The sequence below is a fragment of the Xanthomonas sp. NCPPB 3218 genome (assembly GCF_056725185.1).
This window is the reverse complement of sequence record NZ_CM161516.1, coordinates 4,350,299-4,404,833: the sequence shown is the minus strand read 5'-3', so window position 1 is coordinate 4,404,833 and position 54,535 is coordinate 4,350,299. Positions and strand designations below refer to the sequence as shown.

Below are 54,535 nucleotides of genomic sequence, written 5' to 3'. Positions count from 1 at the left end.
CGGGTAAGGATGTGATCGTGAAAGTCAATAGCTTTCCATATAACCGCTACGGCTACCTGACCGGCAAGGTAGTTAGCGTCTCCCATGACGCCGCGCAGGACGAAAAGCTGGGCCTGGTATTCCCTGCCCGGGTGAAGCTGGAATGGGCCATGCTGAAGATCGATGGTATAAGTGCGCGGTTGAATGCCGGGATGAGCCTTAGTGCAGAGATCAAGACGGGCAAGCGCCGGGTCATCGACTACCTGCTTAGTCCTTTTCAACAGCACACCACTGAAGCCCTGCGCGAGCGCTGACACATGCTGACCCTTTCGCTGATCTATGTGGGCACCGTGCTCGTGTCCGGAATGCTCGGCTGCGGATGCCGGCTGCGGGTGGCCGCACATCGCCTGGCAACCGAGTCGATCGACAGCCCAGCGAAGGGCACGCGCTGGACGAATCGATACCTATTCTTCAGCTTCTGGCACCTGTTTGTCTCGCTCTTCTCGCTCGCTTTCATGCTGCCTGTGATGGATCTCCTCATCAACCACGGCGTACCCGGCAGGGCCCTGCCAGGCCTGTATCTGTTGTTGTGCCTGCCGTTGGCCAGCGTCTGCTACTGCGTTGACCTGCGGCTTACACGACGCTGCGATCCCCGGAAGCGGGCAGGGCGGCTGGCGCTTCGCAAGCGCCTGAGAGGGTCTTGATCCTTTCTGGACGTCCAAGTGCTTCACGGGTTTCCACCTGAACTCCAACCGCAAGGAACGCGCCGCCATGACCACGTCCAACAAGACCATCTACTTCATTCAGGGCGACCTGGACGCGCCGCCTCCACGATGAGCGATCCGTCCGCAGCACGAGCATCTGTCCAGATCACTCCCGCAGCGATCAGCCCATAGATGCCACCCTCATGTCGAGCAGTGGCTCCGTGTGCCCACAAGCGTGCCTCAAGGGTGTCGGTTAGAAGATCTGACATGCGGCATTGCATCTAAATGACTGACGGACATTGCCTTAGCATAGCGCTGGCGCCAGAGCTGCACATCCCGGGGTCTTGACTGTGCTCCAAAGGCGTGGCGCTGTACGACAACATGAAAGTCCTGACAGTAACTGTGTTGGTAACTGTCACTACTTAGATGGTCTAATCCTCGCAAATATGGGGATTCGGGCCGAAGTGCGGTTGAGGGTGGGCCAATAGAAAGCAGGCACTTGGACGCGCGGCCAAGTGCCTTTTTTGTGGCTCGGAAACTACCGGGACACGTCGTGTTCTTCTTCGCTGATCGCGTAGTCGGCGTCTTCTGGATAAGCGTTTGCGTGTGTGGTAATCATCGTGTCGCTCCGTTGCGGTGCGCTTGCTTGCGCAGCCAAGTAAGGACGTCAACTGCCGGGTCTTCATGCATGCAGACATGCAGCCGGCCCAGCACGATGCTCTGCGTATCGCCGCCCGGCAACACGTCATCAAGGCCCGTGGCTTCGCAGGCGATCAGGAGCGGCGGCAGACCAGGCTGCGCGTGGGAATGCAGCATGGCGAGCACATAGCCCTGCATCATTTCGAAGCTGAGGGTGACGCCGGTGCAGACGCGGAACTGTTTGCTAGTGCTCATCGCCGCACCTGCGCATCTAAGGCATCGACGGCAGCGATCGCTGCAGCAGCGTCGGCAAACGTGACGGTGTAGATGGCTTTGCGTGTACTTGCGAGGTGTGCCATCAGGCTTAGCCACGTGGCATGGCTGCAAGCGAGAGTGTTGACGATCAGGTCGACTTGGCGGGCAATCTGGCGCGCCGCCGACAATGGTGCTCCTTGGGTGTTGTAGGACATACGGGTCTCCTCAGGTTTTGGAAATCCGTCACCCCGACGCCAATCCGGGTGGCGGACGGTACGCGGTTGGCGTGCCGGCCTGAGGACCGGTGGGCCTTGCGGCCCCCGCGCACCGCCCGCCATAAAGCTGGCCGGCATGCGCCCGCGACGATGCGGGCGATAAAAAAGCGCCATGCATCGATCGATGGGCGCTGGTGCGCCTCAGGTTACGGGACGCCAATCCCGGTCGCCGAATATGCGGCGACGCCCGAATACTCGCTCCAGCTCACGGCGCGTGTCAACGGGAAAATCCGCAACGCTGTAGCAATAGTCTCGAGGCAACACACTTCATAGCGGTGGCGGTGCCGAAACGATTGGTCAGCGCCGCGATCCTTAAGGCAGTGTTGGCCGACATAGGCGTATGCCGGCGCGAATTGCGCCATCACTCCATGCAGCAACTTTTCAGCTCCAGTAGTTCCAGCCTGACCGAATTACGCCACGAGCAGCGGCGTAATCTTGTCCCACCGCAAGACCACGCAATGCTCAAGAACCTCCGTTGTGGCGAATGCGCCCGCCTGCTGTGCAAGGCCGGGGTGGATGCACCTGTGGCTGTCCGAGTGCGCGCGCGTGCTCAAGGAAGGCGCGCCGGTGCTGCTGGTCACCGACGCGCTTTAGATCGCCGGCTTTGCCTGGCGCGACATCACTGTGTGGACAAGACCGAAGGCGTGCGGCCGCAGTTGCGGCGCTGCTGGAACCAAGCCGAACACATCGTGTGGGGCAGCAAGGGCAACATGCCACTGGATCGCCGCGCGCCTGTGCTGCCGGGGGTCATCCGTGAATCGGTGCGCAAGGCTGACAAGCATCACCTGACCGGCAAACCCACCGACTTGATGCGGCAGCCGGTCAAGATCTGCGAGACAGGTGGACGAATCCTGGATTCCTTCGCCGGCAGCGGCACGACACTGGTAGCGGCCGAGCTTGAGGGATACGGCCGGACCGGTGTGGAGATGACTAGCCACCATGTGGGCTATGCGTCCGAGCGGTTAGGCTCCTTGTAAAACTTACGGGAGCTGAGAATTCTCGGCTCCGATTTCGTTACGCCCTCATCAACCTGTTGCGCATCAGTCCAAGCAACCGCCCAGACCATCATCGCGATAGCGGCAGCCAGATCCAAAGTGCGACGAGGGTGGCCAAAAGAACGGGCGGCGTCAGTATCAGTCCCACCTTAATGTATTGGCCCCACGTGATTCGTTGGCCCTTTCCGGCTAGGACATGCAGCCATAGAAGCGTCGCGAGCGAGCCGATCGGGGTGAGCTTAGGACCCAAATCATTGCCCACGACGTTGGCATAGATCATCAATTCGCGGGTAGCATCGGGAAGGTTGGCCCCATCGATGGCGAGCGCGCCCACCAGCGTTGCCGGCATGTTGTTCATGATCGAGGCGAGTCCCGCCACTGCGAAGCCGGTGCCGATCGTGGCCACAAAGCTTCCTTGCGCCGCCAGCCACTCAAGGACCGCACTTGCCGCTTTAGTTAGCCAAGCATTGCCGAGTCCGTAGACCACCAGATACATGCCAACCGAAAACAGCACGATCTGCCAGGGCGCTTCGCGCAGGATCTTCGTCAGCTGCATCGTGGCGCCTCTGCCGCCCGTCGCCCAGCGGCCAGCAATTGCCATCAGCATCAGCGCGGCCGCGCCCGTCACCAGAGCGATGGGTACACCGAGCGGTCCGGTCACGAAATACGCCACAAGTAGCAACGCGAGAAGTGGCAAGGCAGCACGGAAGACCGCCGTGTCACGTATCGCCTCACGCGGCGCTTCGAGATCGCTGACCGGATATGTGCGAGGAATGTCGCGCCGGAACCAGAGCCACAGCACGATCAGTGTCGCTACGACCGACACTAGATTCACCGGCACCATGACCGTTGCATAGCGTCCGAATGACACGTCAAAGAAGTTCGCCGTGACGATGTTGACCAGATTCGAGACAACGAGCGGAAGGCTTGCCGTGTCAGCGATGAAACCACATGCCACCGTGAACGCGAGCGCGCCGGCAGGTGGGAAATTCAGGCGCAGCAAAATGGCGAGAACAATGGGCGTCAGCAAAAGTGCCGCGCCATCGTTAGCGAAAACCGCAGCGATCGTGGCGCCTAGCAGAACGATCAGTGGAAACAGTTTCCGACCATTGCCGCCGCCCCATCGAGCCACGTGCAGTGCTGCCCAGGCAAAGAAGCCGGCCGCGTCCAAGATGAGCGAGATGATGATGAGGGCGACGAAGGTAAAGGTCGCATCCCAGACGATCCCCCACACGGTGCCGACGTCGTTCCACCCGACGACGCCGGTAGCCAAAGCGACTGCGGCACCGGCGAGGGCCGACCAGCCGATGCCAATCCCGCGCGGTTGCCAGATGACGAAAACAAGGGTGACGATGAAAATCGCGAGGGCAAGCATGCAGCGCTCCGCAGTGGTCAGATGGAGCGCTGATTTACGCGCTTGGACAATTCTTCAGCGTTTTCAACTCGCTCAGAATAGCGATCGGTCAGATACGCCGAGCGGCCACGCACAAGCCAGGTGAATTTCACCAGTTCCTCGCAAACGTCGACGACGCGTTGATAGTAGGCAGACGGCTTCATCCGCCCGGACTCATCGAACTCCTGAAACGCCTTGGCAACGGATGACTGGTTCGGGATCGTGAGCATGCGCATCCACCGGCCGAGCACGCGCAGCTGGTTCACAGCGTTGAAGCTTTGCGAACCGCCGCAAACCTGCATGACGGCCAGCGTCTTGCCCTGCGTCGGGCGCTTGGCGCCCTCGGTGAGAGGAATCCAGTCGATCTGCGCTTTCATGATCCCTGTCATCGCGCCATGGCGTTCCGGACTGACCCAAACCATACCCTCCGACCAGTAGGCGAGCTCGCGTAATTCACTCACCTTCGGGTGGTCTGGAGCCGCCCCGTCGGGCAGCGGCAGGTCGTGCGGATCGAAGATGCGTACGTCGCAGCCGTACCAGCGCAACAAGCGGCCAGTTTCCTCTGCCAGCAGCCGCGAATAGGAGCGCTCGCGCAACGAGCCGTACAGGATGAGGATGCGGGGCGGATGTCCGGGGTCGCCGGGCGTGGCCAGTGCGTTGACGTCGATTGGGGTGAGGTGTGTCGGATCGATGCCGGGTAGATCCATGGCAACGCCACCCATCACTTCGACGCTCCGCCTGTTGTCACCGCTTCGCCGTCTTCTTTCGTAAAGGACGCGACCGGGTGGGCCAGCAACGTGAGCACTTTCTCGGATGGCCGGCAGAGCGCCACGCCCCGATCGGAAACGACGATGGGACGATTGATAAGGATTGGGTGCGCGATCATCGCGTCCACCAGCTGTTCGTCAGTGAGGGCAGGATTGTCCAAGCCCAACTCCGCGTACGGGGTTCCCTTCTGGCGTAACAGATCGTGCGGCGCGATGCCCATGGCGGCAATTAGCTCGACCAGCTTCTCGCGCGTCGGCGGGGTGTGCAGATATTCGATGATCTCAGGGTCCTCGCCAGACTGGCGCATCATCTCCAAGACGTTCCGGGACGTGCCGCAGGTAGGGTTGTGATAGATCGTCAGCATCGCAATGATCTCCTTGAGCTGGGCCGTGTCAGGCCGACGGGCATTAAGGCTGAGGAAGGCTCAAACGCAGGTTTCCGATGCGCAACGAGTCAGGGCCACACCACAGATCTCTGGGTTGCCCGAGCAGCAGTCCTCGGTGAGAAACGAGAGCAGCTGGCGCATGTCCTCGTAGCTCGCCGCATAAAGGACACGTCGCCCATCGCGCCAGGAGCGCAGCAGGCGAGCACGCTCCAGCGTTGCGAGGTGAAAGCTCATTCGTGTTGGGGGGATCGTAAGCCGCTCGGCAATCTCCCCTGACGGCATGCCGTCAGGGCCTGCGCGAACTAGCATTCGGAATGCGGCCAGTCGATCGGTGTGTGCGAGGGCAGAGAGGGCTGCGACAGCGGAATCGTCTTTCATTGCGCTACTCTACAAATATAGTTGCAAAGTGCAATAGTTGGCTCAGTTTGCGCCTGCACGGCGGAGGCCGGTGCCGCGCACCAACCGCCGTAGGACCAGTGCATCAGGGATTGGCCGGGGCCACCGGCTGTGGCTGGGGCTCCAGCACAGCACGTGCGGATACGCTTGAGCACATGCGCATCGACTTCCAGCCTTGCTCGGCGGCAAGGTTGAAGCGCTGCCTACCTAGCGCGCCTGGGCGTCCCAAAACCCCATGAGCTGCGTGATCGCGGCATCCATCGCCTTGAAGCTCATGCCATCCCGGGCCAGCGTGGATAGCCCGAGCAGGAAACTGTCGAACACGCAGGTCAGTGCGGCGGCGTCCACGGCGGGCCCGAGTTCGCCGCCGGCGATGGCGCGGTCCACGCAGGCGCGGATGCCGGCGCGCGTGCGTGCGCGCGAGCGCGTCAGCGGTGTGCACAGTGCCGAGAGCTCCGGCGACGGCGCGCTCATCACTCCCAGCGTGACCATGCAGCCTTTCGGGTGGCCACGCTCGCACTGCATCTTGGCGGAGCGGCGCAGCGCAAGCTCCACCGCCTGCCTGGGGCCGAGCGCGGCGTCCCACAAGCAGTGGGTCACCTTGGCGTAGGTCGCCAGGTAGCGGTCCATGCATTCCTTGAAGAGCGCTTCCTTCGAGCCGAAGGCAGCATAGAAGCTGGGCGCGGTGATGCCGCCACCAATCGCGGCCTTGAGCTGGCTCAACGAGGTGGACTCGTAGCCCTGTTCCCAGAACAGGTGAAGCGCCTCTTCCACCGCGGCGTCACGGTCGAAGCTGCGTGGCCTTCCCATTTGCGCCATGGCGCCCTCCGATCTCTACATCAAGACTAATCGATACAGATATCGTTGACAACGCAGCCAACCTGTAGATATATATATCGAGCGATACATATGTGGGCACTCAGTGGTGCCGGCCGGCAGGTCTCAGGACGAAGACCTGCTTTTTTCGGTCTTTATGTGTATCGATCGATATATATGTAGCGGCCTGACCGGCATCCCCCTCCCCAACAAAGGACAGCGTGTGACCTCTTCAACTGCATCCACCGCCGGTGCGATCCCGCCGCCATTGCCCGTCGCCGCGCTGCTGGCGCTGGCCATGACCGGCTTCATCTGCATCGTAACCGAAACCCTTCCGGCAGGACTGCTGCCGCAGATGTCCGCAGGCCTCGGTATCAGCCCGGCACTGGCCGGGCAGACGGTAACCGCCTACGCGCTGGGGTCGGTGATTGCCGCAATTCCGCTGACCATTGCGACCCAGCAGTGGAGGCGGCGTAACGTCCTGTTGCTCACCATCGTCGGCTTCCTGCTGTTCAACTCGGTCACCGCACTGTCGACCAGTTACGCGCTGACCCTGGTGGCGCGCTTGTTTGCCGGCGCAGCGGCAGGCCTGGCGTGGAGCCTGCTTGCCGGTTACGCGCGGCGCATGGTGCAGCCGGACCAGCAGGGCAGGGCCATGGCGATTGCGATGGTGGGCACGCCGGTTGCGCTTTCCCTCGGCGTGCCGCTGGGCACCTGGATGGGCGGCATACTGGGCTGGCGCAGCGCGTTCGCCGCGATGTCCGGATTGACGCTCATCCTGATCGTGTGGGTGCTGCTGAAGGTGCCCGACTACCCCGGCCAGTCCGCAGCGCAGCGGGTACCGCTGCGCAAGGTGCTCGGCACGCCGGGCGTGCGCCCGGTGCTCGCCACCGTGATGGCGTGGATGCTGGCCCACAACATCCTGTACACCTATGTGGCGCCGTTCGCCGCACACGCGGGGCTGGCACATCGCGTGGACGTGTTGCTGTTGATCTTCGGCGCTGCGGCACTGGTCGGCATCGGCGTGGCGGCAAAGTTGGTGGAGCAGCACCTGCGTGGCACGGTGTTGGTGTCGTTGGCGACGTTCCTTGCGATCTCAGTGGTGCTGGCGTTGCTGCAAGACGTGCAGCCTGTGGTCTACGTCTGTGTGGCGGTGTGGGGCCTGACCTTTGGCGGCGCGGCGACCCTGCTGCAGACCGCGCTTGCCGACAGCGCAGGCGAAGGCGCCGATGTTGCGCTGTCGCTCAACGTGGTTGCCTGGAACAGCGTCATCGCTGGCGGTGGCGTGGTGGGCGGCGTACTGCTGGACCAATGGGGCGCGCAGACCTTTCCGGTTGCCATGGCCTTGCTGCTGGCAATCGGGCTGCTGATTGCATGGCGTGCCCGACAGCACGGCTTTGCGGCGGGCGCGCGCTCGCCGGTTGCCGGTCACTAGCGCTGCCCTGCCTGATGTCTTCCCGGCTGCGTTCGCCTGGTACCCAGCGAGCGCAGCCGCAGGCAGCTGCCGGCATTGCAGGTGTTTATACGTTTCATATACGATTCGTATATTCACGACATTGGAGCTTGCATGGGCATCGTCAATATCGATGACGAACTGCACGATCAACTGCGCCGCGCGTGCACGGTGACCAGCCGGTCGATCAACGCGCAGGCCACTTTCTGGATCAAGGTCGGCATGCTGTGCGAGATGCATCCGGAATCCTCGTTCCAGGACATCGTGGCGCAGGAACTGCGCGCGGCAGGCGTGCGGCCGCAATCCCTGAAACCGGCGCGGACATGATCAAGCAGCCGGCGGAGATTGCGTTGATGGCCAACGCCGGTGCGCTGCTGGCGCAGGTGTTCCATGCGCTGGATCAGCTGCCGCTGGCAGGCCGCAGCACGCTGGAACTCAACGACTTCGTCGAGCGGATGATTGTCGACGCGCTGGGCGCGCGGCCGGCCAGCAAGGGCCAGTACGACTTCCCCTTCGTGCTCAACGCCTCCATCGATGATGTGGTGTGCCATGGCGTGCCCGCGGCCGCGGACGTGCTGCGCAACGGGCAGATCGTCAATCTGGATATCACGCTGGAAAAGGACGGCTATATCGCCGACTCCAGCACGACGTATCTGGTGGGCGAGGTGGCGTATCCGGCGCGGCGGCTGGTGCAGGCCACCTATCAGGCGATGTGGAAGGGGATTGCCGCGGTGCGTCCGGGCGCGCGGCTGGGCGACATCGGTCATGCGATCGCGCGGCATGCGCGCGAGCAGGGCTATAGCGTGGTGAAGGAATATTGCGGGCATGGCATCGGCCGGCAGATGCATGAAGAGCCGCAGATCCTGCACTACGGGCATGCCGGCACGGGGATGCAGCTGCAGGAAGGCATGGTGTTCACCATCGAGCCGATGATCAATCAGGGCAGGGCGGCGATCCGCGCCGAGCCGGATCAATGGCCGGTGCATACGCGCGACGGCAAGTTGTCGGCGCAGTTCGAGCACACCGTGGCGGTCACGCGTACCGGTGTGCGTGTGCTGACCTTGCGCCCCGGGGAAACGCCGCTGTGTGCACTGGGGTGAGCGCGCCGTCCCCCGGCGCGTGGCCTGCGCCCGCTGCCGCCGCTGTGTTCGTTGCGTGCACTGCCGCGGCCAGACTGCGGCAGGTCAGCCAGGTTGCTGCACACTAGGCCGCATCGCTGACGTCTCCCGTGCGCCGGCACCCTGATCCGGCGGAGCGCTGGTCTTCCATGCAGCCACTTCCTCACAACCCCACGCACGCCGTGCACCCGGCGGCAGCATCCTGGCGACGGCCGCTGGAGTGGTTGCGCCGGCAGTTGCGCGCCAACGATCTGTGGTTCATCGGGCTGGCAGCCGTGGTGGGGCTGATTGCGGCGGCACTGATGGTGGTGCAGGCCGGCATGGCGCATGCGCTGCAGGCCTGGCTGTACGCGCTTGCACCGGGCGAGCGGCTCAGTACCGCCGAATCGATCACCGCCACCCAGTTGCTGGTGTTGCCGTTGGGCGGCCTGCTGGTGGGCCTGGTGGCCTTGCTGGCGCGGCGGCGCAAGCGGCCGCTGGTGGATGCGGTGGAAGCCAACGCCCTGCACGGCGGGCGCATGTCGATGCGCGACAACCTGATCGTTGCGGTGCAGACGCTGCTGTCCAACGGCTTTGGCGCATCGGTGGGGCTGGAGGCGACCTACACGCAGATGGGCGCAGGCGCGGGTTCGCAGCTGGGCCGTGTCCTGCGGGTACGCCGGGCCGACATGCGCACGCTGGTCGGTGCCGGCGCGGCAGGCGCGATCGCCGGTGCGTTCGGGGCGCCGCTGGCCGGTGCGTTCTACGCGTTCGAGATCGTGATCGGCGCCTATACGCCGTCGGCGCTTGCGCCGGTGGCCGCAGCGGCGCTGGCCGGCGCGTTCATGGCCAACGCGCTCGGTGCCGCGCCGTATTCGTTGCCGGCGGCGGTCGCCTATCAATTGCAGCCGCGTGACTATGCGATCTACATCGCGCTGGGGCTGACCTGCGCGTTGATCGGCATCGCGGTGATGCGGCTGGTGGCCGGTATCGAACGCGCCGTGGGGCGGATCGAGCTGCCGCTCTGGGGGCGCCCGGTGGTGGGCGGGTTGGTGCTGATACCGTTGGCGATGTATTCGCCGCAAGTGCTGTCGTCGGGACATGGCGCCCTGCATCTGGACCTGACCAGCAGCAGCACGCTGCAGGTATTGGCCGGTTTGCTGGTGCTCAAATGCATCGCGTCGGGCATCTCGCTGGGTTTCGGCTTCCGTGGCGGCCTGTTCTTCGCCTCGCTGTTCATGGGCTCGCTGGTGGGCAGCCTGTTTGCGGTGTTCCTGAACCTGCTGGTCGGCGCCGCGGCGGTGGACATCACCAGCGCTTCGTTGGTGGGCATGGCCGCGTTGGCGGCAGCCATTGTCGGTGCGCCGATGACGATGGCCATGCTGATCCTGGAGGGCACGCACGACTTTGTGCTGGCGAGCGCGGTGATGGTGGCGGTGCTGGTGGCCAATACCGTGGTGCGCCAGGTGTTCGGCTATTCGTTCTCCACCTGGCGCCTGCATCTGCGTGGCGAGAACATCCGCAGCGCACGCGACGTGGGGTGGGTGCGCAATCTGTCGGCCGGCAAGATGATGCGCAAGGATGCCAACCATACCGCGCACGACACCACGGTGAGCGAGTTTCGCCGGCGGTTTCCATTGGGGTCCACGCAGCGCGTGGTGCTGGAAGACGCCGCCGGCCATTACGCCGGTGTGGTGCCGCTGGCGGTGCTGTATGCGGACAACGTGCAGGCCGATGCGCCGGTGAGCGACTACGCCAAGCACCGCGATGCGGCATTGCTGGCAGACACCGACATCGTGGCGGTCATGAAGGTCTTCGACGCTACGCAGGCCGACGAGCTGGCGGTGATCGATGCACAACGCAAGGTGCTGGGCGTGTTGTCGGAAGGCTTCGTGCGCAAGCGCTATGCCGAAGAACTGGAAAAGCGCGAACGCGAACTGATGGGCGAGCGTGTGCTCGGCGACGACTGAGCCACGCGCTGCCGGCAGCGGCTGAAGCAACGGGGCGCATGCTGGCCCGGTAGATCTACCGCGTGCAGAAGGTGTCTCACGCAACGCCCTGCGCCCGCGACGCATGCAGCTTGCCCTCGCCCTCGCCAGCGGCAGCATGCGATGCCAGCACGCAGCTTCCAGCGGCCTGTGCGTTGATGTTGCTCATGCATTGGCAGCGTTGCTCGGCTCGACGCGCGTGCGCAGCAGCGCGCCATCGGGTTGTGCAGACCGACCTCAGCGCGTTAGCATGCAGCCTCGTCCAGAGCGATTTCCTCCGACACATGACACCACCCTGACCTAAGGCATCACGCGCTCGCAGTTGCTGCGAAGGTCCAGGTGTTTGACGTTCATGTATTCGCGCCGTGTGTTTGCCGGTGCGCGGAGTCGTTTCAATGTCCAGAGTTTTCTCGTTGCGCCAGCAATGGCTCGGCAACGTGCGTGGCGATGTGCTCGCCGGCATCGTGGTCGCGCTTGCGCTGATTCCCGAAGCCATTGCCTTTTCGATCATTGCCGGCGTCGACCCCAAGGTCGGGCTGTACGCGGCGTTCTGCATTGCAGTGGTGACCTCGATCGCCGGTGGCCGGCCCGGCATGATTTCGGCCGCCACCGGCGCAATGGCGTTGTTGATGGTGGACCTGGTCAAGGACCACGGCCTGCAGTACCTGCTGGCGGCCACGGTGCTGGCCGGCGTGCTGCAGCTGATCGCCGCAGCATTGCGCCTGGGCGCATTGATGCGCTTTGTCTCGCGCTCGGTGATCACCGGCTTCGTCAATGCGTTGGCGATCCTGATCTTCCTGGCGCAGTTGCCGGAGCTGGTCGGCATGCCATGGCCGGTGCATGCGGTGTGTGCAGCGGGCCTGGCCATCATCTATCTGCTGCCGCGCTTCACCACGGCGATTCCCTCGCCGCTGGTCGCCATCGTGGTGCTGACGGCGGTGTGCGCGTACTGGCACATCGACATCCGCAACGTGGGCGACATGGGCCGTCTGCCCGACAGCCTGCCGGTGTTCCTGCTGCCGGACGTGCCGCTGACGTGGGACAGCGTGCGCATCCTGCTGCCGGTGTCGACGACGCTGGCCGTGGTGGGCCTGCTGGAGTCGTTGATGACCGCGCAGATTGTCGAAGACCTCACCGATACCCCGTCGCAGCGCAACCGCGAATGCGCAGGGCAGGGGCTGGCGAACCTGCTGGCCGGGTGCTTCGGTGGCATGGCCGGCTGCGCGATGATCGGGCAATCGGTGATCAATGTGCGCTCGGGCGGGCGCGGGCGTTTGTCGTGCCTGGTGGCCGGTGTCGTCCTGCTGCTGATGGTGGTGTATGGCGCGCCCTGGGTGCGCCAGATCCCGATGGCGGCGTTGGTGGCGGTGATGATCATGGTCAGCATCGGCACCTTCAGCTGGGGCTCGCTACGCGATCTACGCACGCACCCGGGGAGTTCGTCGGTGGTGATGCTGGGCACCGTCGTGGTCACGGTATGGACGCACGATCTGGCCCGCGGCGTGCTGGCCGGGGTGCTGCTGTCGGCGCTGTTCTTTGCGCGCAAGGTCGGGCGCATGTTGCAGGTGCAGGCCAGCGAGCGTGACGACGGAGTGCGCGTGTATGCGGTGCGCGGCCAGGTGTTCTTTGCATCGGCCGGGCAGTTCGTGGCCAGCTTCGATTTCCCGGGCACGCCGCCGAAGGTGCTGATCGATCTGAGCCACGCGCACTTCTGGGACATCAGCGCGGTGGCGGCGCTGGATCGGGTGGTGCTCAAGCTGCGCGCGCACGGCGCCGAGGTCGAGGTGATCGGCGTGAATCAGGCCAGCGACACGCTGATCGAAACCTTAGGAACCCATCGACGCGATGGCGCGCGCCTGCAGCTGGGGCACTGAGCCCGGCTGCTCGTGCGCAGCCAGCGCGGCCGTCGGCGCCGCCGCGTGGCGTACATGTTCGTCCAGCAACGCGGATAGGCGACGATGGCAGTCGCGGAAGGCCAGCGCGGAGGCGGGCATGTCGCAGGCATCGAAGGTTCCGGCTTCGGCCTTCCAGGCGGCGAGCAGGTCTTTCAGGTCGCTGATCAGGCTCGGCATGCGGGTGACTCCGTGGGCGTTCTCATCACTACGGCCACAGGTGCCGGCCGGATGCAGTCGCGCTCGTTCGTCCCACGCATGGCCGCACGGGTGCGCTGCCATCGTGCAGGACACACGTGCGCGTCACATCGGCGGGAGGAGGGTGGCCGTGCGGTCTTTTACCGCTGGAGCAGACCATGAGCAACGACGAAAACGGCAACCGCGGCGTAGACGATCCGACCCCGCCCAATGGCATCAAGGCACCGGGCAGGGACAACACACCGATCCAGGAAGGGCCTGCACAGGACAGCGAGATCGACGACGACGATGGCATCGAAGACCCGGTCGAGGACGATGACGACCTGGGCGCGGAAGACGACGAAGACGAAGACGACGGCCAGTAAGCGCGTGGCAGCGTTGCACGCGGCCGTGCAACGCTGAACCCGGCAGAGGGCACCGGTTGCGCGGCATGTGCTGGCTGTGGCCGGCCATGCTGCCTAGACTTGCGGATTGCCCATCCTGTGACATCCATGGACACCTCCCTGTCGCCATTGCCCAACATCGCGTTGGGCCAGTACCGCCACTTCAAGGGCGGCCGTTATGAAGTGCTCGGCGTCGTGCGTTGCAGCGAAACGCTGGCCCCGCTGGTGCTCTATCGCCCGTTGGACAGCGAGGTCGGTCTGTGGGTGCGGCCGTATGCGATGTTCGTCGAGCAGGTCGAGGTGGACGGCGTTGCGCGTCCCCGCTTTGCGCGGGTCGAGTAGGCGCGGCTTGGTCTGCACGACGTTACAGGGCCGTTTGCGAGTGCGTTGGCGATGACGGCCGCCGCCGCTGCGCCAGTCACCACGCCCGATGGCCGGTATCTGATCGTGCGTGGCCGGCTCTGGCGTACCGCCAACCCGCATCTGCGCGAAGACGTGCGTGCCGGGCTGGTCGCCGCCTTGATGGACGCGCGACGCGCGGTCAAGGCAGCCAAGCGCGACGAGGATGCCGGGCGGCTGGCCGCAGCGCGTGCGGCGGTCGACCGTGCCAAGACGGCCCTGGGAGAGCGTGGCCCGGTGTGGTGGAGCGATGGTGCCAAAGACTTCAATCGGCATCTGGTCAAGAACACGCCATACGCGGACTGGTTTGCGGCGCTTGCCGCGCCCGAGGCCTGAGTGCGCGTTGCGGCGGGCCAGGCCTGCCGCCGCCTGCAACGACAAGGCCCGGGAATGCCGGGCCTTGTCTGCTGGATCAACCGCCCAGCGGTGTAGAGCGGCTGAGCAGGCTGCTGCGCTCAACGCCAGGTGAGTACGGCTGGTGCCCGACATCGGCAAGGGCCATTCGGGCACTCCGATGCTGGACGCGCCATCCGCACCCACCTGACGACTGCTCGCAACATGGGTGTCAGCTGCTCTTGATCGACGTGGCTGGAGAAGCGGACAGCCGGCCTCAGCCCAGGTCGCAATTGCTCGGCTGCGGCCAGGTGGTGGCGGGCAGCATGGCCTTGACGGCGGCCGGTGCGGTGATACCGATGGTGCTGGCGCCGTAGAGGTCTTCCAGTTCGTCGATGCTGACGATGTAGCTGTCCAGCGAACCGAGGTTGGCGCTGTTGGGAATCAGCCAGCTGATCGCGCGGGTGCCGCCGCCCGGGTTGGCGGTGATGATCGTCTTCCAGAAGAAGTCCGGGGTGCGGATGCCGTGGCTGCTCAGGAAGTAATCGTTGGTCGTGTCGCTGTAGATCACACCGCCGTAGACCTGCACGCTGGCGATGTCGCGGTAACACTCGGCCACGTTTTCGGCGCGTACCCAGATGCCCTGGTTGAAGCTGGACACCTGCGGCACGATGTTGGACATCAGGTTGGCGCGACGGATGTAGGTCGCGTTGTAGTCCATGTGGTTGGAGGTCACCAGGTGCCCGCGATCGTAGCCGGTGCGCACGCTGGCGTAGGAGGCGGTGGAGGTCTGGCCGGCGCAGCCGCTGGGCAGTTCGGTGTCCAGATTGAAACTGGACGGGCGGGCGGCCGAGCCGGTATCGGCCTGCAGCACGTACTCGTAGCGCAACGCGGTGTGGTTGGTGCAGTCGTAGCGCAAGGTGTAGCCGCCCTTGTTGAGGGTGACGACCTGGGCGTTTGCGCTGGCACTGGCAGCGGTGAACAGCAGAACGGCGAAGAAAGTCCGGAAGCGCATGGGCAGTGAATCTCCTGGAAAATCAATCGGACGCACGACGCCACCGCCGGCTGCCGGGGGGCAGATCGACGCTCAGCGGAACGCGCGCTGGAAGGGGGATAGTTGGCTCGCTTTTTTAGCGAGCGCGACAGCTATCGCATGCAAATGTTGCTTGGTGGTGACGTAGGCGTGAGGAATGTGCGGTCACGTCAGTTTTTCCGGCAAAAATGTGACCGGTCTCGCGCATCGAGCGGCATACGGGCTGGCAGGCGATAAGCCCCGGGTTATGCCTGGAGCCTGCGGATGCCCTTCCGCGCCAGGGTTTTTGCGATGACGCATAGCTGCGCCATCAGCAGAGCGCGGTTGCTGCTGTCGGACAACCGCCTGCGTGGAGGTCGGGGTATGCCGGCACCCGCGGTCAGATAGACGGCTGCGGGGATGCAGTCGCGAACACCGCAGGGCCGGTCATCGGCGCAGGATGCGCGTCGCTCGCCTTGAAACGGTGCCGGGCCTGCGCTGCCTTCGCCGCTGGCGGGCACAAAAAACCCCCTCCTGCAGTCCATGCAGAAGGGGGCGTCAAATACGTCGCGAGACGATCCGCTCGGTCGACTATGCGACCTCTTTTTCCAGTTGCGGTGCGCTGGCAGGCTGCAGCTGGAACAGCGAGACCAGCTGGGTCAGGGTGCTGGACTGCTTTTCCATCGCCCGTGCCGCGGCCATGGCTTCCTCGACCAGCGCTGCATTCTGCTGGGTGGTTTCGTCCATCTGGATCACCGTCTGGTTGACCTGTTCGATGCCGGCCGATTGCTCGCTGGATGCGGCGGTGATCTGGCCCATGATGTCGGTGACCCGATTCACGCTGGCGACGATCTCGGTCATGGTGGTACCGGCCTTGTGCACCAGCACCGAGCCTTCGGCCACCTTGCCCACCGAGGCGTCGATCAGCTCCTTGATCTCCTTGGCTGCAGCCGACGAACGCTGCGCGAGCGTGCGCACTTCCGAGGCGACCACCGCAAAGCCGCGGCCCTGTTCGCCGGCACGTGCGGCTTCCACCGCTGCGTTCAGGGCCAGGATATTGGTCTGGAACGCGATGCCATCGATGACGCTGATGATCTCGGCGATCTTCTTCGAGGAGGTTTCGATGCCAGACATGGTACCGACGACCTGGCTGACCACTTCGCCGCCCTTGGAGGCCACACTGGCGGCACTGCGCGCCAGTTCGTTGGCCTGCAGTGCGTGCTCGGCGTTCTGCCTGACGGTGGAGGTGAGTTCCTCCATCGAGGCGGCGGTTTCTTCCAGGCTGGCCGCCTGCTGTTCGGTGCGCCGCGACAGGTCCTGATTGCCGGCGGCAATTTCGCCTGCCGCGCTATCGATCTCCGACGAGGAATGCTGGATGCGCCCGACGATATCGGTCAGGCGGTCCACCGTGGTGTTGGCATCGTCGCGCATGCGCGCGAACACGCCGGCAAAGTCGCCGTGCATGCGCGTGGTCAGGTCGCCGCTCGCAATCGCCTGCAACACCTGCGACACCGCGCCCAGGCTCTTGTCCGAGCTGCTCATCAGGTGATTGAGGTCCACCACGATCTGGCGGAAATCATGCTCGAACGCGGTCTCGTCGCCACGCGCGCTGAAGTCGCCTGCCGCCGCAGCCGATGCCAGCCGCTTGATCTCGCCATTGATCGACAACAGGCTGGCCCGCACATCGTTGATCGATTGACTGATCACCGCCTTCTCGCCCGGCAACGGCTCCAGCTGCTGCGACAGGTCGCCGGCGGCATAGCGCTCGGTCAATGCGACGATCTGCATCGTCACCGCGATATGGCTGGACACCAGCGCGTTGCTGGCCCGCACCATGCTGCCGAATTCGCCGGGGAATTCCTGCTCGGCGATACGGTGACTGACCATGCCGGCTTCATGCTTGTCGCCCATGTCGGTCTGTGCCTGGATCACCCGACGCAGCTGGCGCTGCATGCTGTCCATCGCCTGCAGCAGCTGGCCAACCTCGTCGTTGCGGTCGATCGAGATGCTGTTGTCCAGCTTGCCCGACGACACCGCATGCGCAATGCCCACCGCACGGTTCAGCGGCTGGGTGATGGCGCGTGCCACGATCCAGCCGAAGGCGATGCACAGCACCGCACCGACCAGGCCCAGCACCAGCCCGCCGATGCTTGCCGCCACCGAGCTGTCCACCGCTTCCTGCACGGTGCCGCGGAAGCGTGCATCGGCACGCTTCTGCATGGCGGTCAGGGTGGTGCGATAGGTTTCCAGTGCCGGTGCCATGGCGCTCATCTGCGCCGCATCCGGTTCGCGTTGCTCCACGAACGCGGCGGCCACGCCGTGCGCCAGGCTGTAGTACTGATCGAACTGCTTGCCCAGGCCTGCCAGTTCCTTTGCATTGGCGGGATCGGATTTCTGCAGTTTCACGTAGGAGGCGTGGATCTCGTCGGCCACCGGCTTGGTGGCCGCCAACATGTCGGCATCGCCGGCGGCAGCGGCGCCGTTGAGCCCGTTGATGAGCTTGTCCAGCGCAGCCACATTGCGTGTCATGGCGTCGAGCATCGGGAAATGCACGTCGCGTACCGCTTCCAGGCGGTCGTTGTTGCGGTGAAAGACCAGCGTACTGAAGGCCACATAGCTCGATAGGCAAAGGATCGCCACCGCGGCCGGCATCAGGATTTTCCAGAACAACGGTAGCGACAGGATGCGTCTCATGACTTGAGTCTCGAGCAGGTGGCGGGTCACGGCTTCAGGACGACCTTGACGCTGGCGTCGACTGCGCTGGCGCTGATGTAACCGATGGCGCCGGGCGTGGCGGCAACGGCCTTCTTGACCGCATCGTCGCCACTGACACGCTTGGGACGCTGCGCCTTGCCGGTGAACATCAGCTGCGACCAGTACGACTTCAGCTGTGCCGCGTCGCGTGATGCCACTTTCTTGTAGAACTCATCGCGGGTGGCGACGCCTTCTTCCTGATCGATCGGCACCGCCGCGCCGCCACCGGGCAGGCTGTTGGATTTGGCCAGGAAGATCTGCGACACCTGCGCGGCGCTGAGGCTGTCCGGGCCGCCCTTGGCCGACATCACCACCACGACATCGGCATTGGCGCAGAACGCGCTCAGCGACAACGCGGCAAGCAGGGAGACTGCAAAACACTTGGAAATGGTCATGGGGGCTCTCTTAGAACACGAAGTCGACGGAGGCCGACAGCAGGTTGTAGCTGCCGCCCGGACGGAAGCCCGGCTGGATGTTGTTCAACGATCCGAACGAGCCCGCGTTGTTGTTGATATGGCTGGCCTGCAGCTTGAACGCGACGCTTTCACGCGCGTCCCAACGCAGCGATGCGGTAAAGCTGTGACGGCCGCTTTCGGCCTGCGCCAGTGCGCGCGTCATCACGCCGACCGGATCCTGGCCGGCCGCGATGGTCGGGCCCTTGCGATCGACGTTGGCATAGGTGATCGACGGCGTCAGCGTGCCGAAGCGACCGCCGACACTGAGATAACCGGAGGTGGTCTTGCCGTTGAGCGAGGGCGAGTAATCGGCGCGGATCACTTCGCTGCGCAGGAACCAGTTGCCCGGATCGTAGGCGTAACCCAGGCTGGCAAAGCTGCCGTCCACGCCATAGGTGGTCAGGCGATCGGCCAGTGCGGGATTGATGCGCTGATAGACCGAGAACAGGCGCTCCAGCGACGGTGTATCGAAATCGGTGGTGCCCACGATGTAGGCGGCGCGGAACGTGGACGCACCCGATTCCAGGCCCAGCGCCAGGCCGCGCATGGCGTACACATCGGCCTTCTTCGAATTGATGCGGCCGTAGAAACCCTGCACGCTGACCACACTCTCGCCAGCGTTGATGGTGTACACGCCTTCGACGCCGTCCATCGGCAGCAGGTAGTTGTAGACCTCGTACGGCGGACGCACCCACGGGGTGGCGTAACCGACGCGCTGGTACTCGGACAGCATGTACAGCGGCGCAGTGATGCGGCCCAGGCGCGCGGCGAACTGCGGGCCGAACTGATACTTCACATGCGCCAGCGTGACCTTGGGATCGTAATCGCCGCGTTCGGCGTACTCACTGGTCACCTGCAACACGCCGGTGAACTTGTCGGTGAAGTTGGCATTGACCTGGCCGGCGATACGCGAGTCCGGACGTGCCGAGGTGGAGTGGCTGGCACCGGCACCTTCCACGGTCTGGATGTCGGGCGTGAAGTCGGCCTGGTCCTCGGTCGAATGCACCACGCCCAGCGTGCCGAAGCCGCTGAAGGAAAACATCGAGTCCTGCTGCGCGTAGGCGCAGGTCGACGACGCCAGGGCGATGGCGCCACTGAGAAGCTTGACGGTCAATTTCATTGAGAATCTCGGCTGAGTGGGTGATGGACGCAGCGCCATGGGAGACGCGCGGGCAGAACGGTAATGAGCGTCGCAACGCCCTGGATTGCGGTAGCGGCCGTCTGCATCATTGCTTTAGCGAGATTTTTACAACTTGGAAAAACCGGTTAAGAAACCAAAGCACCACAAGAAGTGGACGATAGTTCCGCCCTATCGAGACGCGTGTTTTAGGTGTTTGAAACAGCCGGAATGAATATCTGCGGACATAATCGTCCGCATCGCGGACCTGCCGAGGATGAGCGCAGCCGGTGAAGGGCGAGGTCAGCAAAAAAACCGCATTTTTCCCGGGGAACTCGACAAAGATGCGTTTGCTCCAAAGTGCGTGCGCAAAAAAAAAACCACGCACTGGCGAGCCAGGCGTGGCGGTCTTTGAATTATTTTCAGAAAGCGCGCCAGTTACTTATCGCCAGTGCGATGCGGCCGGCGGAGATTTTGCTTCGGCTGCATGCAGAGGCGACGCGATACAACCGGCAAGTTACTGGAAACGTTTACTGCTGCCGTGTGGGTAGTTTCACCACGACCTTGATCTCGAAGCGGAAGCCGGCCAGCCAGGTCACGCCCACTGCGGTGACGGTGGGGTAGGGCGCCGGGCCCCAGTAGCTCACCCACTTGTCCCACATGGCCTCGAACACCACGTCGGGGTCGAGCATGAACAGCGTGACGTCGACGACGTCCTGCGTGCTGCAGCCGGCTGCAGCGAGGATGGCATCGAGATTGGCGAAGGCACGGGCGATCTCTGCCTCCAGCTCCGGCTCCGGCGAGCCGTCTGCGCGGCTGCCGACCTGGCCGGCGACGAACAGCAAGCCATCGGCGCGGACTGCCGGCGAATAGCGGTGGCGCTCGTACAGTGCGTGCCGCCCCTGCGGAAAAACTGCCTCACGTGTTGCCATGGTGACCTCCATCGGGTGGCGAATCGGAACAGGCTGGCAGCGTAGGTGCTGGCCTGCGCGCGATAAATCGGCGATGCCGACCAGCACTGTTTGTAGAATCCAAACAATCTTGGAGTCGGGAGTGGCGATGGACCGGTTCGACGCGATGCAGGCGTTTGCGCGGGTGGTGGAGACCGGCAGCTTTACCAAGGCGGCCGAGACCTTGCACATGAGCCGGGCCAGCGTGACCCAGCTGGTGCAGCAGCTGGAGGCACGCCTGCGCGTGAGGCTGCTCAACCGCACCACGCGGCAGGTGCATGTCACCGCCGATGGCGCGGCGTACTACGAACGCGTGCTGCGGCTGCTGGCGGACATGGACGATGCCGAGACCAGCCTGTCCGATGCATCGGCGCTGCCGCGCGGGCGCCTGCGCGTGGATGTGCCCAGCCCGCTGGCGCGCCTGATCCTGATGCCAGCACTGCCGGCCTTTCATGCGCGTTATCCGGATATCCAGCTGGACATGGGCGTGAGCGATCGCCGCGTGGACCTGATCGGCGAGCACGTGGATTGCGTGGTGCGCGGCGGCACCATCACCGATCAGTCGCTGATCGCGCGCCGCGTGGGCGACCTGCAGGCGGGCGTGTACGCGGCGCCGGCGTATCTGCAGCGGCTGGGCATGCCGGCACATCCGCGCGAGCTGGAAAACACCCTGCATCGCTGTGTCGGCTTCATGCGCTGGCGCAGCAGCAAGACCGTGCCCTATGTCATGCAGCGCGGCAGCGAGGCGGTGCATCTACAAGGGCGTTACGTGGTGGCGTCCGACGACGGCAATGCCTATCTGGCCGCCGGGCTGGCCGGCATGGGCGTGCTGTGGTTGCCGGTGTACATGGCCAGGGCGCACGTGGCCAGTGGCGAACTGGTGCCGCTGTTCGAGGACTGGCGGATGGAGCCGATGCCGCTGTCGATCGCGTTCCCGCCCAACCGGCATGTCAGCGCCAAGCTGCGTGTGTTCATCGAGTGGGTGAGTGCGTTGATGGCCGAGCATGCGCCGGTGGAAGCGCCGGCGCTGCGCTGAGCGCGCTGCGTGGCTGATGTGGTCGTGCACGCCAGACACGGGGCACGCACGCATGATGGAGCGCGCGGTGCGTGGTGAAGCGTCCTGTCTGCCGGCATGCAAGCGACGTTGCTGCCGGTATCGATGCGGTTGCGGTTGCGGTTGCCGTCGCCACTGGCCTTGCGCAATGCGCGATACGAAAGAGGCTCAAGCCGCATTGCCGATCCCACAGCGTGCAATCGGCAATGCGCAGGGTCACTCCGCCAGCTGGCGCCGCACCGGATAACGCCAGCCGTTGATCGCCGCATACGGCGAGCGCGCATAGATCCATTGCAGCCGCGCATCGCCATCGGCGCGGAATGCGGCATCGTCTGCGAGCTTGCGTTCGAAGGCGGCGCGCAGGGCGGCGTCGCTGCGCAGCACGCGCTCGCTGAAGTCCACCAGCTCGGCGCCGTACAAGCCGCTGTCGGGGCTGCCGGCATTGCGGAAACGTCCGCTGGCCAGCAACGAGTCGCTGCTCTGCGGCTCCAGCAAGGCGGCCGCCAGCATGCGCATCGGTTGATCGGCAGGCACGCGGACGCTGCCGGCGGCGAAGGTTTCTTCCACGGGCCCGGCATGCGGCGTTTGCGTGCCGGCATCCTTCACTACGCGGATCTGCTGCACCTGGAGCTGGCGCGGCTGCTGCAGGCGTTCGTAGCGGATGCCGTGCGCCTTGAGCAGTTCCACCACATCGTCGTTGCCGGGCGGGATCCACCAGGCGAGCGGGTAGCGCACCGCCTGGGTCTGGCGATAGCCGATCACCGGCATGGTCCAGGTTTCATCGCGGCCCTCCCAGCGCAGTTCCTGCCGCCCGGACACCGGCGACAACGCGCGGGTGTAGCTCACGCCCTTGAACGGCACCTGGGCGATCGGCTGTTGCAGGCGTTCCCAGGCCACCATCAGTTCCTGCGGGCGGGCGGCGCGATCGGCGCGCTTGGCCGCATCGATGTTGCCTGCATCGCGGGCAACCACGCGCAGTGCTGCTTCCAGCAGCACATAGTCGCCCAGCACGCGCTGCCGGTACGACTTCAGGCGATGGTTCTCCACCAGCACGGTGGGGATGCCGGCAAAGTCGCCATACCCGGTGGAATAGCGCGGGCCTTCCGGCGCGTAACGCAGGCCCGAGCGCGGCTCGTTTTCGTCGATCAGGCTCGGGTAGATGGCCGGTTCGTGGCCCTGTTTGCGCAATGCGCTGTTCACCGCCGGCGTGAAGCGTTGCTGCAGCCAGTCGGCGGTGGCGCGCGAGCGTGCATAGGTGCCCCAGCCGGCGAAGGTAAAGGTGATGTCGTACTGGTGATCCAGCCCACCGCTGACATGCAGGTCGATATAGAGCGCCGGATCCAGGCGATGCAGCAACGCGACCATCGCGCGCGTTTCCGGCGCTTCCAGGGTGAGGTAGTCGCGGTTGAGATTGATGCCGCGCGTGGTGGTGTTCCAGCCCATCTGCTGTGGGCCGCGCAATGCGGCGCCGATCAGTGGGCCGCGCTGCTCATGACCGTCGGCATTGAAGATCGGCACGAACACCAGATCCACCTGGTCGAGCAGGTGGTCCTTGCCGCGTTGCGCGATATCGCGCAGCAGCATCAGGCCGGCATCCTTGCCATCGATCTCGCCGGCGTGGATGCCGGCCTGCGCCAGCACCACCGGCTTGCCGGGCGCGCCCTTGTGCGCGCGGACCAGCAGCAGGTCGCGGCCCTCGCTGCTCTTGCCGAACACCTCCAGCGACAGCAGCGGCGAGGCGGCGACCAGGCGTTCCAGCCACGCACGCGTTTCGTCATAGCTGGGCGTGCTGGCGAAATCGTTGCGCTCTGCCGGGGTGCTCCACGGATCGTCCGGTGTGACGATCAACGCCTCGCTGGCCCCATGCCAGGCACGTACCGGTGGCAGCGGCGCGCTAGTGTCGATGGACTGCGCGCTGGCCTGTGCGGCGCTGAACAGGGTTGCGGCGAGCAGACCGGCGGCGGCACGTGTGGTGCTGCGGCTGGCAGGTCCGGCGGCGTTGCCGGAAGCGGGTGCGGGAGGGGGCGAGGCGTGCGGGGCAGAGGGGCGCGTATCGGAAGTCATGTGGGACGTACGGGATCTCGATTGCAGGGAGAACGTGGCAAGGCTTGCTGCTCCTGGGTGGCCGCACCGGCGGCGGCGTTCGACGGCGCGATGCCGCGTCGACGCGTTGCACCAGGCTGCGTGCGTCGGAGGGCTGGTCCCTGGGCGCGGGTCGCGCGGTGCAGGGAGTTCCTACTCCGGCACTGCAGCAACCCGCAGGATATTTGCGTAATACAGTAACATTTGACGGACCGCGTTCGCGTCGACGGTCGCGCAGCCGCAGCGGCCAGCCTGCTTCCTGTGGTGCTGTCGTCCAAGCGGGATCGCACCACGCGTTCGCCTCTCCGGCGGGCGCTTGCGCGGCGTCGCCCGGTCCCCTGCAGGCGTCGAACGCAATGTGATAACGTATCATTTCGTTAATCCATTGCCTTGCCATGCTTTCCAGTTCTCAAGCCGTCCCTGCCATCTCAATCAGCAACCTGCACGTGGCCTACCGCGACCGCGCCGTGCTGCAGGGGCTGGATCTGCAGGTTGACGCCGGCAGTGTCTACGCCTTGCTAGGCGGCAATGGCGCCGGCAAGTCCTCCACGCTTTCCAGCTTGCTCGGCTTCGTCAAACCCACCTCCGGCAGCCTGCGGGTCGATGGCATCGACCCGGTCGCCGACCCTGGCGGCGCACGTGCGCGGCTGGCCTATCTGCCGGAAAACGTGGCGCTCTACGAGCACCTGAGTGCGCTGGAAAATGCCGACTACCTGCTCGCACTGGCCGGCCAGCGCCGCAGCCAGGCCGAGATCGGCCAGGCGCTGGCCGCTGCCGGTCTGCAGCGTGAGGCCTGGCGCCAGCGGCTGGCGGGGTTTTCCAAGGGCATGCGCCAGAAGGTGGCGATTGCGGTGGCCACGCTGCGCCAGGTGCCGGTGTTGCTGTTGGACGAGCCCACCTCCGGCCTGGACCCGCGCGCCATTGGTGACTTCAACCGCTTGGTGAGCAGCGTGCGTGAGCGCGGGGGCGCGGTGTTGATGGTGACCCACGACCTGCTCGGCGCAGTGGATGTCGCCGATCGGATCGGGTTCCTGGAACACGGGCGCATTGCCGAAGAGATCGGTGCCGGCGACAGCGGCTTCGACGTGCGCAGCTTGCATGCGCGTTTTGCGCGTGCGCAGGATCGGGCCGCATGAGTCCTGTGCTGTTGGTCGCGCGCGAGGAACTGCGTTTCATGGCGCGCAACCGTTCCGCTGCCATCGGTGTGGTGCTGCTGATGCTGCTCACGCTGGTGGCGGCATTGACCGCCGCGCATCATCAGCGCGAGGTGGCCGAGTTCCGCACACGCCAGCAATTGGCCGCGCAGCAGGCCTTCGAAGCGCAGCCGGACCGCCACCCGCATCGGGTGGTGCATTACGGCCACTTCATCTATCGCCCGTTGCCGGCGCTGGCCGCCTTCGATGCCGGCGTGGACGCGTTCACCGGCAACAGCATGTTCCTGGAAGGCCATCGCCAGAACACCGCCAACTTTGGCGATGTGCGTCAGAGCTCGCTGCTGGTGCGCTTCGGCCAGCTCACCCCGGCGTTCGTGTTGCAGGTGCTGGCGCCGCTGCTGCTGGTGTTTCTCGGCTATGGCGCGGTGGCGCGCGAGCAGGAGACCGGCACCTTGCGCGCGCTGTTGCTGCAGGGGGCCACGCGTGGGCAACTGTTCGGTGGCAAATATCTCGCGCTCGCGGTGGTGGCCGCAGCCTGCCTGTTGCCGGCCCTGGTCGGGTTACTGCCGATCGCGTCGTTGCCGGGTCAGGCGCTGCGGGTTGCGCTGCTGGTGCTGGCGTATGCGGTGTATCTGCTGGTGTGGTGCGCGTTGGTGCTGTCGGTGTCGATGCTGTGCCGGCGTGGCCGCGATGCGTTGCTGGTGTCGCTGGCGGTGTGGGTGTGGCTGGCCCTGCTGGTGCCGCGCGTGGCGCCGGATGTGGCCAGTGCGGCGTACCGCCTGCCGACGCGGCTGGAGACCGACGTGGCGATCCAGCGCGACCTGCGCACGCTCGGCGACAGCCACAACCCGGATGACCCGCACTTTGCGCAGTTCAAGCAGCAGACGCTGGCGCGTTATGGCGTGCAGCGGGTGGAAGAGCTGCCGGTCAACTACAAGGGCCTGCTGGCGCTGGAAGGCGAGCGGCTCACCGCGAGCCTGTTCGAGCGCTATGCCGCGCGTGATTCGGCCATCCAACAGCAACAGAATCTGCTGGTGCGCACGTTCGCCTTGTTGAGCCCTACGGTTGCGCTGCGCGAGCTGTCGATGACGCTGGCAGAAACCGACCTGCGTGCGCACGAGCGGTTTCTCGCCCAGGCCGAGCATTACCGCTACACGCTAGTGCAGCAGCTCAACCAGCTGCAGGCCGATGCGGTGAGCATGGCCGACGACACCGCGCAGGATGCCGGTGCCGACCAACGCAAGCGCATCTCCTCCGCGCATTGGCATGCGATCCCGGTGTTCGCATTCCAGCCGCCGGCCACCACCGAGGTATTGCGCGCCGCGGGCGCGGCGCTCGGCCTGGTCGGTGCCTGGCTGCTGGCGGCGCTGTGCATGCTGGTGGTGGCCGGCCGGCGTGTGGGAGTGGCGCGCTGATGCTGCTGTGGAAATACGAACTGCTGCTGTTGCTGCGCGCACGCGCCGCGCTGGCCGGCCTGCTGTTGCTGGCGGTGTTGACCGTGTGCAGCCTGCTCTCCGGCCAGCACCTCATCGCTGCGCAACGCGCCAACATCGCGCGCATTGCAGCGCTGCAGCAGGAGGACATCGCAGCGGTGCAAGACTATGTGGCGCGCTCCAACGACGCCGGCAGCGCGGCCTACTACAGCTTCCATCCGACCTGGGATGTGCCCACGCCACTGGCATTTGCTGCGGTGGGCATGCGCGATGTCTCGCCGTACATCCTGCGTGTCCGCGCGCTGGGCCTGGAAGCGCAGATCCACGATGGCGACAGCTACAACCCGGAGCTGGCATTGGCCGGGCGCTTCGACTACGCCTTCGTGCTGGTGTTCCTGCTGCCGTTGTTCGTGATCGCGCTGCTGTTCGATCTGCGTTCGGGCGAACGCGAGGCCGGGCGTGCGCGCATGCTCGCCGCATTGCCGGGCGCGGGCACGGCGTTGCTGGTGCGGCGCGTGGCGGTGCGTGCCGCTGCGGTGCTGGTGTGCTTGGGTGTGCCGTTTGTCATTGCCGCAACCCTCAATGCGGTGCCGCTGCTGCAACAGCTCGCGGTGCTGGCAATGACCTGCGCCTATCTGCTGTTCTGGGTGTTGCTGTCGGTGCTGGTCGGGCGCCTCCACTGGCGCCCGGCCGCGCATGCCACCGCCCTGGCGACCTGCTGGGTGGTGCTGGCGCTGGTCGCACCGGCGTTGGCGCATGTGGCGATCAATCAGGCCGTGCCGGTCAACCAAGGCAGCGAGATCGCGCGGCTGCAGCGCGAGGCGGTCAACCACGCCTGGGACATTCCGCGCCAGGACACCATGCGGGCCTTCTACGCGCAGAACCGGCAGTGGGCGGACTCGGCGCCGCTGACCGGCGCGTTCCACTACAAGTGGTATTTCGCCTTCCACGAAAACGGCGACCAACAGGTGGCCGCGCAGGTCGCAGCGTATCGCCAAGGTTTGCAGCGGCGCGAGGCACTGGCGCAGCGTGTGGCCAGCGCATTGCCACCGGTGGCGTTGCAGGCCGCGTTGACGCGCCTGGCAGGCACCGATCTGCGCGCGCAACTGGCGTACCAGGACCGCATCCGCGCCTACCACCAGGCACTGCGGACGTTCTATTACGGCTATCTGTTCCGCGACCGCCCGTTTACGCGCGAGGACTTCGGGCGCGCGCCACGTTTCGATGCAAGCGCCGATCCTGCGTCATAGCGGCAGCTGCGATTCACCCTCCGCCTTCGTTGTCCACGCTGCGTCGCTGGCTGACGACACCGACTGGCGACAGTCGACCCTGCGCGCTTGATGGACCGCGCCAGCGCCGGTCGGGCGGATGCGAACGACCCGCGCACTGGCTGCGATCATGCCGGACACCTGCGCCAGGCGGGTTTCAGCCAACGGCCATGTGCGTGCAACTAGCGCGACTGACCGGTCGCGCTAGCTGCGCCGCGTGGACGGACGCTTGCTGCGCTTCTTGCCCGGCGCCACCGGCGCGGCATCCTCGCTGGCCAACGCGCCACCGCTGTGCAGCTGTTCCAGCCACGACAGCGCGTCGACATAGCCGAGGAAGTGCTGCAGATAGCCCGGTGAGCACTCGCGCATCAGGCTGATGCAGCGATGCACCAGCACGCTGGAATTGAGCGGGCCGGCATCCTTGGGGGCGTCCTGCAGCGACTGCCGCACCTGGCTGGCGGTGCGCACCGTGGTCCAGGTGCGGCGAAAATCCTCCAGCGCCGGCAGCTCGGGAAACTGCGTGGCTTCGGCGCTGGCGGTCTTTCTGCTGTCCACTTCCATCAACGCCGCATGGCCTGCCATCTGGTCGGCCAGTGCGCCCAGCGCGCTGCGGTGCGACGGCTGTGCGGCGGCGCTGGCGACACGGCGGCGGGCGGCTTGCTTCACCGTTGCCGCATACGCATCGACCAGCTTGCCCAGCTTTTCTTCCAGCACCTCGCGCACCGGCTCGGCCTGTGTGCCGGCACGCGCGGCCAGCGTTTCCATCAGATGGAAACGTACCGGGTCCAGCTGGTCGGCGCCCTGGCTGCGCCAGCGCTGCAGGCGCGCGTGCGCGGATGTCGCCTGCGTGCTCATCGCGTGCCTGCGGCTGCTGTCGGCTTGGCGGCAGAGGAGGCGCGCGACGTGGACGGGCGCGCAATCGGCGCGATCTCCACACGGCGGTTCCTGGCGCGGCGCGCTTCATCGGCATTGGAATCCACCGGCTGTTGCGAGCCGAAGGCTGCGGCAAACACCGATGCTGCGGGCACGCCTTCGGCGATCAATGCACGCGTCACCGTGAGTGCGCGTTGGGCCGACAGTTCCCAGTTGTCGGCGTAGCGACGGTTGCCGCCCAGCACCGGGCGGTCGTCGGTGAAGCCGCTGACCATCAGGATCTCCTCGCGTGCCGCCAGGTATTCGGTCAGCGGCGCGGCCAGCGTCTTCAACACCTCGCGGCCTTCCGGCTGCAACTGATCGGAATTGAAGGCGAACAGCACATTGCCGCGGATGCCGATGCGGCCGTCGACCAGGGTCACGCGGCCGGCGGCCAGCGGCGCCGCCAGCGCCTGCTCCAGCGTCTTGCGGCGCTGCGCTTCGGCCTGACGCTGTTTGACCTCTTCGTCCAGGCGGCTGGACAGCTGCAGCTGCACGCCGATCACCCCGACCAGGATCAGCACGAACGCGCCCAGCAGCACCGACATCAGGTCGCCGAAGGCGGCCCAGATCGGTGTGCCCGATTCGCCGTCGTTGTCGATCTCGTCGCTCATGCCGCGCCGGCCTCGCCGGCAGCGGCCTCACCGGCATCGCCGCGGCCGCGATCGAGCTGGCGCAGCTCTTCGATGATCTGCTTCTGCGACAGCATGCTGAGGTCGACCACCTCGCGCGCCTGCGCCACGTAATACGCCAGTTGGTCGTCGCTGCGGGCCAGCGAGGCATCCAGTGCGCTGGCGACGTGCTGCAGGCGCTCGTTGAGCTCGCTGGTGGAGCCGCTGAACAGCTGCACCGCTACGCCGAAGGCTTCGCCCAGGCTGGCCACTTCCACCGCGCTGCCGCTGACATGTGCAGCCACCGCGCCGAGCTTGCCGGTCTCGCTGCCGATCTGCTCGGTGAGCTGGGTGCCCACGCGTTGCATCAGGTCGGCCGAGGTGGTGACCAGCGCATCGACCGCTGCGCGTTGTTCGGTGGAGGCGTGATTGACCGCGTTGAGCAAGGTGTCCAGGGTGGCGAGCAGCTTGCTGCGTTCTTCCAGCATCGCGGTGTCGCGCACCATGCTCTCGGACAGGTTCTGGCGCAGCTCGGCCACCACATCGGCGGCCGCCTTGGGCGCTTCGGAGGCGATCTGCATCAGGCGCGCCACTTCGGTGATGGTGGCACTGGCCTGTGCCTGCGCCTGCGTGGACAGCTCGCTGGCGGTGCTGGCCAGGGTGTCGCAGATCGCCTGCTGCTGCTGGGTGACGCGCTCGCCGGTGCGTTCCCACTGCGTGCTCAGGTCTGCGCTCATCGCGCTGAAGCGCTCGCTCCACAGCGCCAGGCGCTGGGTGTCGCGGGCTTCCAGTGCGGCCTGCAGCTCGGTGTGCGATTGCTGCAGGGTGCCGACCAGGGCGGCGGCATGCGCGTCGAAGCTGGCGGTGGCGGCAGCCAGTGCGCCCTGGTGCTGGGCGGCCAATGCGGCGCTGGCGTCCTGTTGCTGCGCCAGCGCGGCGCTCCAGGCGCTGGCGGTCTCGCTGCTGGACTGATCCATGCGCCTGGATACCGCATCGACCAGGGCGCTGGAGCGTGCGTCGAAGGTGCTGGCGAACTGGGTCAGGGTGCCCTGCAACTCCTGCGTCAGCGCGTGGTTTGCGCGTTGCTGTTCGGCCACTGCCGCGGTCCAGGTGGCGGCTGCAGCGGCGGTGCTGCTTTCGAAGCCGCTGCTCAGTCCATCGAGTTGCTGCTGTACGGCCTGCTGCACGCCGTCCTGCAGCGCGCTGGTCTGCTGGGCGAGCTGTGCGAGTGTGGCCTGCAATTGCGCGTTCAACGCCGCGCCTGCGCGCTGCTGCTCGGCGATCACTGCCGCCCAGTGCTCGGCCGTGGCGGCGTTGCTGCGTTCGAATCCGTCATTGAGCGCGGCCAACTGCTGCTGCACCGCGTGGGTCACGCCGTCCTGCACCGCGATGCTGCGCTGATCGATCTGCGCCAACGTGGTCTGCAACTGCTCGGTCAACGCGTGCTGCGCACGTTCCTGTGCAGCCAGCACGGCCTGCCAGTGTTCGGCGGCCGTCTGCGCACTGTGCTGGAAGCCGTCGTTGAGCGCGTGCAACTGCTGCTGCACGGCGGTGCCGACGCCGTCCTGCACGGCAGCGGTCTGCTGTGTGATCTGCTCCAGCGTGGCCTGCAACCGCGTGTCGAGCGCTTGCTGCGCGCGTTCCTGTGCGGCGAGCGCGCTGGTCCAGTGCGCGGCCGCGGCACTGGCGCTGTGCTGGAAGCCGCTGGTGATGCCGTCCAGTTGCTGCTGCACGGCATGGGTGAGGCGCTCGTGCAGGGCGGCGGTGTCGCGCGCGATGCTGGTCATGGTCGCTTCCATCGCCGGCTGCAAGGCCGCGCCCACCGCGCGTGCGCTTTCTGCCACGCCGCTCTGCAGCGATTGCTCCATCGCCGTGGCCAGGCGCGCATAGGCCGCTTCGCTTCGGGCGTGGAATTCGGCCTGCTGCGCGGCAAGGCGTTCGTCGGCGGCAATGCTCTGCTGCTCGATGCTGTGCATCAGCGTCTGCAGGCGATCGATCAGCGCCGGCATCAGCGCGCTTTGCTGCTGCTGCAACTTGAACACTTCGCCACGCTGGTGCGCGTCCGAGTGCGGATGCAGTTCGGAGGCGATCTTCAGGTCCAGCCGCTGCACTGCCTGCAGCCGCTCGCGCCGGCACAGTGCCGACAACAGCCCCAGCATTGCGGAGGTTGCAACGCCGGCGATCGAGGTGCCGAACGCAAACGCCAGGCCTTCCACCGGCGCGGCCAACGAGCCGCGGATGGCCTGCAGGTCGGTGGCGCTCTGCAATGCGAAGCCGGTGCCCTTGAGCGTGGCCATCATGCCGAGCAGGGTGCCGAGCATGCCCAGCAACACCAGCAGGCCGACCAGATACGGCGTCAGCACCGGTGCCGGCAACGCCACGCGCTCGCCCTTGATACGCAGGCGCACCGCATTGCGCAGGCTCGGATGCAGGCGCTCCAGCCATTCGCCCAACGCCGATGGCGCGGTGGTCAATGCGGTGACGGCATCGTCCAGCGTCGCGCTGGCCTGGCGATAGCGGTACAGCTCCAGCGCGCCGGCCACATAACAGGCGCCGATCACCGCCGCGACGCAGGCGCCGAGCGGGTTGGAGCCCAGATAACCGATGCCGACCCAGCAAACCGCCAACAGGCCGACGACAAACACACACAGGTGGACGAAAGTTCTGAACATGAGGTCCCAGTTAGCGGGTACGAAGCGCTGCGAGCAGGCCTTCGATCGGGTGAAAACGGACATCCAGTTCGGCGAGCAACACGCTCTGCATGTCTTTGCGAAACACATCCAGCCAGCCGTCGGAGAGCGCGCGTGGCGCGGCCTCGCCGTCGGGTGCCGGGTTCTGCGCCTGCGCGGCATCGCGCAGGCGCTCGAAATGCGCGCCGAGCAGGTTCGGCACATGATTCAGCAGGGTTTGCTCGCGTGGGCTCAAGGTCAGCTCCATCACCGCATCCACCTCGGCCAGCCGCGCCATCGGCGCCGATTCCAGCGCCAGCATGTCGCGCAGGCGGCCACGCAGGTCGCCGGTGGCGGTGCGCATCGCGCGCTGCATTGCCAGGTAGTGCTGGCGGAACGGGGCATAGTCGAGCGCGGGCGGCGCTGCCGCTGCGTCGATGTCGGCAGCGGCGCTGCGCGCATCGCGACGCGCGCGCGCGAGCACGGCATCCAGCTCGACCACGCTGCTGGTCGCCAGCCCGGTGCGCACGCGGGCGCAGGCCTCGGTGTCGAGTCTGCGCGTGTCGGGCAGCGCGTCGATCTCCGGCAGCTTGCCATCCAGCGCCTTGGACACGGCGACCGCGCGCGTCCAGTCGATCCATTGGCTGAGCCGGTCGGCGAGCGCATGGTTGGACTGGGCCACGTGGGCATCGGTGAGGCGAGCAAGCAGGCGAATGAACGCCGGGCCCGACAGGGGCGCCCGTGGAGAAGCTTTCGCCATTGTTCCGGTCAAAGACCGCGCATTTTACACGGGAAGCTGCGCGGTTCGGCGCTTTGCCCGGCAGCTGCGGGCTTGGCCGCGCAGGCCGGCCCTGGCGGCATTCAGCCGGCCTGGTGTGGGGGCATGCGTGCGATTGCAGCGTGCAGCGCTGCGATCCAGCGGGCGCAGCGCCCAAGGATCAAGTCCATCTCCAGCGGTATCTGGCCTACGCGCTCCGTGATCATGCACAGCGAGCGCGACCAACGCTGCGGGCCAGGGGCGCCTGGCCCGCAATGCGATCTCTCAGCCTCGGGCGCGATGTACCAACGGAATCAGCACCACCCCCAGCAGCGCCACCGCCGCGGCCACATAGCCGATGCTGCCCAGTCCCCAGGCCGGAATCACCAGCCCGCCGATGATGGCGCCGATGCCGATGCCGGCATTGGCCGCCGACACATTGGTGGTGCCGGCCAGTGCCTGCGAGTGGGTCACCGAGTTCATCACCCGCACCTGGCTGATCGGAAACAGCGCGGTGTAGGCAATGCCCCAGACCGCCAGGGTCAGATAGAGCAGCACGCCGGTCTTGGCCACCGGCACGCACAAGGCCATGCCCAGCGCGAGCAGCAGCAGGAACACCGCCGTGGCACGCAGCGGCGAGCGATCCACCACCCGCCCGCCCAGCCAGTTGCCGATCAGGCCGATCGCGCCGAAGCCCATCAGCCACCAGCCCACATTCGCCGCCGGCACGCCCACGCTGCGTTCCAGCAGGTCGGCCAGATAGGTGTAGGCGGTGAACATGGCGGTGAAGACCACCACCGACAGGATCACATTGGCCAGGAAAAAGCGCTCGCCGAAGATGCCGGCCTGCTGACGCAGATTCACCCGTTCGCTGCGGGCCACGGTCGGCATCCAGAGCGCCAGCGCCGCGGCCATCGCCAGCGACAGGGCAGCCAGGATCCAGAACGCGCCACGCCAGCCGATGCTGTTGGCGGCCACCGTGCCCAGCGGAATGCCGAACAGCAGCGCCGCCGAAATGCCCAGATACACCCGCGACACGGCGCGCCCTGCGTGCTGCGGCCCGGCCAGTTGCCCGGCGGTTTCGCTGGCGGTTCCCCAGAACACCGGCAGCGCCAGCGCCGGTACGAAGCGGGCAAAGGCCAGCACCCAGATATTGGGCGCCAGCGCGGCCACCGCGTTGGAGACCGCAAACACCAGCAGGATCATGACAAACAGGCGCTTGCGATCCAGATGCGACAGCCACGCGGTCAGCGGCGGGCCGAACAGCATCACCGTGAAGGCGAACAACGTCACCAGCTGGCCGGCCGCGGAGATGGAAATTTCCATGTCGCGTGCAAGGCCGGGCAGCAGCCCGACGATCAGGTACTCGGTGGTGACGATCACGAACGCGGCAAACGCCAGGATGAAGATCGCCAGGCCGCTGCGAGCAGCGGCCGGTGCCGCGGTGGCGGAAACGGAAGAGGAAGTAGAGCCGACAGCAGACATGGCATGCGCCGCAGTGTGGGTTGGCCATCATAGGAAAGAATTAAGATCGTATATCGGGAGTATTTTCCGTACATTGCGGACTTCAGTTCTTGAATGTGTCTCCATGCATCCCTCTGAACGCGTCAAAGGCATCGATATCTTCGTCAGCGCCGCCGATGCCGGCAGCTTCACGGCCGCCGCCGAGCGGCTCAGCCTGACCAGCTCGGCAGTGGGCAAGGCCATCGCACGCCTGGAGACGCGCCTGGGCGTGCGCCTGTTCGCACGCACCACCCGGCGGCTGGCGCTGACCGACGCAGGCGCGGCGTTCTACCGGGTCTGCGTCAAGGTGCTCGACGAGCTGGAGGAGGCCGAGCACGTGCTGCGCGCCGAAGGCCAGGCGCCCACCGGCCGGCTGCGGCTGGACTTGCCGGTGAGCTTCGGCCGGCACAAGGTGTTGCCGGTGTTGCTGCCGTTCTTCCAGCGTTATCCCGGCCTGCAGCCGGTCATTTCGTTCACCGATCGCTTCGTCGACATGGCCGAAGAAGGCATCGACATCGCGGTGCGCATCGGCGGGCCGGATCAGTGGCACAGCAGCCTGGGGCACCGCTATCTGGGCCATGAAAAACGCGTGTTCTGCGCCGCACCGCAGTATCTGGCCCAGCGCGGCACGCCCGACAGCATTGCCGCCTTGCTGGCGCACGATGCGGTGCTCTACGGCAAGGCCGATGGCAGCAGTAGCCCGTGGTTGCTGCGGCATGGCGCGGGGCCGGTGGAACAGCGTGCGATGGACGCGCGGGTGGTGTTCGGCAATGCCGAGGCGCAGGTGGACGCGGTGGTGGCCGGGCTGGGTATCGCACAGCTGCCGACCTGGCTGATCGATCAGCATCTGCAGCGCGGCAGCCTGGTCGCGGTACTGCCGCAATGCGATACCGAAGGCCTGCCGCTGCATCTGGTGTGGATGCGCGCGCGCCAGTTGCTGCCCAAGCTGAGCCGGTTGCTGGAATGCCTGCAGCAGGGCTTGCAGGATGCGGCGTGAGTGCGGTGCCTGGCGTGGGGTCGTGCATGATCGCGGCAGCGGTTGCGCATGGTGCACATCGACGTGCCGCAATGCAGCGCCAGGTCCGGGTCAGCGCACATGCCAGCACACGCGACAGCGGGCCCGATCAAGCGCAATCACGCCGGTCTGCGCCTGCTCTCTGACCAATTCAGCTCCAACTGCGCTGTCTCACGGCCGGCCCTGTTTTGTAAGGTGAACGCGTGTAGGCTGCCGGTCCGGGGACGACTCCCCAACGAGGTGACCACAATGGACCGCTGCGACATGCAGGTGTCCGATCTCATGGTCCTGGAGTTACAAGGGTTCCACGCTGCCTATGGCAGTGGACCGGACTTCTGGGACGCGTATCAACGCATCATGACCCTTGCCGCACAAGCCGGCGGCGATCTGATCACACTGGCCAACGAAATGGCTTCCCTGGCGCAGGGACTGGGCGCGACCAAGCACGCGCAACTGCTGTAACTCGCCACTGCCTGCCGGGCGCAGGCCATTGTCGAAGAAGACACTGCCCTGCCGCCGGCCGCGGTGTCTGCACGCGGCGCGGCATCAATCACCCAACTTCAGCAGCGACAGCCACACCGCAGGTGTGCTGCCACTGCGACGCATTCACTCGGCGTCGGTTGTTGCGGTTGTTGCGGTCTCTGCGTCGGACGCGTCGGTTGTCTTGGCAGCAGGTTTTTTGACTGCCTTGGCAGGGGCGGCCTCGGGCTCGCTGCGCTTCTTGTCGCGACGCAGCGGGGTATCGCCCAGACGCTCGATCGCGCCACCGGATTGCTGGAACGCCTCCAGATCGGCGGCCAGCCGTTGCTCGGACAAGCGCGGCTTGCCTGGCTGATTGCTCACGGTCATCGACTGACGGCGGGAGTTGTTCATGGCGAAATCCTCATGCGTTGTACAGCGTCAAGGGAATGCCCCGCCGGCGTTGGTCGTCGTAGGTGGCACGCACGTCGCGGCAATACGGCCCGGACATGACGAAACGCCGGCAGATTGCTGGCCGCGTCTCGTAGATCGAACAACACATGCGCGCCGCATCGATGGCCACGCACCAGCCTTCCTCGTCACGCGCCATCACGTGCCAACCTTGCGGTGTCACGCTGGTCAAGTGGTTGGGGATGCGGTCGGAGGGATCGACCATGACGGTGAGCCGGCAACAGACGGCGTCGCAACGTTCGCAGAGATTCTTGATGGAGAAGGCCAGATAGAGTGAGGGCGACACCGGAGTCCGGCCGCCCTTGCACCATACACCCTGGGCGCGCCGCGGTGTGAACCGGTCCCCGCCGTGGCGGCAGCAGGCTGTTTTCTCGCGGCGTAAAAACGCGATGATCGCGTTGCCGGCAGTGCCGTGCGTTGTGTCTGCCTGTGGACGCAAGCACGGCATCCTGCGCGCTCGATCGTGCTGTGGTCCGCGCGCGTACGATCGCCATGTTGCGACAACGTGCCGATGCATCCGACGTTTGCCTAAACGGTTGCCTTTGTCGCGCCGATGCGAAGACCTCTTTCACCTGCGCCGTCGGCAGGCCACCGTAGCGTTGGGTGGTCTGCATCAATGCGACAGGAGATCCCATGAATACTGCCCATCAACACGCAACCGCGCCCGATCTTGCCGGCGATCACGACGACCAACGCAGCGAGAAGGAAAAACAGGACGCCTTGCAGGACGATGCGCTGGAAGAAACCTTTCCGGCCAGCGATCCGGTGTCGCCGTTCGTGCCGGCCAAGCCGCTGGACTGACCAGGCCACACGAGCCAGCAACGCAAACGGCGCGGTCATCGACCGCGCCGTTTGCGTTTGCAGCGTTGCTGGCTGTTACGGCGTCAACACCACCTTGCGGCAATCGTCCTGCTTCTTGTCGAACAGCTCATAGCCGCGCGCTGCATCGGCCAGCGGCATGCGATGGGAGATGATCGCGCTGGGCTTGAGGTCGCCATTGCCAATGCATTCCAGCAAATGCGGCATATGCTTCTGCACATGGGTCTGGCCCATCTTGAAGCTCAGCCCCTTGTCGAAGGCATCGCCGAACATGAAGGCGTGGATGAAGCCGGCATACACGCCCGGCACGCTGACCACACCGCAGCGGCGCGTTGCCGCGATGCATTGGCGGATTGCAACACCGCTGCTGCCTTCCAGCTTCAAGTTGGTCAACGCGGTTTCGATCGCGCTGCCTTCGGCCTCGAAGCCCACCGCTTCGATGCTGGCATCCACGCCGCGGCCATCGGTTTGCGACACGATGATATCGGCCGGGTCGTCGACCTCGTCGAAGTTGATCGGAATGATGCCGTAGGCCTTGGATGCAAAGTCCAGCCGGTAGGCATGCCGGTCGACCATGAAGATGCGCTCGGCGCCCAGCATGCGGCAGCACGCCGCCGCCATCAGGCCCACCGGGCCGGCACCGAAGATCGCCACCGTCGAACCCTGCTTGACCCCGGCATCGATGACGGCCTGATAGCCGGTCGGCAGGATGTCGGACAGGAACAGCACCTGCTCGTCGTGCAATGCATCGGGTACCACCAGCGGCCCGACATTGGCCTTGGGCACGCGCACGTATTCGGCCTGCCCGCCGGACAGACCGCCGTACAGATGACTGAAGCCGAACAGCGCCGCCGGCGGCCGCATGTCCTTGTGGTTGAGCGCCGCGCCCTTGCCGGTGTTGGTGGTCTCGCAGGCGGAGAATTCCTGCAGCATGCAGTGGAAGCAGCGTCCGCAGGCCACCACGAAGGGGATCACCACGCGGTCGCCGCGTTTGACGGCGGTGACGTCGGGGCCCAGGTCTTCGACAATGCCCATGAACTCATGGCCGAGGATATCGCCGTGCCGCAGATCCGGAATCTTGCCGCGGTACAGATGCAGATCCGAACCGCAGATGGCGGTGGCGGTCACGCGCAGGATGAGATCGTCGCGTTCGACCAGGACCGGGTCCGGCACGGTTTCGACCCGGACATCGCGTGAGCCGTGGTAGTTGAGGGCGAGCATGGGGGTTCTCCGGAAAGGCCGTCGATGTGCGGCAACACAGCCAGTGTCGGCAGCGCGCCGTTAAGTCCGTCAGCATGGCACGTGCGCACGGTGTGGACGCGTTCGATTGGCGACGCGGCGTTGATGCGTGTGTCACGCCTGGATAACCCGCGCGCTCGCACTCTCGAATGCCACGCTGAATCGTTCGCAGCTCATGCGTACAGCGACCATGCGACCCCGACAATCAACGATCGTGCCTTGCGCGATCAACCAGGAGACAACGATGGGAATTTTCAAGATGGTGACCGCCGGTGCAGTGGGCTACGTGGCTTACAAGGCATGGCAGCGTCGCCAGAACGAGTCCGGTGAAGCGGCCAGCCCGAAGAACAACGATCGCGACATTCAACCGCAGACGCTGAGCGCGCCGGCCAATGCGGGCAGCACGCCGCCGCATGGCGACCCGTTGCGTGATGCCGCTGCAATCTCCGGCGATCGCAAGCAGGCGCTTGGTGCGCTGGTGGTGTTCAACGAGCAGGAGCGCACGCTGGCGCAACTGGCAGTCGTCAAGGGACTTGGCGGCGAGACCTTGCAGTTTGCACGCAAGATGGACGAGGCCCACAGTGCGGCGCTCACCGATCTCAGCCGGTTTGCACCGGATCGCAGCGGCACGCTGGCGCAGGCTGCAACCACCCGCGCTGACGGTACCCGCAAGCGTCTGGAAGGCTTGAACGGCAAGGAGTTCGAAACGCAGTACCTGCAGGCCAGCGTGACCAGCCATGAGCAAGCGGTGACGTTGCTGGATGCGCAGCTGGCCAGCGAGCCGGGTTCGAGCGATCTGGGCAAGGAACTGCAGCGCGCACGCGAGACCGTCGCCCAGCATCTGGAGCATGCCAAGTCGCTGCGTGCCAAGTCGAACCAGCCGCACTGATCAGGCAGCGATGTGGATCAGGCACCGCGTGACGCGCGGTGCGATACAGGCAACAGGCAGCTTCGGCTGCCTGTTGTCGTTGTGGGCATGCGTGGGGCGTGTCTACTCGATCTGCTGCACACCTGCAGCATGCTCGGCCGGTACCGGGCGATCGCATCGCAAGGCCGTCTTCATGACGCATCAGGCGCAGCCCGCTCGAATCCCGCCGCCTGGCGTTGCCACAGACCATCGAACACGCCACCGTGACCACGCAGCTGTGCCGGGTTGCCGTCTTCGACCACGCGGCCTTCCTGCAGCACCACGATACGATCGAAGCCGATCACCGTGGACAGGCGATGCGCCACCGCCAGTGCGGTGCGTTCGCGCATCAGGTGATCCAGCGCGGCCTGGATTTCCGCTTCCGATTCGGTGTCCAGTGCCGAGGTGGCTTCGTCCAGGATCAGGATCGGCGGGTCCTTCAGGAACGCGCGTGCGATGCCCAGACGCTGGCGTTGACCACCGGAGAGCATGACCCCGCGTTCGCCGACCTGGGTGTCGTAGCCCTGCGGCAGCTGCCGGATGAAGCCATCGCAGAATGCGTGCCGCGCCGCGTCCTGCACCTCCGCATCGCTGGCCTCCGGGCGGCCGTAGCGGATGTTATCGGCAATGCTGCGATTGAACAGCGCAGTTTCCTGCGGGACCACCGCAATCTTTTCGCGCATGCTGTCCTGGCTGACGCTGCGGATGTCCTGGCCATCGATCAGCACGCGTCCGGATTGCACATCGTCCAGACGCTGGATCAGCGCGATCAAGGTGGACGTGCCGGCACCGGAGGGCCCGACGATGCCGACCTTCTGGCTGGCAGGGATGTGCAGGTTCAATCCATCCAGCACCGCCGCCCGATCCGGATAGGCAAAGCGCACCTGTTCGAACCGCACATCGCCCTGGGCCAGGGCCGGGGCCAGCGGCGCGTCCGCATCGACGATGGCATGCGGTTGCAGGATGATCTGCAGCGTGTCGGCGATGGCGCCCAACTGCTGGGTGGTGTCAACCAGCGTCAGCGCCAGGTCGCGCGAGCCGTGCAGGATGCGGAAGGTCAGCGCGCTGACCAGCACCACGTCGCCCGCGCTCACCATGCCGGCGCGCCACATGCTGATCGCCCAGATCAGCATGCCGCCGGCCATCACCGACAGGCAGATGTCGTGGATCACGCGGGCTTTTCCACGTACATCCAGCTGCGGCGGTGGGCGACCGCCTCGTCGCCGATCTGCTCGGCAAGCCGCGCGCTTTCACGGTCGCGCGCCGTAAACGCCTTGATCGTCCACACAGTGGACACTGCATCCACCAGCTCGCCGCCCACGCGCGCGGCCTGCCGCCTCGCTAAGCAAGCGAGGCGGGCTTTACGCGCAGCTGCAGCGCTGGACAGCGTTACAGCGTGACCGCGCCACCGGCAATGGTGAGCAATGTGCCCGAGGTGTAGCTGGCGGTATCGGCTGCCAGCATCACGTACGCCGATGCCAGCTCGACCGGTTGCCCGGGGCGGCCCATCGGCGTCTGCCCGCCGAAGTTTTCCACCGACTCCTCGTCCATGCCGGCGGGAATGAACGGCGTCCAGATCGGACCCGGCAGCACCGCGTTGACGCGGATGTGCCTGTCGGCCAGTACGCCCGCCAGGCCAATCGTCAAGTTGGCCAGCGCGCCCTTGGTAGCGGCATACGGCAGGATGTTCGGCGTCGGCTTCTTGGACTGCACCGAGGCGGTATTGATGATGGAGCCGCCGTCTTTCATCAGCGGTACCGACAACTGCACCAGGTGGAACACGGCATGCACGTTGGTGTCGAAGGTCTTGCGCCATTCGTCCAGCGTGATGTCTTCGAAGTTCTCAAAATACTTCTGATAGCCGGCGTTGTTGACCAGGATATCCAGGCCGCCGAACGTGCTGTTGACCTGTTGGATCAACACAGCCGCCTGGGCCGGGTCGCTGATGTCGCAGCCCACCAGCAAGGCCTTGACGCCGGCCTTTTCGATCAATGCGCCGATTCTGGCGGCGTCTTCCTGCTCGTCGGGAAGATAGGCGATCGCCACGTCGGCACCCTCGCGTGCATAGGCGATCGCCACGGCCGCACCGATGCCGCTGTCGCCGCCGGTGATCAGGGCACGCTTGCCGGTGAGCTGCCCACGGCCGACATAACTGTCTTCGCCGTGATCCGGGCGTGGGTCCATCTTCTCGGTACGCCCGGGAAAGTTCTGCTGCTGCGGCTTGAATGGCGGGCGCGGATAATTGGGTACGGGCATTTCAGTCTCCTGGCGGTGTGACGCATCACGATGAACGGCAGTGTGCGTGCGCAGACGTAAACGGGCGGGCTAGGCGATGTCGGCGGCGTGTGTGTTGACGATGGCGCCGCCTGTGCACGCGGCAATTGCTTCACGCCATCGCGCAGCTTTGTTCACTGCTGTGCAATGCACGCCGGCCTAGCGTGGGTTCACGACCACAACGCAGGAGAACGATGATGGGCAGCGAACCGAAAAAGCCATGGGGCCCGGACGACGACCAGCAAAAGCCGTTTACGCCGCAGGAACAGCGCAACGAGGATGTCGAGTGGAAGGTGCACGACATGCCCGACGAAGACCGCGATGTGAACAAGGCCGACCCCGAGCACGATTACGAGCGACCGGACGGCTCCGAGAAGCGCTGAGTCGCGCTCGACGCTGCAGTTCCGGCGTTCGCGATGCAGGCGCACGCAACTCTGCCGTCGTGTCACAGCGCCGGCCTTGGCCGCTCCATGCACGTTTTCTCCACGGCCGGTGCGTAGGCTGGTGGCAACACAGCGCACCCGACGGCTCGCGGCCGGGCGTGCACAAGGCATCCACCGGCAATGATCCACGTCGGCGCGAGCCGACAGTCCAGCATGCGCGTCGTAGCGCAAGCCAAGCGAGCTGATCCGTCAGCTCAGTCCAACGGCACCCGTGTCCGGGTTGCCCTCCATCTCCCGCAAACCTTGCGCTCCTTGGCGTTTCGCCCAAGACGACGCGCTGACCGACCCCGACCATGACGCTTGGCACTGGCGTAATCCAGCGCCGCCATGCGTACTTCGGTCGACCATTTACGGCGAGCTCGACTTAGGGGAGCGGGCGCCATACGGCCGGATGGCCGTGACACGGATGTGCCATCTCGTGGTGACGTACAGGCGCGTTTTTCGCGCAGCCGTCACAATTCTCAACTGAACATGTATTAGTCATTGCGGACAGAAGCGCCCATGGACCGTCTTTCCTGCGCCATCATCGACGACGACGTGGAGTTCTGCGATCAGGTGGTTGAGTTAGCCACCGATAGCGGCTTCCGTGCCAAGGGCATCCACACCCTTGGCGAGGCCAGCCGTTGGCTGGACAGCAACTTCCCCGACCTGTTGGTGGTGGACGTTGGTCTGCCCGACGGTAGCGGTTTCGATCTCATCGAACGGCTCGACCCGGATCACACGCCGCAGATTGTGGTGGTTTCGGGCGATTACGCCTACGAAACCCAGGGCCGCGCGCAGCAGTTCGGCGTCAGTGAGTTCCTCACCAAGCCGTTTGCGCCCGAGCGGCTGGAGCGCGTGCTCGGCGGCCTGCGCGACGCGCAGCAGGGCAATCTGGGCATCATCGGCAACAGCGACAGCATCGTGCTGCTGCGCAAGGACATCCTGCGCGTGGCGCCGACCGATCTGAATGTGCTGGTGACCGGCGAGACCGGCACAGGCAAGGATCTGGTCGCGCGCGCGATCCACCGGGTCTCCGGCCGGCGTGGTCGCTTCGTGCCGGTCAACTGCGGTGCCATTCCCGAGGAGCTGCTCGCCAGCCAGTTGTTCGGCCACGAGCGCGGCAGCTTCACCGGTGCCGATCGTCGGCACGCCGGCTTCCTGGAGCAGGCCGCCGATGGCACGCTGTTCCTGGATGAGATCGGCGAGATGCCGACCCGCCTGCAGGTCTACCTGCTGCGCGCGATCGAGTCGCGCAGCTTCATGCGCGTGGGAGGCAGCGAGGAGATCCCGCTGGACGCGCGCGTGGTCGCGGCAACCCACCAGCATGTGCAACGCGAGCACGGCGTGCTGCGCGAGGATCTGTTCTACCGGCTCAACGAGTACCCGATCCAGGTGCCGCCGCTGCGCGAGCGTCGTGGCGATGCGCGGCTGCTGGGCCTGCGCGTGATCGATGAGCTCAACGTCAAGTACGGCACCCGCAAGCTGCCGACCAAGTCGTTGCTACGCTATCTGGCGTACCACACCTGGCCGGGCAACGTGCGCGAGCTGCGCTCGTTCATCCGCTATCTGTACCTGCGCGCGGACGGCGATCTGCTGAGCGCGCCGGATGTGGTGCAGACCGTGCCGCAGGCCGACGAAGACGGCTTGCTGATTCCGGCGGGATGGACCATGCGCCAAGCCGAGGACGCCATGATCGAGGCAGCGCTGGCGCGCACGCGTTTCAACAAGAAGGCAGCGGCGCGCGAGTTGGGGATCAGTGTGCGCACCTTGCACAATCGGCTCAGCGACAAGGACGCGTAGTGGGCGATGCATCCCAGGGGCGGCGGCGCGAGCTGCTGCATCAGTTGCGCAACCGCCTCAACGTGATGGGCTTTGCGTTGTATGCGTTACGCAACGAGACCTCCAAGCCCATGGAGACCCTGCGCACTACCCATCAGTCGGCGGTGGAGTTGCTCAATCAACTGGGCGAAGAAGAGCGCGCCCTGCGCCAGGACGATGCGATGTCCACCGACAGCACCGATCAGTAATGCTCGGCAGGCTGGGTCTGGTTGCTGAGCAGGGCGGTGATGGTGCGCGGGTTGTAGGGCTTCATGCAGTACGACAGGTGCGCAAACCGCGGCGGTAGCGTGTAGCGGTCGTAGCCGGAGCAGAACGAGAACGGCACGCCGCGCTCCAACAGCGCATCGGCGACCGGAAACACCGGTTGGCCACGCACGTTGACGTCGAGCAAAGCGCCGTCGATGGTCTGGCCGGAGGCCACCAGCGACAATGCCTCCGGCACATTGCCCACCGGCCCGAGTACATAGACGCCGGCTTCCACCAACAGATCGTTGAGCGATTCGGCCAGCAGATAATCGTCCTCGACCACGAGGATGCGACGGCCGTTGAGTGGATTGTCCTGCATGGCGAGCTCCTGGAGCGGTGGCGCTGTCTGGCGACGCGCAAGCCATAGTGCGCGTCGCGTCGGTTAACGCCGCGCGTAAGCAGGCGCTTCCAGAACCGGTCGTGCAAGGCAGCTGTACCGCTCAGACCCCGCGTAGCAGTAGAGGCGGGTTTGCGCCATCATTGACGATTGCGCCTCACACCCGACGCGATCGATGCGATGACTGACGACGACACTTCCTGCGACGACACCGCAGCGCCCCCCGTGCACGACGCCGTGGCGCCACCGCCGTTATTCGTTCTCGGTGTCGGCGCCGATGGCCTGGATGCCACCCGCCTGGCCGAGCTGCTCGACGCGGTCGCCGGGGCGCCCAATCTGGTCATCATGCTGTTGCTGCGCGATCGCCACTTGCTGGACGAGCCGCGCCTGCGCGAGTTGCTCGGCCCGCAATCCAGCCTGCTGCTGGCGCCGGAGGACGGCGATGCGCTGCATCCCGGGCGCATTTACCTACCGCCCAGCCAGACCCTGGTGACCCTGGAAGAAGGCCGGCTGCGGCTGCGCCCGTTGGAGGAAGCCAGCGATCACGGCTTGATCGACAGTTTCTTCGTTTCGATGGCGCACGACCAGGACGGCAACGTGATCGGCCTGATCATGGGCCGCTTCGATGGCGACGGCACCCTGGGCACCGCCGCGATCAAGGAATGTGGCGGTCTGGCGCTGGCGGTGGACGACCCGTCGTTACATGGCATGGATCTGCGCAGTTCCGGCAACCCGGCCGCCATCAGCGACGACATCCTGCCGCTGCCGCGCGTGGCCGCACGCATCGCCGCGCATATGCAACGCCACCATCGCTTCGGTCATCCGGCACCGGTGGGCGTGCGCAACGGCAGCGAGAACGATCAGCTCAGCCAGGTCGCCAGCATCCTGCGCAATGCCACCGGCCATGATTTCCACGGCTACAAGCGCGCCACGTTCCTGCGCCGCGTGCAGCGACGCATGCAGGTGGTGCAGGTGGACACGCTGGAACAGTATCTGGAGCAGCTGCGCAGCCGCTTCGACGAACCGCTGCTGCTGTTCAACGATCTGCTGATCGGCGTCACCCAGTTCTTCCGCGACCGCCGCGAGTTCGAGTTTCTGGAACAGCAGGTGATTCCGCGCCTGTTCCAGGGCAAGCAGCCGGGCGATCACCTGCGGGTGTGGGTGCTGGGTTGCTCCACCGGCGAAGAGGCCTATTCGTTGGCGATGCTGTTGCGCGAGCATGCGCAGACGCTGGACGTGGCGCCGCGCATCCAGATCTTCGCCAGCGACATCGACGGGCGGGCGTTGGCCATCGCACGGGTGGGGCGTTATTCGTCCAGCATCGTCGCCGACGTGGGGCCGGAGCGCCTGCAGCGCTGGTTCGTCAAGGAGGGCGATACCTATGTGGTGAGCAAGCAGCTGCGCGAGCTGTGCGTGTTCTCGCAGCACAGCATCGTCAAGGACCCGCCGTTCTCGCGGCTGGATCTGGTGTCGTGCCGCAATCTGCTGATCTACCTGGACGCCGAGCTGCAGAACCGGGTGATCCCGGTGTTTCACTTCGCCCTCAAGCCCGGCGGCTATCTGTTCCTGGGCAACGCCGAAAACGTCTCGCGGCATGCCAAGTTGTTCGCACCGGTGGAGCGCAGCTTCCGCGTGTTCCAGAAGATCGATGCCGACAGCCGCATGCATGCGACCTTCCCGTCGTCTTCGCTGGGACTGGACGGCCATGCACCGGCGGCCAACCGCCAGCAGCACAGCGTCAGCAATGCACTGGTGCGCGCCGGCGAGCGCATCGCCGATCGCTATGCCCCGGCCTATGCGGTGCTGGACGAGCATTTCGACGTGCTGCATTTCTCTTCCCAGGCCGGGCGTTTCATTCGTCCCGGCGGCGGCGCACCCAGCCTCAACCTGCTCAACCTGGTTCACCGCGACCTGCGGCTGGAGTTGCGCAGCGCGCTCAGCCGTGCCGAAGCGGACATGACGCCGGTGCAGGCCAGGGGCATCCAGATGCACGAGGACGCGGCGACCCTGGCGGTGGACCTGTTCGTGGAGCCAACCTCCGATTCGGACGTGCCGCGCGGCTATGTGGTGTTGTTCCAGGAAGTGGAAGCGCGTGAACTGGCCGAGCTGGCGCCGCCGAAAGATACGGTGTCCGACAATGCGCACGTGCAGGCGCTGGAGAACGAGCTGCGTATGACCCGCGAGCGTCTGCAGTCGATGATCGAGGAGCTGGAAAGCACCAACGAGGAGCTCAAGTCCTCCAACGAGGAGTACCAGTCGCTCAACGAAGAACTGCAGAGCGCCAACGAAGAGCTGGAAACCTCCAAGGAAGAGCTGCAGTCGGTCAACGAGGAGGTCACCACGGTCAACGGTGAGCTGGCCCACCGCGTGCAGGAACTCGCGCATGCCAACAGCGACCTGAAGAACCTGCTGGAAAGCACCCAGATCGCCACCGTGTTCCTGGACAACGAGCTGCGCGTCACCAACTTCACTCCCGCGGTCACCGACATCCTGCCGCTGGTGGAAAGTGACATCCACCGGCCGATCAGCAACATCAAGCTGCACGTGGCCTACGATGAACTGCAGGACGATGTGCGCCGGGTGATCCGCACGCTGGCGGTGCTGGACCGCGAGGTGGAAAACCCCGCCACGCGCGCGCGCTACATGGTGCGCGTACTGCCGTACCGCACCGTCAACAATTTCATCGGCGGTGCGGTGTTGACCTTCATGGACGTCACCCCGCTGACGCGCGCCGAGCGCGCGTTGCGCAGCAGCGAGCAGCGGCTGCGCACCTTGATGGAAGGCATTCCGCAACTGGTGTGGCGCTCGCTCGATGGCGGCCGCTGGACCTGGTCCAGCCCGCAATGGTCCAGCTACACCGGCCAGCGCGATGGCGAGAGCCTGGAACTGGGCTGGCTGCAGGTGGTGCATCCGGACGAGCGCGAGCTGACCCTGAATGCCTGGCATGACAGTGCGCGTACCGGCGGGCTGGATGTGGAACACCGCCTGTTCAACGCAGCCGAAGACGGCTACCGCTGGTTCCATACGCGCAGCGCGCCGGTGCTGGACGAGCGCGGCCAGGTGCTGGAATGGCTGGGAACCTCGACCGAATCGGACAATTTGCGCCGCCTGCAGGACGAACAGCGCGTGCTGGTCAGCGAATTGCAGCACCGCACCCGCAACCTGATCACCGTGGTGCAGTCGGTTGCCAAGCAGACCGTCCAGACCAGCCACAGCATGCCGGAATTCGCCGGCAGGTTCGACGACAGGCTCTCTGCGTTGTCGCGTGTGCAAGGACTGTTGTCGCAGTCGGACAACGAGCCCACCACCATCGGTGCGCTGCTGCGCATGGAGCTGGATGCGCTCGGCGCCGAGCCCGACCAACAGCGCATCGTGGTGGAAGGCCCGGATGTGGCGCTTCGCAAGTCCACGGTGCAGACGCTGGCGCTGGCGCTGCACGAACTGGCAACCAATGCGCTCAAGTACGGGGCGCTGGCGGTGGAGACCGGCACGCTGTCGGTGCGCTGGGACGTGGTGTCCACCAACGACGCCTCTGCGCGTCTGGTGCTGTCGTGGATCGAGGAAGGTGCCAGCCAGCAGCGGCGCGACGACCGCGACCAGGCGGGCGGATTCGGCCGCCGTCTGATCGAAAAGGCGCTGCCGTACAGCCATGGCGCACAGACGCGTTACGAGCTCAGCGATACACGCCTGGAATGCGAGATCCAGTTGCCGTTGACCTCGCTGCACGAGCGCTAGAGACCTGCACGCGCGCGTGCAGTCCGTGCGCACTCCGGCCGGCGCGGCCATGCCGATGTGCAAAATGCTGCGCATCCCGACGCGCCCCTCACGGAAATTCCTGCGCGTGCGTGCACATGTTGCGACGGATTCGCACCTCGCAACGATGCCGATGCCACGGCCGTCATGCAGGACCATTGCGGTGCATCAGTGCGCGGCATCCCTAAAACTTGGCGCGTATTGTGCGTAGCTCCTGCTGTCATCCAGATGCACAGTGGAGTAAACATGATTACGCGCATTCTTCAGTTGTCGGGCCGCGTTGCGAGCAATGCCTGGGTCGAGATCGGTGTCGGTGCCGATGCCGACATTCTGGTTGCCGACCGTGGCGGCAAGCGCGAGGAGCGTGCAACCTTCGGTCGACGTGCTCCGGGACAGCAGCGCTCGATCAATACCCAGGAGCCGGAGTGGCTGGGGCGCGTGGACCTCGCCATCTGGGAAACCCAGCGCTGCCTGATCCCGCTGTGTGGCTTTGTCTGCGCCGCATCGGCTGATGGCGCCACGTCGGCGACCTGGCTGAGTCAGGACGGTGGCGCGCTGTACGCCGCGGGCCTGCGCAATGTCATGGACATTGGCGGTCGCCTGCAAATGGGGTTCTCGTTGCTGGTCGCTTCCTCGACCAGCCTGCCGACACAGCGCCCACTATGCGTCGCAGGCGATGCCACGCAATGGTTGCAGGTCAGTGGCGAGGAGGCCATGCGTCATCTGCTGCCATGGCGGTTGGAACGCTGCACCACCGCAGCAGGCGTGCGTCCGGAGTGGGCCAGCGAAGCGCATGCCCAGCAGGCCGCGCCGGTGTGAGAGGCGCGGGCACGCAGTGATACCAAGAGGCCCGTCGGGCCTCTTTTCTTTTCAGTCCTCCGGTAACCCTTACGCATTCGTCGACGTCTTGTATCGACCCACCCGTGTTGCATGGGCGTCGCAAATCACGCGCCGACGTTGTCGCGATAACCACCGCAAGACGACCAACTGCATGCAGCCCGCTGTCCACAGTAGGTTACGCATTAAAAAGCCCGGGTCGCGAACGACCCGGGCCAGTCTCGGCAACTGCTAGCGCTGAAGATCAGCGTTGGATGTCGCCGGTGGTGGAGCCGGCGCCCGGGCCTGCGCCCAGGTCTGCACCGGTCACCCGATCCAGTTCTGGATTGGACAGCAGGCGCAGCGACATTGCATCCAATGCCTCGGTCTGGGTCGCATCCAGCGCAACCGTGGCCGAACCATCGCCACCGTCAACTGCGGACTGCAGCTCACGGTCTGCCACCACGTCCCACTGCTCGCCGGCATTCCACGGGCCGACCGTATCGCCTTCGCCCTGCGACATGTTGTAGTAGATGTCGGTAAAGCGCGGGTCGCCCGGCAGCTTGCCCGGCGGGAAGTTCGGCTCGATGGAGTACAACGCCTTCTCGAACGACTTCTGGTGCGCCACCTCGCGCGTCATCAGGAAGCGCAGCGCATCCACGATGCCCGGATCATCGGTGACGGTGATCAGGCGCTCATAGACCAGCTTGGCGCGTGCTTCGGCAGCGATGTTCGAACGCATGTCCGAAGTCGGGCAACCGATCGAATCGACATAGGCCGAGGTCCACGGCACGCCACTGGAGTTGACCAGCGCCGGGCCACCGCCATACAGGATCTGCTGGGTGTGGCTGGTGCTGTTCTGGGTCATGGAGCGCATCTCCATGGCCTCTTCCATGCCCTCGGACAACACGGCCTTGGGGCCCTTGTTGAGCATGGCGATGATCGAGCCGATGATTTCCAGGTGGCTCAGTTCTTCGGTGGCGATATCGAACAACAGATCCTTGCGGCCCGGATCGTCTTCGCCCAATGCCTGGGTGAAGTACCGCATCGCTGCAGCAAGCTCGCCTTGCGGTCCGCCGAACTGCTCGAGCATCAACGTGGCCAGATCCGGATTGGGTTCGGCAACGCGAACGGTGTACATCAGACGCTTGTTATGCATAAACATGGATGGTATTTCCTGGCTGGCGCCCGACGACGACTGCAACGCGGCATGCGCGCAGAAACCTGAGGCTGGCTACGGGTGGGGGTTGCCCGCGGAATGCGGGCAAACGCAGGCGGGAGCGCCGCCCGCGCGGTGCATCAGGCCGCTTTGCTGGCCTTGGATGCCTTTTGATTGCCGCCTTGCTCGGCGAGCAGGGTCAGCTTTTCATCGGTGGCCTTTTCTTCTTCCAGCGTCGACAGCAGCAAGCTGACCGCATCGGTGTAGCCCAGCTGCTTTGCAATCGCAGCGATGGTGCCGTACGAGGCGATCTCGTAATGCTCCACCTTCTGTGCGCCGCCGATCAGTGCCGCATCGCGTACCGGACCTTCTTCGATCTCGTCGATCACCTCGCGGCTTTCCTCGACCAGGCCTTCCATCGCGGCACACTTGATGCGCTTGAGCTTGATGCCGAGCAGTTCGACGATCTGGTCGATGCGTTCGATCTGGCCCTGGGTTTCTTCCAAGTGCAGCTTGAACGCTTCCACCAGCTTGGGTTCGGTGGCCGCACGTGCCAGACGCGGCAGCGATTTGGTCAACTGCTTTTCTGCGCTGTAGATGTCCGACAGCTCGTGGACGAAAAGCTCTTCAATTGTCTTGATCGCCATGGGCGGCTCCTTTGGATGGATAGGTGGATAAGCGATGCGGTGCAGCGCGTGTGCGTCTTGCCTGCGCTTGCGTGCGAACCAGCTGCGTCGTCACTGCGGTATCGCAGTGACCGGCGTCACGCCAAGCCCGCAATGCAGCGTTGTTGTCGTGCTTGCTCACGCTGCCTCGCATGGTCGCTACGCTAATCGTCGGCGTGTTAGCGCGATCGGTAGATGCGGTGATGCCGAGGCGATAACGACCTGTGCCGTGAGCGGCGCGGTGATGATGCGCATGCAATCGATTCGCCAGCGCCGAGCCGTGGCAATTGCACTGCAATCGACCGAGGTTGATGCCGGCTTCTCGAGATGCGTGCGCACAAGGCACACCGCGGCCGTGCATGCGGCACCGGTGCGCCTGTGCCGATGTCGATTTCATTGCGCGGATGTCGATGCAGATACGCAGCGATTGCACCGGCACCGTGCGGCATGCACTGCCGGGAATGCACGCCGTTGCAGACCGATGCGCTACAACCGATGGCTGGTCCTTGCCCCTGGAGCTGCCATGACGCCGTTGGACAAACCGTTACGCCGCGAGCTGCAGATCGGCGAGCAGGTCTATACCCTGGTCATCGACCCGCAGGGCTTGAAGCTGGTCGAAAAAGGCCGACGCAAAGGCGTGGCCTTGCGGTGGGACGAACTGGTCAGCGGCGATGCCGCCCTGGCCCGCGCGCTGCAGGCCTCGCTTGGCGAGTCCTGAGCGCAACGCGCGGGAAAACTGCCTCAGCGCGCAGGAAACAACCGTGCCAGCTCGCGGACCGCTGCTGCAGACGCGGCGTGATCCGGCGTGGCATCGGGGTTGTTGAAATCGTGGGCACCTTGCGACTGCACCAGCAAGCCATCGCGGCGTGGCACCACATTGAGATTGTGGCCGCGCCAGACCAAGCCGTAGGTCACTTCCGGTTGCGGAATCAGGCGCGCGGTCTGCCCACGTACCGGGATGACGCTGTCGTCGCCAAGCAATGCACGCGCGCCATAGCCGGTGGCATTGACCAGGATCTTCTCGCGCAGCTGGCCGAACTGGCGCGGATGCTCGAAGTTGCGCGTGTACAGCTCGCCGCCGGCCCGCAGAAAGTCGTCCATCAGCAGGCGCGCGTAGGCGCTGAGGTTGAAGGTCAGCTGGCTGTAGCGGCGCACGAACGGCACCGGAAACGGATGACTGCCGGGCGCAACCGGTTGCGAGCGTGGGCCGAGATCGTCGAGCAGGTCGCGCTCCAGTGGCGGGTAGTCCGGCTCGTGCGCTTCGGCCGACGCGCTCGGTTGATCGAACGGCACATCCGACAACGCATAGCCATCGCGCCATTCGATCGGCTCGCCCGGCAGGCCCAGCAGGGTCTGGTAGCGGCGAAACGAAATGCGCGCCATCTCTTCCCAGCGGGTCCTGAAATCGGCGCTGGCGTGCTCGCTGGTGCACACGCGCGAGTCCGGCGACCACACGCCGGTGGCGTAGAACGAGCGCACGTCCGGCAGGCGCTCGCGCGCATAGATGCGCACGCGCAGGCCCGCACGTTGCGCCACCAGCGCGGTGGTCAACCCGATCGCGCCGCAGCCGATCACCGCCAGCTCGCGCGCATCCGCATCGGCGGCCTGCACCAGCCGCAGCGCATGCTCGGCCGCGCCCCACGACAGCGACCACCCGCTGCCGCCATGTCCATAGTTGTGCACCACCGTCTTGCGGCCGATGCGTTCGGCCTCGATCCGCGGCCCCTGCGCACGGAACGGGCGGGTGCAGCCGTTGATCGCAATGATGCGATCGACCGCCGCGCGGATCGGCGCCAGCGGCGGCGCTGCGGCGAACTGGTCGGGCGAGGCGCCCGGCGACGTGGCGGGTAGCGGCGAGGCCGGCGCAGCGGCCGCCTTGCCGGTCGTGGCCCAGCTTCCGGTGGAAGCGGCCGCGAGCGCGAGGCCGGCGCTATGCAGGAAATGACGACGGTGCATGCGGCTCCTGAGCGATGTGCAGAAAGTGATTGGGGTAATGGCGCCTGCGCGACCGGCCACGCGTAGCGCGCGGTGCAGTACCGGTAAACGCCAGGCCCTGCGCTGCGCGCCAGCGACCGGCACCCCGCAGCATCGTCGGTCGCGCACGCCGAGCATACCGCGCGCATCTGCGCCTGCCACCGCCGACCAGGCAGGTTTCGCACCGCGATCCGGGCAGTTGAAGCCGCGCCAGCGGCCATTCGTCGCCCGGGGGCGTTCGCCCGATCGCTTGCCGGCTATGCTCGCCGCGTCCCAACCCAACGAGCTCCCACCCGTGTCTGCCAGCGTCTTCCTGATCGTGCGTATCGTGTTCGCCTGGGCCGCCGCGTTGCTGGTGGCCGCGATCATGTGGGCGCAGCTGTTCGGCTCCACCGGCGCGTTCTTCGGGCTGATCTGCGTGGTGCTGCTGACGCTTGCCCTGATGAGTGCGATCACGCATGTGCGCCGGGTGCGCCTGATCGCCGGGCGGCTGGATCACGACACCTTGTCGACCCGCCAGCGCCGCCAGATCGAGGTGCCGCTGGACGTGCAGGCCAGCTTTGTCGTGGTCGAAGAGGCCGTGCGCGCGTTGCCGCGCGTGCAGGACATCGAATGCGCGCCCGGCAGCCTGCTGATCCGCGCCAAGGTGCGCCGCATCGACCCTTACGAAGGACGTCAGCCCTCGCGCTGGAACCTGTTCGCGCGTTTTGCGATCAAGCGCAACCAGGTGCTGGTGACGATCACGCCGGGGCAGGGCACCAGCAGCGTCACGGTGTTGTGCGAACCCGACGCCGGTGCCTGGGTGGACCTGTTTGCGGTGGACGAAGGCAGCAATTACGAGAATGCCGAGGCGATCAATCGCGCGGTGGTGCGCCGGGTCGGCGAGCAACGTCGCGACGAGCAGGCCGCGGCCGAGCAATCGGTGATGGAAAAGGAACTGGCGGTGGCCCGCCTGAACCTGCTGCATGCGCAGGTCGAGCCGCACTTTCTCTACAACACGCTGGCCAGCGCACAGGTGCTGGCACGCACCGACCCGCCGCGCGCGGAGATCATGATCGGGCACCTGATCCAGTACCTGCGCAGCTCGCTGCCCAGCGCCGACGGGGCCATCTCCACCCTGGGCGAGGAACTCGAACGCACCCAGGCCTATCTGGAAATCCTGCGCATCCGCATGGGCACGCGGCTGGTCCTGCAGGTGGAGGTGCCGTACGAGCTGCGCGCGCTGCAACTGCCGTCGATGATGCTGCAGACCCTGGTGGAGAACGCGATCAAGCACGGGCTGGAACCCAAGCCCGGCGGCGGCACGATATGGATCCTGGCGCGTCGCGTCGACGACCATGCCACGCTGACCGTGGCCGACGATGGCCAGGGCTTCGGCACCCACACCCAAGGCACCGGCATCGGCCTGAAGAACCTGCGCGAGCGGCTACAGTTGATCTACGCCAGCAAGGCCAGCTTTGCCATCGTGTCCAATTTCCCCAGCGGTGTGGCCGCCACCATCAGCCTGCCGCTGCCGGCGCCGATGACCGCCACACGCATGCCGCCGCCGTTGCCAGGCACGCACAGCTCCACCGCGCAGGTGCAGGCATGAGCGCGCTGCGTGCGGTGATCGCCGAAGACGAAGCGTTGCTGCGGCAGTCCCTGCTCGCGCTGCTGGCCGAGGTGTGCCCGCAGCTGCAGGTGGTGGGCGAATGCGAAGACGGCGCCGGCGCGCTGGAGACCATCGCCGCGCAGCAGCCGGATGTGGTGTTCCTGGATATCCGCATGCCCGGGCTCACCGGCATCGAGGTGGCGCGTGCGCTGCGCGAGGTCAGCCCGCGTACCCAGGTGGTGTTCGTCACTGCCTACGACCAGTACGCCATCGATGCGTTCGAACACGGCGCGGTGGACTACCTGCTCAAGCCGATCAGCCGCGAGCGCCTGCAGGCCACCTGGCAGCGCGTGCAGCAACGCGCTGCCGCCGGCCAGCCGGACGGCCAGCTGCTGGAGGCCTTGTTGCAGCGCCTGTCCGCGCGCCCTGCTGCCGCCAGCGCCGCGCCGCCGTTGGCCTGGCTCACC

53 protein-coding genes, 1 other RNA gene and 4 pseudogenes (2 of these 58 cut by a window edge) are annotated in these 54,535 nt (G+C 65.7%); 29 read left to right on the top strand and 29 right to left on the bottom strand.

What is annotated here, in order from left to right; all coding sequences use genetic code 11:
- A pseudogene (locus AC1PLS_RS18280) lies at positions 1 to 293 on the top strand (beta-barrel domain-containing protein) (its annotated part extends 160 nt beyond the left edge of the window); the annotation flags it as partial.
- A 3-nt stretch (positions 294 to 296) separates the two neighbouring features.
- Positions 297 to 683: a hypothetical protein gene (locus AC1PLS_RS18275; RefSeq protein WP_104552817.1), complete on the top strand. Its 387-nt coding sequence runs from the start codon at positions 297 to 299 to the stop codon at positions 681 to 683.
- Between the two features lie 615 nt (positions 684 to 1,298).
- On the opposite strand, the gene AC1PLS_RS18270 is transcribed toward AC1PLS_RS18275, so the two are convergent.
- Both AC1PLS_RS18270 and AC1PLS_RS18265 read right to left on the bottom strand, forming a co-directional pair.
- On the bottom strand, positions 1,299 to 1,577 hold the full coding sequence (locus tag AC1PLS_RS18270; protein WP_166770156.1) for a hypothetical protein: 279 nt from the start codon (positions 1,575 to 1,577) through the stop codon (positions 1,299 to 1,301).
- Positions 1,574 to 1,792 carry a hypothetical protein gene (locus tag AC1PLS_RS18265; RefSeq protein ID WP_046344596.1) on the bottom strand — a complete coding sequence of 73 codons (219 nt, stop codon included), beginning with the start codon at positions 1,790 to 1,792 and terminating at the stop codon, positions 1,574 to 1,576. Before AC1PLS_RS18265 ends, AC1PLS_RS18270 begins: the two co-directional genes overlap by 4 nt.
- Before the next feature lie 428 nt (positions 1,793 to 2,220).
- On the opposite strand from AC1PLS_RS18265, the pseudogene AC1PLS_RS18260 reads away from it, so the two are divergent.
- Both AC1PLS_RS18260 and AC1PLS_RS18255 read left to right on the top strand, forming a co-directional pair.
- Positions 2,221 to 2,340, top strand: a pseudogene (locus AC1PLS_RS18260) (hypothetical protein); the annotation flags it as partial.
- Positions 2,341 to 2,365: 25 nt separating this feature from the next.
- Positions 2,366 to 2,829: pseudogene (locus AC1PLS_RS18255) on the top strand (DNA methyltransferase); the annotation flags it as partial.
- 88 nt (positions 2,830 to 2,917) lie between these two features.
- On the opposite strand, the gene AC1PLS_RS18250 reads toward AC1PLS_RS18255, so the two are convergent.
- The 5 genes from AC1PLS_RS18250 to AC1PLS_RS18230 form a co-directional block, all read right to left on the bottom strand.
- Entirely contained in the window at positions 2,918 to 4,222 is a 1,305-nt protein-coding gene (locus AC1PLS_RS18250) for an arsenic transporter (RefSeq protein WP_481103922.1), read from the bottom strand.
- A 17-nt stretch (positions 4,223 to 4,239) separates the two neighbouring features.
- Positions 4,240 to 4,947: an arsenical resistance protein ArsH gene (arsH, locus tag AC1PLS_RS18245; RefSeq protein ID WP_180969588.1), complete on the bottom strand. Its 708-nt coding sequence runs from the start codon at positions 4,945 to 4,947 to the stop codon at positions 4,240 to 4,242.
- A 14-nt stretch (positions 4,948 to 4,961) separates the two neighbouring features.
- Positions 4,962 to 5,372, bottom strand: a complete 411-nt coding sequence (arsC, locus tag AC1PLS_RS18240) for an arsenate reductase (glutaredoxin) (protein WP_184433298.1) — start codon at positions 5,370 to 5,372, stop codon at positions 4,962 to 4,964.
- A gap of 60 nt (positions 5,373 to 5,432) precedes the next feature.
- Positions 5,433 to 5,771 (bottom strand): ArsR/SmtB family transcription factor, encoded by a 339-nt coding sequence (locus AC1PLS_RS18235; protein ID WP_102580468.1) that lies wholly within the window; start codon positions 5,769 to 5,771, stop codon positions 5,433 to 5,435.
- A gap of 225 nt (positions 5,772 to 5,996) precedes the next feature.
- Positions 5,997 to 6,608 (bottom strand): TetR/AcrR family transcriptional regulator, encoded by a 612-nt coding sequence (locus AC1PLS_RS18230; protein ID WP_024938507.1) that lies wholly within the window; start codon positions 6,606 to 6,608, stop codon positions 5,997 to 5,999.
- A 103-nt stretch (positions 6,609 to 6,711) separates the two neighbouring features.
- Here AC1PLS_RS18230 and AC1PLS_RS18225 point away from each other — a divergent pair, with 103 nt between their 5' ends.
- The 5 genes from AC1PLS_RS18225 (at position 6,712) to AC1PLS_RS18205 (ending at position 13,017) form a co-directional block, all read left to right on the top strand.
- Positions 6,712 to 8,040, top strand: coding sequence for an MFS transporter (locus AC1PLS_RS18225; protein ID WP_481103921.1), 1,329 nt, complete (start codon positions 6,712 to 6,714; stop codon positions 8,038 to 8,040).
- 132 nt (positions 8,041 to 8,172) lie between these two features.
- Positions 8,173 to 8,385: a ParD-like family protein gene (locus AC1PLS_RS18220; protein WP_024938505.1), complete on the top strand. Its 213-nt coding sequence runs from the start codon at positions 8,173 to 8,175 to the stop codon at positions 8,383 to 8,385.
- Positions 8,382 to 9,158, top strand: a complete 777-nt coding sequence (map, locus tag AC1PLS_RS18215) for a type I methionyl aminopeptidase (RefSeq protein WP_047130601.1) — start codon at positions 8,382 to 8,384, stop codon at positions 9,156 to 9,158. The genes AC1PLS_RS18220 and map overlap by 4 nt, the downstream gene beginning before the upstream one ends.
- Before the next feature lie 167 nt (positions 9,159 to 9,325).
- Positions 9,326 to 11,125 carry a chloride channel protein gene (locus AC1PLS_RS18210; protein ID WP_184433305.1) on the top strand — a complete coding sequence of 600 codons (1,800 nt, stop codon included), beginning with the start codon at positions 9,326 to 9,328 and terminating at the stop codon, positions 11,123 to 11,125.
- Positions 11,126 to 11,538: 413 nt separating this feature from the next.
- Entirely contained in the window at positions 11,539 to 13,017 is a 1,479-nt protein-coding gene (locus AC1PLS_RS18205) for a SulP family inorganic anion transporter (RefSeq protein ID WP_047129435.1), read from the top strand.
- On the opposite strand, the gene AC1PLS_RS18200 is transcribed toward AC1PLS_RS18205, so the two are convergent.
- On the bottom strand, positions 12,970 to 13,215 hold the full coding sequence (locus AC1PLS_RS18200; protein WP_049818058.1) for a hypothetical protein: 246 nt from the start codon (positions 13,213 to 13,215) through the stop codon (positions 12,970 to 12,972). The genes AC1PLS_RS18205 and AC1PLS_RS18200 overlap by 48 nt on opposite strands.
- 176 nt (positions 13,216 to 13,391) lie before the next feature.
- Between AC1PLS_RS18200 and AC1PLS_RS18195 the strand changes: the two genes are divergently transcribed.
- The 4 genes from AC1PLS_RS18195 (at position 13,392) to AC1PLS_RS18180 (ending at position 14,586) form a co-directional block, all read left to right on the top strand.
- On the top strand, positions 13,392 to 13,598 hold the full coding sequence (locus tag AC1PLS_RS18195) for a hypothetical protein (protein ID WP_184433309.1): 207 nt from the start codon (positions 13,392 to 13,394) through the stop codon (positions 13,596 to 13,598).
- Positions 13,599 to 13,724: 126 nt separating this feature from the next.
- On the top strand, positions 13,725 to 13,958 hold the full coding sequence (locus AC1PLS_RS18190) for a DUF1653 domain-containing protein (RefSeq protein WP_024938499.1): 234 nt from the start codon (positions 13,725 to 13,727) through the stop codon (positions 13,956 to 13,958).
- Positions 13,959 to 14,009: 51 nt separating this feature from the next.
- Positions 14,010 to 14,351, top strand: a complete 342-nt coding sequence (locus AC1PLS_RS18185; RefSeq protein WP_104575531.1) for a hypothetical protein — start codon at positions 14,010 to 14,012, stop codon at positions 14,349 to 14,351.
- Between the two features lie 157 nt (positions 14,352 to 14,508).
- Positions 14,509 to 14,586: non-coding RNA, sX9 sRNA (locus tag AC1PLS_RS18180), on the top strand.
- 39 nt (positions 14,587 to 14,625) lie between these two features.
- Here the strand turns inward: AC1PLS_RS18180 and AC1PLS_RS18175 are convergent.
- The 5 genes from AC1PLS_RS18175 to AC1PLS_RS18155 form a co-directional block, all read right to left on the bottom strand.
- Positions 14,626 to 15,363, bottom strand: a complete 738-nt coding sequence (locus AC1PLS_RS18175; RefSeq protein ID WP_039518674.1) for a DNA/RNA non-specific endonuclease — start codon at positions 15,361 to 15,363, stop codon at positions 14,626 to 14,628.
- 588 nt (positions 15,364 to 15,951) lie between these two features.
- On the bottom strand, positions 15,952 to 18,084 hold the full coding sequence (locus tag AC1PLS_RS18170) for a methyl-accepting chemotaxis protein (RefSeq protein WP_481103920.1): 2,133 nt from the start codon (positions 18,082 to 18,084) through the stop codon (positions 15,952 to 15,954).
- Complete coding sequence (locus AC1PLS_RS18165; RefSeq protein WP_024938495.1) at positions 18,081 to 18,509, bottom strand: type 2 periplasmic-binding domain-containing protein; 429 nt, start codon at positions 18,507 to 18,509, stop codon at positions 18,081 to 18,083. Before AC1PLS_RS18165 ends, AC1PLS_RS18170 begins: the two co-directional genes overlap by 4 nt.
- 10 nt (positions 18,510 to 18,519) lie before the next feature.
- Positions 18,520 to 19,689 (bottom strand): hypothetical protein, encoded by a 1,170-nt coding sequence (locus tag AC1PLS_RS18160; protein ID WP_104575529.1) that lies wholly within the window; start codon positions 19,687 to 19,689, stop codon positions 18,520 to 18,522.
- A 527-nt stretch (positions 19,690 to 20,216) separates the two neighbouring features.
- Positions 20,217 to 20,618, bottom strand: a complete 402-nt coding sequence (locus tag AC1PLS_RS18155) for a Rid family hydrolase (protein ID WP_104575671.1) — start codon at positions 20,616 to 20,618, stop codon at positions 20,217 to 20,219.
- Between the two features lie 127 nt (positions 20,619 to 20,745).
- Between AC1PLS_RS18155 and AC1PLS_RS18150 the strand changes: the two genes are divergently transcribed.
- Positions 20,746 to 21,672, top strand: a complete 927-nt coding sequence (locus AC1PLS_RS18150) for a LysR family transcriptional regulator (protein WP_481103919.1) — start codon at positions 20,746 to 20,748, stop codon at positions 21,670 to 21,672.
- Between the two features lie 234 nt (positions 21,673 to 21,906).
- On the opposite strand, the gene AC1PLS_RS18145 is transcribed toward AC1PLS_RS18150, so the two are convergent.
- Positions 21,907 to 23,754, bottom strand: a complete 1,848-nt coding sequence (locus AC1PLS_RS18145; protein WP_425599195.1) for a M14 family metallopeptidase — start codon at positions 23,752 to 23,754, stop codon at positions 21,907 to 21,909.
- A 413-nt stretch (positions 23,755 to 24,167) separates the two neighbouring features.
- Between AC1PLS_RS18145 and AC1PLS_RS18140 the strand changes: the two genes are divergently transcribed.
- Genes AC1PLS_RS18140 through AC1PLS_RS18130 form a run of 3 tightly spaced genes read left to right on the top strand, consistent with a single transcriptional unit; the run spans position 24,168 to position 27,609 of the window.
- Positions 24,168 to 24,908 (top strand): ABC transporter ATP-binding protein, encoded by a 741-nt coding sequence (locus tag AC1PLS_RS18140; protein WP_184379425.1) that lies wholly within the window; start codon positions 24,168 to 24,170, stop codon positions 24,906 to 24,908.
- Entirely contained in the window at positions 24,905 to 26,341 is a 1,437-nt protein-coding gene (locus AC1PLS_RS18135; protein ID WP_184379423.1) for an ABC transporter permease, read from the top strand. Before AC1PLS_RS18140 ends, AC1PLS_RS18135 begins: the two co-directional genes overlap by 4 nt.
- Entirely contained in the window at positions 26,341 to 27,609 is a 1,269-nt protein-coding gene (locus AC1PLS_RS18130; RefSeq protein WP_184379421.1) for a DUF3526 domain-containing protein, read from the top strand. The genes AC1PLS_RS18135 and AC1PLS_RS18130 overlap by 1 nt, the downstream gene beginning before the upstream one ends.
- A 222-nt stretch (positions 27,610 to 27,831) precedes the next feature.
- Here AC1PLS_RS18130 and AC1PLS_RS18125 read toward each other — a convergent pair whose 3' ends face one another.
- The 5 genes from AC1PLS_RS18125 to AC1PLS_RS18105 all read right to left on the bottom strand — a co-directional run bounded on the left by AC1PLS_RS18125 (position 27,832) and on the right by AC1PLS_RS18105 (position 34,061).
- Entirely contained in the window at positions 27,832 to 28,482 is a 651-nt protein-coding gene (locus tag AC1PLS_RS18125) for a DUF2894 domain-containing protein (protein WP_184379419.1), read from the bottom strand.
- Positions 28,479 to 29,153, bottom strand: a complete 675-nt coding sequence (locus AC1PLS_RS18120) for an OmpA family protein (protein WP_184379417.1) — start codon at positions 29,151 to 29,153, stop codon at positions 28,479 to 28,481. Before AC1PLS_RS18120 ends, AC1PLS_RS18125 begins: the two co-directional genes overlap by 4 nt.
- Positions 29,150 to 31,822 carry a DUF802 domain-containing protein gene (locus AC1PLS_RS18115; protein WP_184379415.1) on the bottom strand — a complete coding sequence of 891 codons (2,673 nt, stop codon included), beginning with the start codon at positions 31,820 to 31,822 and terminating at the stop codon, positions 29,150 to 29,152. Before AC1PLS_RS18115 ends, AC1PLS_RS18120 begins: the two co-directional genes overlap by 4 nt.
- Positions 31,823 to 31,832: 10 nt before the next feature.
- A complete protein-coding gene (locus AC1PLS_RS18110; protein ID WP_167763626.1) occupies positions 31,833 to 32,579 on the bottom strand; it encodes a DUF3348 domain-containing protein in 747 nt (248 codons plus the stop codon).
- Between the two features lie 282 nt (positions 32,580 to 32,861).
- Positions 32,862 to 34,061 carry an MFS transporter gene (locus AC1PLS_RS18105; protein ID WP_184379413.1) on the bottom strand — a complete coding sequence of 400 codons (1,200 nt, stop codon included), beginning with the start codon at positions 34,059 to 34,061 and terminating at the stop codon, positions 32,862 to 32,864.
- Positions 34,062 to 34,164: 103 nt separating this feature from the next.
- Between AC1PLS_RS18105 and AC1PLS_RS18100 the strand changes: the two genes are divergently transcribed.
- Together AC1PLS_RS18100 and AC1PLS_RS18095 are read left to right on the top strand one after the other, a co-directional pair.
- Positions 34,165 to 35,076: a LysR family transcriptional regulator gene (locus AC1PLS_RS18100; protein ID WP_024938482.1), complete on the top strand. Its 912-nt coding sequence runs from the start codon at positions 34,165 to 34,167 to the stop codon at positions 35,074 to 35,076.
- Positions 35,077 to 35,343: 267 nt separating this feature from the next.
- The gene (locus AC1PLS_RS18095) at positions 35,344 to 35,556 is read left to right on the top strand and encodes a hypothetical protein (RefSeq protein ID WP_016900938.1); all 213 of its coding nucleotides are present in this window, start codon (positions 35,344 to 35,346) and stop codon (positions 35,554 to 35,556) included.
- A 144-nt stretch (positions 35,557 to 35,700) separates the two neighbouring features.
- Here AC1PLS_RS18095 and AC1PLS_RS18090 read toward each other — a convergent pair whose 3' ends face one another.
- Together AC1PLS_RS18090 and AC1PLS_RS18085 are read right to left on the bottom strand one after the other, a co-directional pair.
- Positions 35,701 to 35,967: a hypothetical protein gene (locus tag AC1PLS_RS18090; protein ID WP_184379411.1), complete on the bottom strand. Its 267-nt coding sequence runs from the start codon at positions 35,965 to 35,967 to the stop codon at positions 35,701 to 35,703.
- A gap of 10 nt (positions 35,968 to 35,977) precedes the next feature.
- Positions 35,978 to 36,310 (bottom strand): YkgJ family cysteine cluster protein, encoded by a 333-nt coding sequence (locus AC1PLS_RS18085; RefSeq protein ID WP_226427509.1) that lies wholly within the window; start codon positions 36,308 to 36,310, stop codon positions 35,978 to 35,980.
- 347 nt (positions 36,311 to 36,657) lie between these two features.
- Here AC1PLS_RS18085 and AC1PLS_RS18080 point away from each other — a divergent pair, with 347 nt between their 5' ends.
- Complete coding sequence (locus AC1PLS_RS18080; protein WP_016900935.1) at positions 36,658 to 36,825, top strand: hypothetical protein; 168 nt, start codon at positions 36,658 to 36,660, stop codon at positions 36,823 to 36,825.
- 75 nt (positions 36,826 to 36,900) lie between these two features.
- Here AC1PLS_RS18080 and AC1PLS_RS18075 read toward each other — a convergent pair whose 3' ends face one another.
- Positions 36,901 to 38,064, bottom strand: coding sequence for a zinc-dependent alcohol dehydrogenase (locus AC1PLS_RS18075; protein WP_481103918.1), 1,164 nt, complete (start codon positions 38,062 to 38,064; stop codon positions 36,901 to 36,903).
- 262 nt (positions 38,065 to 38,326) lie between these two features.
- Between AC1PLS_RS18075 and AC1PLS_RS18070 the strand changes: the two genes are divergently transcribed.
- Entirely contained in the window at positions 38,327 to 38,971 is a 645-nt protein-coding gene (locus tag AC1PLS_RS18070) for a DUF4142 domain-containing protein (protein WP_481103917.1), read from the top strand.
- A gap of 170 nt (positions 38,972 to 39,141) precedes the next feature.
- Here the strand turns inward: AC1PLS_RS18070 and AC1PLS_RS18065 are convergent.
- Positions 39,142 to 40,322 (bottom strand): annotated as a pseudogene (locus tag AC1PLS_RS18065) (ABC transporter ATP-binding protein); the annotation flags it as partial.
- Between the two features lie 56 nt (positions 40,323 to 40,378).
- Complete coding sequence (locus AC1PLS_RS18060; RefSeq protein ID WP_184379405.1) at positions 40,379 to 41,245, bottom strand: SDR family oxidoreductase; 867 nt, start codon at positions 41,243 to 41,245, stop codon at positions 40,379 to 40,381.
- Between the two features lie 215 nt (positions 41,246 to 41,460).
- Between AC1PLS_RS18060 and AC1PLS_RS18055 the strand changes: the two genes are divergently transcribed.
- The 3 genes from AC1PLS_RS18055 (at position 41,461) to AC1PLS_RS18045 (ending at position 43,715) form a co-directional block, all read left to right on the top strand.
- Positions 41,461 to 41,646: a hypothetical protein gene (locus tag AC1PLS_RS18055; protein WP_016900925.1), complete on the top strand. Its 186-nt coding sequence runs from the start codon at positions 41,461 to 41,463 to the stop codon at positions 41,644 to 41,646.
- A 561-nt stretch (positions 41,647 to 42,207) separates the two neighbouring features.
- Positions 42,208 to 43,488, top strand: a complete 1,281-nt coding sequence (locus AC1PLS_RS18050; protein ID WP_046344551.1) for a sigma-54-dependent transcriptional regulator — start codon at positions 42,208 to 42,210, stop codon at positions 43,486 to 43,488.
- On the top strand, positions 43,488 to 43,715 hold the full coding sequence (locus tag AC1PLS_RS18045; RefSeq protein WP_065032933.1) for a hypothetical protein: 228 nt from the start codon (positions 43,488 to 43,490) through the stop codon (positions 43,713 to 43,715). The genes AC1PLS_RS18050 and AC1PLS_RS18045 overlap by 1 nt, the downstream gene beginning before the upstream one ends.
- On the opposite strand, the gene AC1PLS_RS18040 is transcribed toward AC1PLS_RS18045, so the two are convergent.
- Positions 43,709 to 44,092 carry a response regulator gene (locus AC1PLS_RS18040; protein ID WP_024938475.1) on the bottom strand — a complete coding sequence of 128 codons (384 nt, stop codon included), beginning with the start codon at positions 44,090 to 44,092 and terminating at the stop codon, positions 43,709 to 43,711. The genes AC1PLS_RS18045 and AC1PLS_RS18040 overlap by 7 nt on opposite strands.
- Positions 44,093 to 44,290: 198 nt before the next feature.
- Here AC1PLS_RS18040 and AC1PLS_RS18035 point away from each other — a divergent pair, with 198 nt between their 5' ends.
- Both AC1PLS_RS18035 and AC1PLS_RS18030 read left to right on the top strand, forming a co-directional pair.
- Positions 44,291 to 47,845, top strand: coding sequence for a CheR family methyltransferase (locus AC1PLS_RS18035; protein WP_184433339.1), 3,555 nt, complete (start codon positions 44,291 to 44,293; stop codon positions 47,843 to 47,845).
- Positions 47,846 to 48,109: 264 nt separating this feature from the next.
- Positions 48,110 to 48,682 (top strand): hypothetical protein, encoded by a 573-nt coding sequence (locus AC1PLS_RS18030; RefSeq protein ID WP_184433350.1) that lies wholly within the window; start codon positions 48,110 to 48,112, stop codon positions 48,680 to 48,682.
- Positions 48,683 to 48,944: 262 nt separating this feature from the next.
- Here the strand turns inward: AC1PLS_RS18030 and AC1PLS_RS18025 are convergent, their stop codons facing one another.
- The 3 genes from AC1PLS_RS18025 to AC1PLS_RS18015 form a co-directional block, all read right to left on the bottom strand.
- Complete coding sequence (locus AC1PLS_RS18025) at positions 48,945 to 49,844, bottom strand: manganese catalase family protein (protein ID WP_065032931.1); 900 nt, start codon at positions 49,842 to 49,844, stop codon at positions 48,945 to 48,947.
- Between the two features lie 134 nt (positions 49,845 to 49,978).
- Positions 49,979 to 50,485: a YciE/YciF ferroxidase family protein gene (locus tag AC1PLS_RS18020; RefSeq protein ID WP_016900918.1), complete on the bottom strand. Its 507-nt coding sequence runs from the start codon at positions 50,483 to 50,485 to the stop codon at positions 49,979 to 49,981.
- Positions 50,466 to 50,942 (bottom strand): hypothetical protein, encoded by a 477-nt coding sequence (locus tag AC1PLS_RS18015; protein WP_481103916.1) that lies wholly within the window; start codon positions 50,940 to 50,942, stop codon positions 50,466 to 50,468. Before AC1PLS_RS18015 ends, AC1PLS_RS18020 begins: the two co-directional genes overlap by 20 nt.
- An 84-nt stretch (positions 50,943 to 51,026) precedes the next feature.
- On the opposite strand from AC1PLS_RS18015, the gene AC1PLS_RS18010 reads away from it, so the two are divergent.
- Positions 51,027 to 51,221 carry a hypothetical protein gene (locus AC1PLS_RS18010; protein WP_024938471.1) on the top strand — a complete coding sequence of 65 codons (195 nt, stop codon included), beginning with the start codon at positions 51,027 to 51,029 and terminating at the stop codon, positions 51,219 to 51,221.
- A gap of 23 nt (positions 51,222 to 51,244) precedes the next feature.
- On the opposite strand, the gene AC1PLS_RS18005 is transcribed toward AC1PLS_RS18010, so the two are convergent.
- Complete coding sequence (locus AC1PLS_RS18005) at positions 51,245 to 52,459, bottom strand: FAD-dependent oxidoreductase (protein WP_481103915.1); 1,215 nt, start codon at positions 52,457 to 52,459, stop codon at positions 51,245 to 51,247.
- Between the two features lie 313 nt (positions 52,460 to 52,772).
- On the opposite strand from AC1PLS_RS18005, the gene AC1PLS_RS18000 reads away from it, so the two are divergent.
- Entirely contained in the window at positions 52,773 to 54,068 is a 1,296-nt protein-coding gene (locus AC1PLS_RS18000) for a sensor histidine kinase (protein WP_481103914.1), read from the top strand.
- Positions 54,065 to 54,535: the 5' portion of a LytR/AlgR family response regulator transcription factor gene (locus tag AC1PLS_RS17995; protein WP_102251152.1), read on the top strand. The gene runs 306 nt beyond the window's last position; only the first 471 of its 777 coding nucleotides appear in the window; it begins with the start codon at positions 54,065 to 54,067; its stop codon lies off the right edge, out of view. The genes AC1PLS_RS18000 and AC1PLS_RS17995 overlap by 4 nt, the downstream gene beginning before the upstream one ends.

Excerpts from the sequence above, each read along its gene's own strand:
- AC1PLS_RS18175 (WP_039518674.1), bottom strand. The coding sequence starts at position 15,363 with ATGCGCTTCCGGACTTTCTTCGCCGTTCTGCTGTTCACCGCTGCCAGT.
- AC1PLS_RS18150 (WP_481103919.1), top strand. The coding sequence starts at position 20,746 with ATGGACCGGTTCGACGCGATGCAGGCGTTTGCGCGGGTGGTGGAGACC.
- AC1PLS_RS18105 (WP_184379413.1), bottom strand. The coding sequence starts at position 34,061 with ATGTCTGCTGTCGGCTCTACTTCCTCTTCCGTTTCCGCCACCGCGGCA.
- AC1PLS_RS18095 (WP_016900938.1), top strand. The coding sequence starts at position 35,344 with ATGGACCGCTGCGACATGCAGGTGTCCGATCTCATGGTCCTGGAGTTA.
- AC1PLS_RS18230 (WP_024938507.1), bottom strand. The coding sequence starts at position 6,608 with ATGGCGCAAATGGGAAGGCCACGCAGCTTCGACCGTGACGCCGCGGTG.
- AC1PLS_RS18060 (WP_184379405.1), bottom strand. The coding sequence starts at position 41,245 with ATGCCCGTACCCAATTATCCGCGCCCGCCATTCAAGCCGCAGCAGCAG.
- AC1PLS_RS18160 (WP_104575529.1), bottom strand. The coding sequence starts at position 19,689 with ATGAAATTGACCGTCAAGCTTCTCAGTGGCGCCATCGCCCTGGCGTCG.
- AC1PLS_RS18030 (WP_184433350.1), top strand. The coding sequence starts at position 48,110 with ATGATTACGCGCATTCTTCAGTTGTCGGGCCGCGTTGCGAGCAATGCC.
- arsH (WP_180969588.1), bottom strand. The coding sequence starts at position 4,947 with ATGGATCTACCCGGCATCGATCCGACACACCTCACCCCAATCGACGTC.
- AC1PLS_RS18200 (WP_049818058.1), bottom strand. The coding sequence starts at position 13,215 with ATGCCGAGCCTGATCAGCGACCTGAAAGACCTGCTCGCCGCCTGGAAG.
- AC1PLS_RS18195 (WP_184433309.1), top strand. The coding sequence starts at position 13,392 with ATGAGCAACGACGAAAACGGCAACCGCGGCGTAGACGATCCGACCCCG.
- AC1PLS_RS18120 (WP_184379417.1), bottom strand. The coding sequence starts at position 29,153 with ATGAGCGACGAGATCGACAACGACGGCGAATCGGGCACACCGATCTGG.
- AC1PLS_RS18275 (WP_104552817.1), top strand. The coding sequence starts at position 297 with ATGCTGACCCTTTCGCTGATCTATGTGGGCACCGTGCTCGTGTCCGGA.
- arsC (WP_184433298.1), bottom strand. The coding sequence starts at position 5,372 with ATGCTGACGATCTATCACAACCCTACCTGCGGCACGTCCCGGAACGTC.
- map (WP_047130601.1), top strand. The coding sequence starts at position 8,382 with ATGATCAAGCAGCCGGCGGAGATTGCGTTGATGGCCAACGCCGGTGCG.
- AC1PLS_RS18130 (WP_184379421.1), top strand. The coding sequence starts at position 26,341 with ATGCTGCTGTGGAAATACGAACTGCTGCTGTTGCTGCGCGCACGCGCC.
- AC1PLS_RS18205 (WP_047129435.1), top strand. The coding sequence starts at position 11,539 with ATGTCCAGAGTTTTCTCGTTGCGCCAGCAATGGCTCGGCAACGTGCGT.
- AC1PLS_RS18055 (WP_016900925.1), top strand. The coding sequence starts at position 41,461 with ATGGGCAGCGAACCGAAAAAGCCATGGGGCCCGGACGACGACCAGCAA.
- AC1PLS_RS18220 (WP_024938505.1), top strand. The coding sequence starts at position 8,173 with ATGGGCATCGTCAATATCGATGACGAACTGCACGATCAACTGCGCCGC.
- AC1PLS_RS18100 (WP_024938482.1), top strand. The coding sequence starts at position 34,165 with ATGCATCCCTCTGAACGCGTCAAAGGCATCGATATCTTCGTCAGCGCC.
- AC1PLS_RS18020 (WP_016900918.1), bottom strand. The coding sequence starts at position 50,485 with ATGGCGATCAAGACAATTGAAGAGCTTTTCGTCCACGAGCTGTCGGAC.
- AC1PLS_RS18145 (WP_425599195.1), bottom strand. The coding sequence starts at position 23,754 with ATGACTTCCGATACGCGCCCCTCTGCCCCGCACGCCTCGCCCCCTCCC.
- AC1PLS_RS18165 (WP_024938495.1), bottom strand. The coding sequence starts at position 18,509 with ATGACCATTTCCAAGTGTTTTGCAGTCTCCCTGCTTGCCGCGTTGTCG.
- AC1PLS_RS18010 (WP_024938471.1), top strand. The coding sequence starts at position 51,027 with ATGACGCCGTTGGACAAACCGTTACGCCGCGAGCTGCAGATCGGCGAG.
- AC1PLS_RS18265 (WP_046344596.1), bottom strand. The coding sequence starts at position 1,792 with ATGTCCTACAACACCCAAGGAGCACCATTGTCGGCGGCGCGCCAGATT.
- AC1PLS_RS18155 (WP_104575671.1), bottom strand. The coding sequence starts at position 20,618 with ATGGCAACACGTGAGGCAGTTTTTCCGCAGGGGCGGCACGCACTGTAC.
- AC1PLS_RS18110 (WP_167763626.1), bottom strand. The coding sequence starts at position 32,579 with ATGGCGAAAGCTTCTCCACGGGCGCCCCTGTCGGGCCCGGCGTTCATT.
- AC1PLS_RS18035 (WP_184433339.1), top strand. The coding sequence starts at position 44,291 with ATGACTGACGACGACACTTCCTGCGACGACACCGCAGCGCCCCCCGTG.
- AC1PLS_RS18250 (WP_481103922.1), bottom strand. The coding sequence starts at position 4,222 with ATGCTTGCCCTCGCGATTTTCATCGTCACCCTTGTTTTCGTCATCTGG.
- AC1PLS_RS18125 (WP_184379419.1), bottom strand. The coding sequence starts at position 28,482 with ATGAGCACGCAGGCGACATCCGCGCACGCGCGCCTGCAGCGCTGGCGC.
- AC1PLS_RS18190 (WP_024938499.1), top strand. The coding sequence starts at position 13,725 with ATGGACACCTCCCTGTCGCCATTGCCCAACATCGCGTTGGGCCAGTAC.
- AC1PLS_RS18050 (WP_046344551.1), top strand. The coding sequence starts at position 42,208 with ATGGACCGTCTTTCCTGCGCCATCATCGACGACGACGTGGAGTTCTGC.
- AC1PLS_RS18070 (WP_481103917.1), top strand. The coding sequence starts at position 38,327 with ATGGGAATTTTCAAGATGGTGACCGCCGGTGCAGTGGGCTACGTGGCT.
- AC1PLS_RS18185 (WP_104575531.1), top strand. The coding sequence starts at position 14,010 with ATGACGGCCGCCGCCGCTGCGCCAGTCACCACGCCCGATGGCCGGTAT.
- AC1PLS_RS18135 (WP_184379423.1), top strand. The coding sequence starts at position 24,905 with ATGAGTCCTGTGCTGTTGGTCGCGCGCGAGGAACTGCGTTTCATGGCG.
- AC1PLS_RS18270 (WP_166770156.1), bottom strand. The coding sequence starts at position 1,577 with ATGAGCACTAGCAAACAGTTCCGCGTCTGCACCGGCGTCACCCTCAGC.
- AC1PLS_RS18090 (WP_184379411.1), bottom strand. The coding sequence starts at position 35,967 with ATGAACAACTCCCGCCGTCAGTCGATGACCGTGAGCAATCAGCCAGGC.
- AC1PLS_RS18025 (WP_065032931.1), bottom strand. The coding sequence starts at position 49,844 with ATGTTTATGCATAACAAGCGTCTGATGTACACCGTTCGCGTTGCCGAA.
- AC1PLS_RS18005 (WP_481103915.1), bottom strand. The coding sequence starts at position 52,459 with ATGCACCGTCGTCATTTCCTGCATAGCGCCGGCCTCGCGCTCGCGGCC.
- AC1PLS_RS18235 (WP_102580468.1), bottom strand. The coding sequence starts at position 5,771 with ATGAAAGACGATTCCGCTGTCGCAGCCCTCTCTGCCCTCGCACACACC.
- AC1PLS_RS18040 (WP_024938475.1), bottom strand. The coding sequence starts at position 44,092 with ATGCAGGACAATCCACTCAACGGCCGTCGCATCCTCGTGGTCGAGGAC.
- AC1PLS_RS18115 (WP_184379415.1), bottom strand. The coding sequence starts at position 31,822 with ATGTTCAGAACTTTCGTCCACCTGTGTGTGTTTGTCGTCGGCCTGTTG.
- AC1PLS_RS18140 (WP_184379425.1), top strand. The coding sequence starts at position 24,168 with ATGCTTTCCAGTTCTCAAGCCGTCCCTGCCATCTCAATCAGCAACCTG.
- AC1PLS_RS18210 (WP_184433305.1), top strand. The coding sequence starts at position 9,326 with ATGCAGCCACTTCCTCACAACCCCACGCACGCCGTGCACCCGGCGGCA.
- AC1PLS_RS18080 (WP_016900935.1), top strand. The coding sequence starts at position 36,658 with ATGAATACTGCCCATCAACACGCAACCGCGCCCGATCTTGCCGGCGAT.
- AC1PLS_RS18075 (WP_481103918.1), bottom strand. The coding sequence starts at position 38,064 with ATGCTCGCCCTCAACTACCACGGCTCACGCGATGTCCGGGTCGAAACC.